This window comes from Streptococcus parasanguinis, from assembly GCF_016648925.1.
Lineage (GTDB): Bacteria > Bacillota > Bacilli > Lactobacillales > Streptococcaceae > Streptococcus.
On sequence record NZ_JACLQX010000015.1, the window covers coordinates 1 to 55,257 of the forward strand.

45 protein-coding genes and 1 pseudogene are annotated in these 55,257 nt (G+C 42.4%); 8 read left to right on the forward strand and 38 right to left on the reverse strand.

Annotated elements, in window-relative coordinates:
- Positions 1 to 87: 87 nt before the first annotated feature.
- Genes H7T97_RS06485 through cdaA form a run of 4 tightly spaced genes read right to left on the reverse strand, consistent with a single transcriptional unit; the run spans position 88 to position 4,433 of the window.
- A complete protein-coding gene (locus tag H7T97_RS06485) occupies positions 88 to 1,419 on the reverse strand; it encodes an LPXTG cell wall anchor domain-containing protein (RefSeq protein ID WP_201089821.1) in 1,332 nt (443 codons plus the stop codon).
- A 47-nt stretch (positions 1,420 to 1,466) separates the two neighbouring features.
- On the reverse strand, positions 1,467 to 2,816 hold the full coding sequence (gene glmM, locus H7T97_RS06490; RefSeq protein WP_023917722.1) for a phosphoglucosamine mutase: 1,350 nt from the start codon (positions 2,814 to 2,816) through the stop codon (positions 1,467 to 1,469).
- Between the two features lie 22 nt (positions 2,817 to 2,838).
- On the reverse strand, positions 2,839 to 3,588 hold the full coding sequence (locus tag H7T97_RS06495; RefSeq protein WP_070845440.1) for a CdaR family protein: 750 nt from the start codon (positions 3,586 to 3,588) through the stop codon (positions 2,839 to 2,841).
- Positions 3,585 to 4,433: a diadenylate cyclase CdaA gene (gene cdaA / locus H7T97_RS06500; protein ID WP_070845439.1), complete on the reverse strand. Its 849-nt coding sequence runs from the start codon at positions 4,431 to 4,433 to the stop codon at positions 3,585 to 3,587. The genes H7T97_RS06495 and cdaA overlap by 4 nt, the downstream gene beginning before the upstream one ends.
- A 103-nt stretch (positions 4,434 to 4,536) precedes the next feature.
- Here cdaA and murT point away from each other — a divergent pair, with 103 nt between their 5' ends.
- Genes murT through H7T97_RS06515 form a run of 3 tightly spaced genes read left to right on the forward strand, consistent with a single transcriptional unit; the run spans position 4,537 to position 6,933 of the window.
- Complete coding sequence (gene murT, locus H7T97_RS06505) at positions 4,537 to 5,880, forward strand: lipid II isoglutaminyl synthase subunit MurT (protein ID WP_201089823.1); 1,344 nt, start codon at positions 4,537 to 4,539, stop codon at positions 5,878 to 5,880.
- Positions 5,880 to 6,668: a lipid II isoglutaminyl synthase subunit GatD gene (gene gatD / locus H7T97_RS06510; RefSeq protein WP_070673847.1), complete on the forward strand. Its 789-nt coding sequence runs from the start codon at positions 5,880 to 5,882 to the stop codon at positions 6,666 to 6,668. The genes murT and gatD overlap by 1 nt, the downstream gene beginning before the upstream one ends.
- Before the next feature lie 10 nt (positions 6,669 to 6,678).
- Positions 6,679 to 6,933 (forward strand): LapA family protein, encoded by a 255-nt coding sequence (locus tag H7T97_RS06515; RefSeq protein WP_201089824.1) that lies wholly within the window; start codon positions 6,679 to 6,681, stop codon positions 6,931 to 6,933.
- A 52-nt stretch (positions 6,934 to 6,985) separates the two neighbouring features.
- Here the strand turns inward: H7T97_RS06515 and H7T97_RS06520 are convergent.
- The 24 genes and pseudogenes from H7T97_RS06520 to H7T97_RS06635 all read right to left on the reverse strand — a co-directional run bounded on the left by H7T97_RS06520 (position 6,986) and on the right by H7T97_RS06635 (position 36,704).
- Positions 6,986 to 8,172: pseudogene (locus H7T97_RS06520) on the reverse strand (MFS transporter).
- A 130-nt stretch (positions 8,173 to 8,302) separates the two neighbouring features.
- Complete coding sequence (locus tag H7T97_RS06525) at positions 8,303 to 9,460, reverse strand: MFS transporter (protein ID WP_201089826.1); 1,158 nt, start codon at positions 9,458 to 9,460, stop codon at positions 8,303 to 8,305.
- A gap of 25 nt (positions 9,461 to 9,485) precedes the next feature.
- The gene (locus tag H7T97_RS06530) at positions 9,486 to 10,358 is read right to left on the reverse strand and encodes an XRE/MutR family transcriptional regulator (RefSeq protein ID WP_201089828.1); all 873 of its coding nucleotides are present in this window, start codon (positions 10,356 to 10,358) and stop codon (positions 9,486 to 9,488) included.
- On the reverse strand, positions 10,359 to 12,266 hold the full coding sequence (locus tag H7T97_RS06535) for an ABC-F family ATP-binding cassette domain-containing protein (RefSeq protein WP_201089830.1): 1,908 nt from the start codon (positions 12,264 to 12,266) through the stop codon (positions 10,359 to 10,361). It abuts the gene before it with no gap.
- A 103-nt stretch (positions 12,267 to 12,369) separates the two neighbouring features.
- Positions 12,370 to 13,092: a M57 family metalloprotease gene (locus H7T97_RS06540; RefSeq protein ID WP_021152905.1), complete on the reverse strand. Its 723-nt coding sequence runs from the start codon at positions 13,090 to 13,092 to the stop codon at positions 12,370 to 12,372.
- Positions 13,093 to 13,173: 81 nt separating this feature from the next.
- Positions 13,174 to 14,013, reverse strand: coding sequence for a DNA/RNA non-specific endonuclease (locus tag H7T97_RS06545; protein WP_021152904.1), 840 nt, complete (start codon positions 14,011 to 14,013; stop codon positions 13,174 to 13,176).
- A gap of 82 nt (positions 14,014 to 14,095) precedes the next feature.
- Positions 14,096 to 14,284: a DNA-directed RNA polymerase subunit beta gene (locus H7T97_RS06550; protein ID WP_003006464.1), complete on the reverse strand. Its 189-nt coding sequence runs from the start codon at positions 14,282 to 14,284 to the stop codon at positions 14,096 to 14,098.
- Positions 14,274 to 15,557: a UDP-N-acetylglucosamine 1-carboxyvinyltransferase gene (murA, locus tag H7T97_RS06555; protein ID WP_045759256.1), complete on the reverse strand. Its 1,284-nt coding sequence runs from the start codon at positions 15,555 to 15,557 to the stop codon at positions 14,274 to 14,276. Before murA ends, H7T97_RS06550 begins: the two co-directional genes overlap by 11 nt.
- A 66-nt stretch (positions 15,558 to 15,623) precedes the next feature.
- Positions 15,624 to 15,854, reverse strand: coding sequence for a DUF1146 family protein (locus tag H7T97_RS06560; protein WP_009732557.1), 231 nt, complete (start codon positions 15,852 to 15,854; stop codon positions 15,624 to 15,626).
- A 98-nt stretch (positions 15,855 to 15,952) separates the two neighbouring features.
- The gene (locus H7T97_RS06565; RefSeq protein WP_201089832.1) at positions 15,953 to 16,372 is read right to left on the reverse strand and encodes a F0F1 ATP synthase subunit epsilon; all 420 of its coding nucleotides are present in this window, start codon (positions 16,370 to 16,372) and stop codon (positions 15,953 to 15,955) included.
- A 13-nt stretch (positions 16,373 to 16,385) separates the two neighbouring features.
- The gene (atpD, locus tag H7T97_RS06570; RefSeq protein ID WP_013903321.1) at positions 16,386 to 17,792 is read right to left on the reverse strand and encodes a F0F1 ATP synthase subunit beta; all 1,407 of its coding nucleotides are present in this window, start codon (positions 17,790 to 17,792) and stop codon (positions 16,386 to 16,388) included.
- Between the two features lie 85 nt (positions 17,793 to 17,877).
- Positions 17,878 to 18,759: a F0F1 ATP synthase subunit gamma gene (locus H7T97_RS06575; protein WP_013903320.1), complete on the reverse strand. Its 882-nt coding sequence runs from the start codon at positions 18,757 to 18,759 to the stop codon at positions 17,878 to 17,880.
- A 15-nt stretch (positions 18,760 to 18,774) separates the two neighbouring features.
- Positions 18,775 to 20,280: a F0F1 ATP synthase subunit alpha gene (gene atpA, locus H7T97_RS06580; RefSeq protein WP_009732555.1), complete on the reverse strand. Its 1,506-nt coding sequence runs from the start codon at positions 20,278 to 20,280 to the stop codon at positions 18,775 to 18,777.
- A gap of 15 nt (positions 20,281 to 20,295) precedes the next feature.
- Positions 20,296 to 20,832: a F0F1 ATP synthase subunit delta gene (locus tag H7T97_RS06585; protein WP_013903319.1), complete on the reverse strand. Its 537-nt coding sequence runs from the start codon at positions 20,830 to 20,832 to the stop codon at positions 20,296 to 20,298.
- A complete protein-coding gene (atpF, locus tag H7T97_RS06590) occupies positions 20,832 to 21,326 on the reverse strand; it encodes a F0F1 ATP synthase subunit B (protein WP_195529254.1) in 495 nt (164 codons plus the stop codon). The genes H7T97_RS06585 and atpF overlap by 1 nt, the downstream gene beginning before the upstream one ends.
- 19 nt (positions 21,327 to 21,345) lie before the next feature.
- On the reverse strand, positions 21,346 to 22,059 hold the full coding sequence (gene atpB, locus H7T97_RS06595; protein WP_195529255.1) for a F0F1 ATP synthase subunit A: 714 nt from the start codon (positions 22,057 to 22,059) through the stop codon (positions 21,346 to 21,348).
- A gap of 33 nt (positions 22,060 to 22,092) precedes the next feature.
- A complete protein-coding gene (locus H7T97_RS06600; RefSeq protein WP_003006433.1) occupies positions 22,093 to 22,293 on the reverse strand; it encodes a F0F1 ATP synthase subunit C in 201 nt (66 codons plus the stop codon).
- Between the two features lie 228 nt (positions 22,294 to 22,521).
- Positions 22,522 to 28,476: a ZmpA/ZmpB/ZmpC family metallo-endopeptidase gene (locus H7T97_RS06605; RefSeq protein ID WP_201089834.1), complete on the reverse strand. Its 5,955-nt coding sequence runs from the start codon at positions 28,474 to 28,476 to the stop codon at positions 22,522 to 22,524.
- A gap of 233 nt (positions 28,477 to 28,709) precedes the next feature.
- Positions 28,710 to 30,137 (reverse strand): glycogen synthase GlgA, encoded by a 1,428-nt coding sequence (glgA, locus tag H7T97_RS06610; RefSeq protein WP_003006424.1) that lies wholly within the window; start codon positions 30,135 to 30,137, stop codon positions 28,710 to 28,712.
- Positions 30,137 to 31,273 carry a glucose-1-phosphate adenylyltransferase subunit GlgD gene (gene glgD, locus H7T97_RS06615; protein ID WP_061591123.1) on the reverse strand — a complete coding sequence of 379 codons (1,137 nt, stop codon included), beginning with the start codon at positions 31,271 to 31,273 and terminating at the stop codon, positions 30,137 to 30,139. The genes glgA and glgD overlap by 1 nt, the downstream gene beginning before the upstream one ends.
- Positions 31,263 to 32,405 carry a glucose-1-phosphate adenylyltransferase gene (locus H7T97_RS06620; RefSeq protein ID WP_201089836.1) on the reverse strand — a complete coding sequence of 381 codons (1,143 nt, stop codon included), beginning with the start codon at positions 32,403 to 32,405 and terminating at the stop codon, positions 31,263 to 31,265. Before H7T97_RS06620 ends, glgD begins: the two co-directional genes overlap by 11 nt.
- 50 nt (positions 32,406 to 32,455) lie before the next feature.
- Complete coding sequence (glgB, locus tag H7T97_RS06625; RefSeq protein WP_201089838.1) at positions 32,456 to 34,363, reverse strand: 1,4-alpha-glucan branching protein GlgB; 1,908 nt, start codon at positions 34,361 to 34,363, stop codon at positions 32,456 to 32,458.
- 339 nt (positions 34,364 to 34,702) lie between these two features.
- The gene (gene ptsP / locus H7T97_RS06630) at positions 34,703 to 36,436 is read right to left on the reverse strand and encodes a phosphoenolpyruvate--protein phosphotransferase (RefSeq protein WP_003006414.1); all 1,734 of its coding nucleotides are present in this window, start codon (positions 36,434 to 36,436) and stop codon (positions 34,703 to 34,705) included.
- A 4-nt stretch (positions 36,437 to 36,440) separates the two neighbouring features.
- The gene (locus H7T97_RS06635) at positions 36,441 to 36,704 is read right to left on the reverse strand and encodes a phosphocarrier protein HPr (protein ID WP_003006411.1); all 264 of its coding nucleotides are present in this window, start codon (positions 36,702 to 36,704) and stop codon (positions 36,441 to 36,443) included.
- A gap of 475 nt (positions 36,705 to 37,179) precedes the next feature.
- Between H7T97_RS06635 and nrdH the strand changes: the two genes are divergently transcribed.
- The 3 genes from nrdH (at position 37,180) to nrdF (ending at position 40,745) form a co-directional block, all read left to right on the forward strand.
- Complete coding sequence (gene nrdH, locus H7T97_RS06640; protein WP_003006408.1) at positions 37,180 to 37,398, forward strand: glutaredoxin-like protein NrdH; 219 nt, start codon at positions 37,180 to 37,182, stop codon at positions 37,396 to 37,398.
- A 114-nt stretch (positions 37,399 to 37,512) separates the two neighbouring features.
- Positions 37,513 to 39,672 (forward strand): class 1b ribonucleoside-diphosphate reductase subunit alpha, encoded by a 2,160-nt coding sequence (nrdE, locus tag H7T97_RS06645; protein ID WP_023917690.1) that lies wholly within the window; start codon positions 37,513 to 37,515, stop codon positions 39,670 to 39,672.
- A gap of 113 nt (positions 39,673 to 39,785) precedes the next feature.
- Positions 39,786 to 40,745 (forward strand): class 1b ribonucleoside-diphosphate reductase subunit beta, encoded by a 960-nt coding sequence (gene nrdF / locus H7T97_RS06650; RefSeq protein WP_003011591.1) that lies wholly within the window; start codon positions 39,786 to 39,788, stop codon positions 40,743 to 40,745.
- A gap of 372 nt (positions 40,746 to 41,117) precedes the next feature.
- Here nrdF and alaS read toward each other — a convergent pair whose 3' ends face one another.
- The 10 genes from alaS to H7T97_RS06700 form a co-directional block, all read right to left on the reverse strand.
- A complete protein-coding gene (alaS, locus tag H7T97_RS06655; RefSeq protein WP_201089840.1) occupies positions 41,118 to 43,736 on the reverse strand; it encodes an alanine--tRNA ligase in 2,619 nt (872 codons plus the stop codon).
- A 24-nt stretch (positions 43,737 to 43,760) separates the two neighbouring features.
- Entirely contained in the window at positions 43,761 to 44,246 is a 486-nt protein-coding gene (locus H7T97_RS06660) for an LURP-one-related/scramblase family protein (protein WP_201089842.1), read from the reverse strand.
- Positions 44,247 to 44,499: 253 nt separating this feature from the next.
- Positions 44,500 to 45,444 carry a peptidylprolyl isomerase PrsA gene (gene prsA / locus H7T97_RS06665; RefSeq protein WP_049483480.1) on the reverse strand — a complete coding sequence of 315 codons (945 nt, stop codon included), beginning with the start codon at positions 45,442 to 45,444 and terminating at the stop codon, positions 44,500 to 44,502.
- Between the two features lie 72 nt (positions 45,445 to 45,516).
- The gene (locus H7T97_RS06670; RefSeq protein ID WP_049496750.1) at positions 45,517 to 46,236 is read right to left on the reverse strand and encodes an O-methyltransferase; all 720 of its coding nucleotides are present in this window, start codon (positions 46,234 to 46,236) and stop codon (positions 45,517 to 45,519) included.
- Between the two features lies 1 nt (position 46,237).
- The gene (gene pepF / locus H7T97_RS06675; protein WP_195529519.1) at positions 46,238 to 48,040 is read right to left on the reverse strand and encodes an oligoendopeptidase F; all 1,803 of its coding nucleotides are present in this window, start codon (positions 48,038 to 48,040) and stop codon (positions 46,238 to 46,240) included.
- Between the two features lie 72 nt (positions 48,041 to 48,112).
- Positions 48,113 to 49,063 (reverse strand): competence protein CoiA family protein, encoded by a 951-nt coding sequence (locus H7T97_RS06680; RefSeq protein ID WP_201089844.1) that lies wholly within the window; start codon positions 49,061 to 49,063, stop codon positions 48,113 to 48,115.
- Between the two features lie 73 nt (positions 49,064 to 49,136).
- Positions 49,137 to 49,712: a hypothetical protein gene (locus H7T97_RS06685; protein WP_195529521.1), complete on the reverse strand. Its 576-nt coding sequence runs from the start codon at positions 49,710 to 49,712 to the stop codon at positions 49,137 to 49,139.
- A 167-nt stretch (positions 49,713 to 49,879) separates the two neighbouring features.
- The gene (locus H7T97_RS06690; protein WP_201089846.1) at positions 49,880 to 51,052 is read right to left on the reverse strand and encodes an MFS transporter; all 1,173 of its coding nucleotides are present in this window, start codon (positions 51,050 to 51,052) and stop codon (positions 49,880 to 49,882) included.
- Between the two features lie 70 nt (positions 51,053 to 51,122).
- Positions 51,123 to 52,469, reverse strand: coding sequence for a DUF1958 domain-containing protein (locus tag H7T97_RS06695; RefSeq protein ID WP_049490513.1), 1,347 nt, complete (start codon positions 52,467 to 52,469; stop codon positions 51,123 to 51,125).
- Positions 52,470 to 52,657: 188 nt separating this feature from the next.
- Positions 52,658 to 53,365, reverse strand: a complete 708-nt coding sequence (locus H7T97_RS06700; protein WP_049506139.1) for a glucosamine-6-phosphate deaminase — start codon at positions 53,363 to 53,365, stop codon at positions 52,658 to 52,660.
- 307 nt (positions 53,366 to 53,672) lie between these two features.
- On the opposite strand from H7T97_RS06700, the gene queA reads away from it, so the two are divergent.
- The gene (queA, locus tag H7T97_RS06705) at positions 53,673 to 54,701 is read left to right on the forward strand and encodes a tRNA preQ1(34) S-adenosylmethionine ribosyltransferase-isomerase QueA (protein ID WP_003006367.1); all 1,029 of its coding nucleotides are present in this window, start codon (positions 53,673 to 53,675) and stop codon (positions 54,699 to 54,701) included.
- A gap of 11 nt (positions 54,702 to 54,712) precedes the next feature.
- Positions 54,713 to 55,183 (forward strand): arginine repressor, encoded by a 471-nt coding sequence (locus H7T97_RS06710; protein WP_003006364.1) that lies wholly within the window; start codon positions 54,713 to 54,715, stop codon positions 55,181 to 55,183.
- The last annotated feature ends 74 nt before the right edge of the window (positions 55,184 to 55,257 follow it).

Here is a 55,257-nt window from a genome sequence, read left to right on the forward strand (position 1 = left end):
GAGCCCACTCAACCACTGCGTCTTGCTCGACAATCCAAAAACAATTAAGAGGCTAGGACTTTTGTCCCAGCCTCTTTATGGATAGATTTAGGAATCTTTTCTTACTCGTAAAATACTAACAGAAAGAACCGCCAGTAAGACACCCATGACAAGAACAACCGGTGTCATCTTCTCACCTGTACTTGGAAGAACTTTTTTCTTACCAGGTTTTGGTGCTTCTTCTTTGACAGAAGTTGATGATGAGCTTGATGAAGTACTAGAACTTGACGAAGATCTAGAACTTGATGAAGACGATGAACTTGACGAAGAGCTAGAACTTGATGAAGACGATGAACTTGATGAAGAGCTAGAACTTGATGAAGACGATGAACTTGATGAGGATGTTGTGCTAGGTGTCGGTGGGGTTTGTTCTTTCTCACCTAATCCTTCGCCAGATCCTGTTTCCAATCGCACCTCACGGGTTAAACTACGCGGTGCTGGGAAATTGGTTGCCGTCCATTTTAATGTATTATGGACAATATCACCGACTTTAGTTCCAGGAGCTACTTTTGTAGAATATTCAATATACATTGGCCAATTGTAATTATCACCAAATTCAATTGTAAAACCAATGATCTTTCCATCTGCATTCTTATCGAAAACAGCTTTTTTAGTAAAGTTATCCAGAACTGGAAGATTTAAAATCTGCGCTTCGTTCTTGATGCCACCTGCTACAGGATTATACCGAACAGCACGCAAGCTACCTTCAACTAGAGTTAAACCATCTCCAAATTGGTCTTTAATGACCATTCCACGAAGCATATCTTGGCGGGCATTTAAGATAATTCGCCATTTAATAATGGTTGGATCAGACTTATCTTGGTAGCCATATTTCATCTCATAGTCTCCAGCTTCTCCATCAGTCTTTTCATAATTCAATGAAAAATCTGTATTTCCTAGTTTAAACTGGATTGGAGATGTTTTTGTAACCACTTCTGAGTCTACTTTTACATCAAAATGAAGAGCAACTCGCTTGTTAAGTGGATGAGATGCGAAATAATCATTAAAGGTAACGGTCACTGTTTTCTTACCTGTATCAACGACAGCTTTCCCCACAGTTTGACCATTTGATTGGCCTTCCTCAAGAACATTGAATTCCAATGCTGTGTAGAGGGTTAATTCTTTTGGTAAGCTAATTGTTAAAGTATCACCAGCTTGAATGGCTTGCGAATCAGGGAAGGTCAAAGAAATGCTTGCTGACAATTTTTCATTCGTCAACACCTTGCTGCCATTCGTTAAAGGATTGCCATCTTTCGTTAAACTTGCTGTCTGTGTATAAGATGAGACTTCTGCGGCCTGAATTGTTTTAGTCAAACCAGCTGTGAATAGAATCGTTAGCACTAAGACAAGTGACCATACAATTTGACGGACCTGTTTCATATATACCTCCTCTGCTCGCCTATTTGCGAGCCATGTTTTTTACAAGGTTAAAGTCCGATTTCTGCTTGAACAACTGCAGCAATGGTATCTACATAGTAGTCCACTTCTTCATGTGTAGGTGCTTCTGCCATCACACGAAGGAGGGGTTCAGTTCCACTTGGACGCACGAGGATGCGTCCATTTCCTGCCATTTCCGCTTCCATTTTTTCAATGATTTCACGAATAGCAGGCACTTCCATCGCCTTGTCTTTCATGCTATTTTCAACCCGGATATTGACGAGTTTTTGTGGATAAATGGTTACTTCAGCAGCCAATTCAGATAATTTCTTGCCGGTTTCTTGCATGATTTTAGTCAATTGAACGCCTGTTAATTGACCATCACCAGTTGTATTGTAATCCATGATGACTACGTGACCAGATTGTTCACCACCAAGATTGTATCCTGATTTGCGCATCTCTTCGACCACATAACGATCTCCAACAGCTGTGATTTCTTTTTGAATCCCCTTCGCATCCAATGCCTTGTGGAAGCCGAGATTAGACATGACGGTTGTGACGATCGTATTTTTTTCGAGCAAGCCTTTGCTTGAAAGATAAGAACCGATGATGTACATGATCTTATCTCCGTCTACAATCTCTCCATTTTCATCAACAGCAATCAAGCGATCGCTGTCTCCGTCAAAGGCAAGACCAATCGCTGCGCCTACTTCTTTTACTTTCTCTTGCAAATGCTCTGGGTGAGTAGAACCAACCCCATCATTGATGTTCAAACCATCTGGGTTTTCACCGATGACGGTCAATTGAGCTCCCAAATCTGCAAAGATTTGACGCGCACTAGTAGAGGCTGCACCATTTGCTGTATCTAAGACTACGTGCATGCCTTCGAGTTGAACGCCTGTCGAGACAAGGAATTCTTGATACTTACGCAAGCCTTCTGGATATTCCATGACCGTTCCTAAACCTTGTGCACTTGGACGTGGAAGCGTATCTTCAGCCGCATCAAGCAAGGCTTCAATTTCAAGTTCGCGATCATCATCCAATTTGAAGCCATCACCACCAAAGAATTTGATGCCATTGTCCAAGGCTGGATTGTGGCTAGCAGAAATCATCACTCCGGCGCTGGCTTTTTCCGTACGAACTAGATAAGCAACACCTGGTGTTGCAATCACACCCAACTTGTAGACGCGAATCCCAACAGATAAGAGCCCAGCAATTAAGGCATGCTCTAACATTTCACCAGAAATACGCGTATCACGTCCAACAAATACCAAGGGTGTTTCTTCTTCATGTTGGCTCAACACATAGCCACCGAAACGGCCTAGTTTAAAAGCCAATTCTGGCGTTAATTCTACATTTGCTTCTCCACGGACACCGTCCGTTCCAAAATATTTACCCATTCTTCATTACCTTTTTTACTTTCTAATTACTTGAACTGGAGGAGGTCGACGACGAACTGCTAGAGCTTGACGTAGACGAGCTACTCTTTGTGGTCACTTGAATCCGTGTTTCACTCGGATTTACTAGACCTGGTAGAACATTTCCTTGGGCATCTACTGCATTTAAGGAAATGGTTCCGCTATAATTTCCACTAATGATCTCACTGGATGGGAAGACGGCTTGGACATGATCAATGCGACTCAAGGTTTCTTGATCGCTGGTCACTTCTACCTTGGTGGTTTCAAGAGAAATATCCGATACCGTTATTCCATCCACAATTTGATTGTCCGGGATCGTGGCCCTGACCGCAAACGATTTTTTCGCTTTCTTCCCGATTTTTACAGAAACTTTCTGAGGCTCTACGGTTGCGGTCAAACCTGCTGGAAGATCTTCTACAATCAACGGCACTTCGACGGTACCTTCCTTGGCCTTACGAAGATCCGCTACCACGCGAAACTTCCGAGTTCCCGGTTGCATTTCGCTTGCTAGAGCGACCCGGTTTGAACCCTTTAGAAAGACCGTTACCTCTGATGTTAACCCACTGACAAAGTATGTCTTGTCATTGTACTTGGCATCAATTGGAATATTGGTCAAGGTATTGGTGTAGGTCTCTGAACTCACTTGTCTAGCGCTGCTATTATTTTGAAAATTAAAGGATGACGCATTGATAAACAAGATAAAGGACAATAAGACGGAGGCGAAAACATAAAGAAATTCTTTTTTCGATCTCATTTTGTTACCCTCCCAAATAGACGCTCTTTCCAACTAATCGTCTTATTCTCTTCAGGGACCAAGAAGGCTCTCAATTCTGCCTCAAACTCTTCTAAGGTTAAATCATGTCGGAAGGTTCCATTATAGGTTACAGAGATCCCGCCCGTTTCTTCTGATACCACAAAGGTAAAGGCATCCGAAACTTCAGACAAACCAATGGCTGCGCGGTGACGCGTTCCGAACTCTTTTGAAATTCCAGTGTTTTCTGTCAAGGGCAGGTAGGCACAAGAAACAGCGATTTTATCATTGCGAACAATGACCGCCCCATCGTGCAGAGGAGTATTTGGAATGAAGATATTAATCAGCAATTCTCCTGAAATATCTGCATCCAGAGGAATACCTGTGGAGATATATTCCTGAAGGGTTCTGGCTCCTTGAATAGCTACCAAGGCACCAATCTTACGTGGGCTCATATAAGCCACTGCCTTAACATAGGCCTGTACCATCTTCTCTTCCTGACTGACTTCACTCGTCGTAAAGAACTCTGTCGCCCGACCTAAACGCTCTAAGCCAATCCGAATTTCAGGGGAGAAAATCACAACCAGCGCGATAACCCCATAGGTAATCACTTGATTGATCAGCCAAGAAATAGTCGTTAAACCCAAAAAATTGGCTAAAAATTGAGCCAAGAAAAAGATAATGACCCCACGCACCAAAATCATGATCTTGGTCCCGACGATGGCCTTGATCAAAAAATACAACAACCAAGCCACCAGGGCAATATCGATGATATTGATAATAACACTCCACCAATTCGGGAACAAACTGGTCCAAAATTGTGGATTTGAAAACTGTTGAATATTCATATTCTCATACCTACCACTTCTCTAAAAGACATCATCTTATTATAACACGTTTCAACAGATTTTTCTGTAACCTTCTGATGCTTTTTATGATAAAATATGATTTATGAAGATAAATACAACCTTGGGCCTTCTGGCAGGAAAGCTTTCCGGCTCTATTCTAGAAAAGATGGGGCGGGGATCAACCCTACCAGGTAAAGTAGCCCTCAAATTTGATAAAGATATTCTCAGTCAACTGGCAAAAAACTATGAGATTGTTGTGATTACAGGGACAAATGGAAAAACCCTGACCACTGCGCTAACAGTAGGTATTCTCCAAGAAGCTTTTGGACCTATTTTGACCAATCCAAGTGGGGCCAATATGATCTCTGGGATTACAACGACCTTCTTACGGGCTAAGCATTCGAAATCAAATCGACCGATTGCGGTACTTGAAATTGACGAGGCCAGCCTCTCTCGGATTTGTGATTATATTAAGCCCAGCCTTTTTGTGATCACTAATATTTTCCGGGACCAGATGGACCGCTATGGAGAGATCTATACGACCTACCAAATGATTTTGGATGCCATTCACAAGGTCCCAACTGCAACAGTCTTGTTAAATGGTGATAGTCCGCTCTTTAATAGTCAGACCTTATCCAATCCGATCCAATATTATGGATTTGATACTGACAAATCAGAGCCACAACTAGCTCATTACAATACGGAAGGAATCCTCTGTCCGCATTGCCACAACATCCTCAAGTACAAGCTCAATACCTATGCAAATCTTGGGGATTATATCTGTGAGCACTGTGGTTTCCACAGGCCTCCTCTGACTTATGCCGTATCAGACCTCCTCTCATTAACCCAGCGCTCTTCCCAATTCCGGATTCAAGGCCAAGACTACCACATCAATATCGGCGGTCTTTACAACATCTACAATGCCTTAGCTGCTGTTTCCGTTGCTGGATTCTTTGGAGTTCAACCTGAAGTGATTAAGCAAGGATTTGATCGCAGTCGCGCTGTCTTTGGTCGTCAGGAAACCTTTAAGATTGGGGATAAGGAATGTACCTTGGTTTTGATTAAGAATCCAGTTGGTGCGACCCAAGCTATTGAAATGATCAAACTAGCTCCTTATTCCTTTAGCTTATCAGCCCTCCTCAATGCGAATTATGCGGATGGGATCGACACCAGCTGGATTTGGGATGCGGACTTTGAGCAAATCACCCAGATGGATATTCCAGAAATCAATGCTGGTGGGGTGCGCCACTCTGAGATTGCTCGGCGACTTCGGGTCACTGGCTATCCGGCTGAAAAGATCACAGAAATGGCTGAATTAAAAGATGTCTTCCAACGCATCCAGCAACAGGAAACCCCTCACGCTTACATTTTAGCTACCTATACGGCCATGCTTGAATTCCGTGAACTCTTGGCCCAAGAACACCTGATTGAAAAGGAGATGCACTAATGACTTATACTTCTCTAGAATCTTCTGATCAGGCACAGTATCCATACAGCCTGCGCATTGCCCATCTCTACGGCAACTTAATGAATACCTACGGAGACAATGGAAATATCCTCATGCTCAAGTACGTTGCTGAAAAACTTGGAGCCCATGTCACAGTGGATATCGTCTCTCTCAAAGACCGGTTCGACCCTGATGCCTATGATATCGCCTTTTTCGGTGGCGGCCAAGACTACGAACAGACCATTGTATCAGAAGATCTACCAGATAAAAAAGAAGATCTTGAACGCTTCATTCATGACGATGGTGTGGTCCTTGCTATCTGTGGTGGCTTTCAGCTTCTGGGTCAGTACTACATTGAAGCTTCTGGCAAACGCATTGAAGGGCTCGGTATTATGGGCCACTATACGCTCAACCAAGTCAACAACCGCTATATCGGTGATATCAAGATCCATAACGAAGAATTTAACGAAACCTATTATGGTTTTGAAAACCACCAAGGTCGGACCTTCTTGGCAGAGGATGAAAAACCGCTGGGCAAGGTTGTCTATGGAAATGGGAACAACAAAGAAGATGGGTGCGAAGGGGTTCATTACAAGAACGTCTTTGGAAGCTACTTCCACGGTCCTATCTTGTCCCGAAATGCCAATTTGGCCTATCGTCTAGTGAGCACTGCTTTAAAAAATAAATATGGCAAGGACCTTTCCCTACCGGCTTATGAGGATATTCTAAGCCTAGAGCAACCGGAAGAGTACGCTGATGTGAAAAGCAAGGCCCCTGCTGAACAATAAGGAGATAATGATGAACAAAAATAATCTACACTACATTGCTTTATTACTTTTAATTTTATTGATTGCTGGTATTTCCCTTGCAAACATGCAAACGGTCACCGTAAATTTCCTCTTGGTCCAATTTAAATTACCCTTGATCATTCTGATCTTGCTCTGTGTCCTCTTAGGTGCATTCGTCATGAACTTGATTAATTTTTCAAAGGGCTTCTCCCTAAAAAAAGAACTCAAGAGCACTCAAAAGCAACTGGAAGAAGCAAAGAAATAAATCAAGACAGAAGAAAAAGAAAACAACTAAAAAGCACCGATTGGTGCTTTTTTTATGCTGATGTACCTTCTTTTGCTTGTAATTTCTTGGCGACTACTTGAGCTAGGAGTGAAAAGAGGATGACACCAGCTCCGATCAGGAGAAAAGATTCTACACGGACACTTGGTAACCAGGTCATCAAGCCTTTAGCGATGGGCATAAAGAGAATGGCCAAGGTAAAAATGGTGCTTAAGACTCTGCCCAGATAGTCTCCTTCCACCTTGGTTTGCACTTGGGTAAAAAAGTGGATGTTAAAAATTGTCATAAAGAGTTCACAGACCAAATTTCCAGAAAAGGAAAGAAGAGGCGGAAGGGGCAAGCCCATCATAACTACTCCCACTCCTGTTAAAATCAATAAGAAGAGAAGCATCTTCATGCTTGATTTAAATTTATTAGCGATCAAGGCTCCGATGATAGAGCCAATAGCCCCCATGGTTAAGATGGTCGCATAGGCTCCTTTGACCCCGTAAAGGCGATTGGAAAAAGGAAGCAAAAACTCAAAAGCCGCAAAAAAGAAATTCATGCTGGAAGCTACTAATAAGAGAAAGAAAATTTCTTTTTGATGCCAGATGTAGTTTAGTCCATCTTTCATATCCGAAAAAATATCTTTTCCTGTAAATTTTTTCTTCTCTTGAACCTTAGCTTCTTCTTTCGGAAGGAATGCCACCAGAACGAAGGCGATGAAAAAAGTCAGGGCATCCAGTAAGAGGGTCGCATGGAGACTGGCAAATTGTAAAACAAGGAAAGAGAACACAGGAGAGCTGACACTTACAACCTGTAAGACCAACTCCAAGTGAGCATTATAGATCACAATCTCATCTTTTTCTACAAATTCTGTGATAATGGCTTTATTAGCAGGTCGTGAAAAAGCAAAGGCTATGGCCTGGACAATATTGGCAACAATCAGGCCTGCAATCATCAAGCTATCATTTGTGATAAAAGAAATTCCCAAACAAAGGAGGCCACAAACCAAGTCGGTCGTCATCAAAATCTTGCGTCGGGAAAAACGGTCTGAGATCACGCCACCAAATGATTAGCTAGTATCGCTGTCACCAACTCCGAAATTTGATAAATCCCTAACACCGTCTTTCCCACCGTACCCATTGAAGCCAGCCAAACACTATTCCCATAATCATAGAGCATATTCCCTATTTTATCGATAGCTCCACGAGCAATTAATTGGACTGCATGTCGATTCATAAAAAAACCTCCTTCATTTTCTGAAACTATTGTATCAGTTCATGAAAGAGGTTTTCATTTTGTCCCCTATTTGGGAAAAATAATGGTTTGCAAATTTATCAAAGGATCCCTACTGTTCTTTTGATTGAAGCTACTTAGCTACTAGCTGAGCCAAGAGTGAAAAGAGAATAACTCCAGCTCCAATAAAAAGAAATGATTCCATACGGACGCTTGGCAACCAAGTCATCAAACCTTTGGCGATAGGCATAAAGAGAACAGCCAAGGAATAAATTGTGCTCAAGACTCTCCCCAGATAATCATCTTCCACCTTGGTTTGTACTTGGGTAAAAACGTGGATGTCGAAAATGGTCACAAAAAATTCACAGACCAGATTTCCCGAAAAAGAAAGATAAGGTGGAAGAGACAAGCCCATCATGAACACTCCGACCCCTGCCATGAGCAGTAAAAACAGGAGAATTTTCATACTTGATGTTATTTTATTGGCAACAAGTGCTCCTAGAATAGATCCAATAGCTCCCAGCGTTAAAATGGTCGCATAAGCTCCTTTAACCCCGTATAGACGATTCGAGAAGGGAAGTAAAAACTCAAAAGCCGCAAAAAAGAAATTGACGCTAGAAGCCACTAATAAGAGAAAGAAAATCTCTTTCTGATGCCAGATATAGTCTAACCCATCCTTGATATCAGAAAAAATATCTTTCCCGGTAAACTGTTTTCTCTCTTGAACCTTAGCTTCTTCTTTCGGAAGGAAAGACACTAGGACAAAAGCAATGAAAAAGGTCAGTGCATCTAATAAGAGGGTCATATGAAGACTGGCAAATTGTAGAACTAGGAAAGAAAAAACAGGTGAACAGACACTAACAACCTGTAAGACTAACTCCAAGTGAGCGTTATAGGTCACAATCTCTTCTTTCTCTACTACCTCGGTAATAATGGCTTTATTGGCAGGTCGAGAAAAACCAAAGGCAATGGCCTGAACAATATTGGCAAAAATAAGAGCCGCAATCATCAAGCTATCATTTGTGATAAAAGAAATCGCCATACAAAGGAGACCACAAACCAAGTCGGTCGTCATCAAAATCTTGCGACGAGAAAAACGGTCTGAAATCACGCCTCCAAAAGGATTCACGAGAATCCCGGTCACTAATTCAGAAATCTGATAGATCCCTAATACCGTCTTTCCTATAGTCCCCATCGAGGCCAGCCAGACACTGTTTCCATAGTCATAGAGCATATTTCCAATTTTGTTAATAGCTCCACGACTAATTAATTGGACCGCATGTCGGTTCATAAAATCTCCTTTATCTCTGTCCTATTTAGGAACATTGATCTTTCACAAATTTATCAAAGTGTTCCTGATAGTAAGCTACCTGCTCTGGCAGTCCAAGCACATCAAAAATGTGCATGGCTTCCCTCATTTGCTTCCGCCCTCTTTCTGCTTGCCCCTTTTGGTACCGAGCAAATCCCTTGAGATAATGAAAGACATTGCGTTCGTAGAGTTTGATGCTCTTCCCGATAATCTTTTCTACATAGGCTTCAAAATAGCTGGCATTTTCAAAAGAACGGTGTTCTAAACAATGCTGGTAACAATTCAGAGCCAGAATTAAGACCAGTTTTCGATGGCGACCAATTTCTTGGTAGAAATCTTCCCGCTCCATCACTTCTCTACCAAGCCGAGTGACATAATCCACATCATAAAAGCTATAAAGATTGCCAAAGAGGATCAACTCATACATGGTCCATTCTTCCGTTTGAAAGAGATAATCTGCCACCTTTTCCAGATCACGTTGCTTCATCGTGTAGCTGGCATCTCTCTGGCAAATCAGCCCTTGTAACAAAATCCAGTTCAATTCAAAATAGAGGGGATTGGTCGAACGTTTAGCCTTTTCAAGTTCCTCTTCTTGAAGCTTTTGAAAACCCGCAATGTCGTTTGCATAATAAAGAGGAACCAGTTGTGCAATTAAGGCGACATGCTCATGGTGTTGAAAATTTCTGGCCTTATCCATAAAATTCTCAATCGTCACATGGATATTGTCCAAAATTTCAAAGAAACGCGAAGCAGCTAGATCCGACTCCCCCAATTCAAAACGGGATAATTGGGAAGTCGAGCAAGCTTCTCCTGCAGCTTCTTTTAGAGAGTAATTTTTACTGATTCGAAATTCACGAAAAACTTTTCCAAGATCTTCCATTTATTCCACCTGCTCTGACAGTTCTGCCCACTCTTCCATGACCGCTTCCTGCTGGACAGTCAGTTGATCCAGCTCGCTTTGCAGTTGGACCAAGTCGGCTGCATCATTGGTGCTATGCATGGTTTCGGTGATGTCTTGGATTTTCTGATCTAGCTCTTCCATCTCTGCTTCCAATTGCTCAATGCGACGGGTGATTTTACGGAGTTCCTTTTGATTTTGTTTTTGCAAGTGATAGTCATTGCTAGTGACTTCTTCCGTTGAAGAAGCGGGCTCAGCTTCTGCTTGCGCTGCAGCAAGGGCCTCTAACTCTGCTTTTTTCTCCAAATAATAATCATAGTCTCCCAGATAAAGGGTCGAGCCCTCTTCTGAGAGTTCTAAGACTTGGGTCGCTACCCGATTGATAAAGTAGCGGTCGTGGCTGACAAAGAGCAGGGTCCCATCAAAATCAATCAAGGCATTTTCCAGTACTTCCTTGCTATCGATGTCCAAGTGGTTGGTCGGTTCATCGAGAATCAAGAAATTGTTGTTTTCCATGGACAGCTTGGCCAAGAGTAGGCGCGCCCGCTCTCCTCCCGACAGCATGCCGACGGTTTTCTTGACATCGTCCCCTGAGAAAAGGAAGGCTCCTAGTCGATTGCGAATTTCTACTTCTGGTGTCAGTTTAAAGTCATTCCAGAGCTCATCCAAGACACTATTGTGAGGGGTTAGTTTACTTTGGGTCTGGTCATAGTAGCCCACCTCGACATTGGCCCCAAAACGGGCTTCCCCCTTGATGAAAGGAATCTGCCCGACAATAGACTTGATAAGAGTAGATTTCCCGATCCCATTTGGTCCGACAATAGCGACCGCATTCATCTTACGGATATCCAGATTGATCGGCTCGGACAGGATTTGATCATCATAGCCAACGGCCGCCTCTTCTACTGTCAAAACGACATTTCCAGATGTCTTATCGGAATGGAAAGTCATATGGGCAGACTTGGTCCCAGCTTCCGGCTTGTCTAGGCGCTCCATTTTTTCCAACTGCTTACGCCGAGACTGAGCCCGCTTGGTAGTCGAAGCCCGCACCAAATTGCGATTAACAAAGTCTTCCAGAGCTGCTATTTCTTTTTGTTGCTTCTCGTAGTTTTTGGCTTCGGTCAGCAATTTTTGTTCTTTTTGCTCCACAAAGCTGGAGTAATTGCCGACATAGCGGTCCAAGGAATGCTTGGTCAAGTCCAAAGTAATGGTTGCGACCTTGTCTAAGAAATACCGGTCGTGGCTGACAATGAGAAGGGCTCCGCTATAATTGACCAAGTAATTTTCCAACCAGGCGATGGTCTCAATATCCAAGTGGTTGGTCGGCTCGTCCAGTACCAGGAGATTTGGTTTTTCTAGAAGCATCTTGGCCAGAGCTAGACGGGTATTTTGCCCACCAGACAGCTCTTCAATCTTCATCTGCCACATGGACTCATCGAACTTAAAGCCGTTGAGAATGGCGCGGATATCTGCTTCATAGGTGAAGCCACCAGCCTGACGGAATTCTTCCGAGAGACGGTCATAGTCCTGCATGAGTTTTTCTAAGTCAGCCCCAGTTTTTTCCCCCATCTCAAGCTCCATCTGCCGCAAAGTTTTCTCCGTTTTACGGAGATCGTCAAAGACGTGGAGCATCTCATCGTAGATGGTATTGGACGACTCAAAGCGGCTATCCTGGGCTAAATAAGAGAGAGAAAGGTCACGCTTTTTATTGATTTCCCCAGAAGTCGGCTCTTCTTCTCCCACCAAGATTTTTAAGAGTGTTGACTTACCGGCTCCGTTCTTTCCGACCAGGGCAATCCGGTCCCGTTCATCCACCTGCAGGCTGATATTATCAAAAAGAACCTCCCCTGCAAAAGAGCGTTCAATTTTGTTGGCTTGTAAAATAATCATGTTCCTATTTTACTATCTTTTTTCAGATTAAACAAGGAAAGACGAGCCATCAAAAAAATCCTGAGCCCCTTGAGGCTCAGAACTTTCGAAAGTATTTTAAAACTTATTCTTCCTTGTATAATTGTCGGACTGCTTCCACATCTGTATCCTGAATACTGTAGAAGGAGCCAGCTGGTTGCATGACCGATTCTCCATCAGTGTGGTCCAGCCCAATGGCATGGCCTAGCTCATGCTCAGCTGTATTGACAATCCGATCATAACTATAGTTATAGACATAATTTAAAAGATAATGGCGATTGAGACGCACTGTGATGTGGGTGAACCGGTTGGTTAAAAGGTTAGTCTGAGAGGCAGTCTCTCCTGCAGCAGAAACCGATGCGTTATCCATTTCCGTCAAGACCACATTAGCCTCTTTTTCATTTGTAACCAACTTGAAGGTAAAGGCGCCTGTTTGGTTCCAAGCCTCAATAGCATCCCGATAAGCTTTTACAAAAGTTTGACTGATATTGGGATCCAGGTAGACCGTGGCCTCCGCTTTCTCCCAGCGAGCACCGCTATGCTCGTGATTGTCTGTCTGCGTAGTCTGTGAGCTAGGTGCCATCCCAAAGCGCGATGCAAAGCCTTGATCTCCAAATAAATTGCCGACTTGATAGACAACCTTTTGGGCAGCTCGTCCAAATCCATCCATACCAGAACTAGGAGAATCTGTAAAATAGATGATCCCCACTAGAACGAGAAAACTGATGGCAATGGTCCAGAAAAATCCCCAAAAAAGACTCCAAGCCATGCGAAGGATTCCTCTGAAAAATCGAAAAATGGTTCTCATACATTCTCCTTTCTCTTAAAGAAGGTATGCAATTGTAACACCCCATTCTTAAAAATAACTTAAATAACTGCGCTTTCCAGCTTATTGATGAACGGTTACTTTTCCTGTCTGGTAATCCAGGCTAATCCCACTTTGAACATTGGGAACAAAGACATTGAACTCAAGGGTTCCATCACTCGATTTAGCTTCGATCTGAGAACCTAATGGAATCAAATCTTCTGGTTGGTTGTAGATCAAGGTTACTCGATAGCGAATCCTCTTGTTCTTATCCAGTGCTTTTCGAACCAGGGTCTCGTAGTAGTTTTGACCAGTGGAATGAGGATCATTGGCTTGATTGGACCAAGCCGTTTGCACAGCGATATTTTTGGGATTGCTCGTCGAAGCATCAAAACCTTTGAGATTGCCGATCAAGGCGTAGCCCAATAGATGGCCCCGATCCACAGCATGGTCATACTCACCGGACAGATTGTGGACCTGGTGCCAACCTGCTGGTTTCCAATCGGTTAGACCACTTCCTGTTGCCTCCCGATCTCTATACTGGCGAGTCGCCTTGGTCATAATAGCGTTCGCAACCGTCGGTACGGTCTTTCCATTCACTTCTTTTGTCTTGTTATCTGCATAGGGTTGACTAGCCACACTGGCATCCAGATCTGTGCGATTCCCCTTAACTACAAAGGCTCCAGCACCATTCCATTCCAAGTCATTTCCCAATTGTGAACGAGCCGATTTCGTTAGTACAGAGCTAGCTAACTCTTTACTAGGTGTTTCTTGTTGGCTACTAGTCACCACCGAAACAACCTGATCCGTCGCTTCTTTTACCGTCGGTTGATTAAAATAATAGCCCCCGATAGCTAGGGCCGTTGCCACCACAAAACCTGCTAGGGTTTGTTTGGTTCGTTTCGTTAATACTTGTTTTGTCATGCCTCTCTCCCAAAAAGAGCAGCGCTAGATGGTCACTGACTCGATTCGCTGCTCTCCTTTTTACTCAATTTTAGTTAAAAGCTTATTTGCCTGTTAGTTTTCCAATGATCTCTGACCAAGTGTCCGGAGAGAGAATGGACCATGGATTTTTTCCATCTCCAATCACTCCATAACCAATGACCAAACCAACTGCAAAAATGATGATTCCAATCACAGCCAACAGGAGGACAATTCCTAGCTGTTTTCCAACATAGCGAAGATTAGTTTTCATCGTCTTCTTCCTCTACACGTTTCACGTCTGCACCTAGTGCCACTAATTTCTCATGGAATTGATAATAACCACGATCTAAGTGACTTAATTTGCTGACTTTCGTCTCTCCTTCTGCTACCAAGCCCATCAAGACCAAGGTTGCACTTGCTCGTAAATCTGTCGACATGACCTCTGCACCTTGGAAGCTTTCCCCTCCAACGATACGAGCTGTATCCCGCATAATGTCTGAGTGAACGCCCATCCGACGCATTTCTTCCAAATGCTGGAAGCGATTCTCAAAAACCGTTTCAATCATGGTAGACTCACCTTTAGCCATGGCCATCAAGGCTGTGAATTGAGCCTGCATATCGGTTGGGAATCCTGGATAGGGAAGGGTTTTAACCGTCACTGGACGGAGCTTACTGATATCCGATTGAATCCGAATTCCATTTTCTTCTTCGGTTACCGTTACACCCATCTCCTGCATCTTAGATAGAAGCGGACGGTTGTGTTCCCAAATGGCATCTTCGATCAAGACATCTCCACCAGTCATGGCTGCCCCAATCATAAAGGTTCCAGCTTCGATGCGGTCTTGCACAACATTGTGGTTTGCACCATGCAAGCTCTCCACACCAACAATGGTCAAGGTCTCAGTTCCTGCCCCCTTGACATTAGCTCCCATTTTATTCAGCAAGAGAGCTAGGTCAACAATTTCAGGTTCTCGAGCTGCATTTTCAATCACAGTGACTCCATCTGCCAAGGTTGCGGCCATCATAATATTTTGTGTCGCACCTACTGATGGGAAGTCCATATAGATGTGTGCACCCTTGAGACGATCTGCTTTTGCTTCAATATAGCCGGCCGTTTGGGTAATTTCAGCCCCCATAGCTTCCAGACCTTTCAGGTGGAGGTCAATCGGACGACTCCCAATCGTACAGCCTCCAGGCATGGAAACTTTGGCATGGCCATTGCGTGCCAAGACAGGACCCAAGACAACGATAGAAGCCCGCATCTTACTCACATATTTATAAGGCGCTTCCTCAGACAATTTCTCTCGTGCATCTACGACAACCGTATTGTCTTCTTCATTGAAGGTTACTTGTGCATTCAACCCACGAACAACATTGTTCATTGTAAAGACATCTGATAAAACAGGTACATTTTTCAAGGTTGTCACGCCCTCGCTTGCTAGAACTGTTGCAGCAAGAAGAGGAAGGACAGCATTTTTTGCTCCTTCGATTTTGACGGTTCCAACCAGTCGATTATGACCACCATTAACGATTATTTTTTCCATACGGGATTGTTCTCCAATTTCTTAAAGTCACGCTTTCTATCATACCATATTTTTTATAAAATGTGGCTAGAATTGGCCAATAAAAATCTGCCGACTCATCTCATAAACACTGATAAAAAATGAGCTGGCTAGATAGCCTATTCCGACGCTGATCATCAAGATCAAAAAACGGATTTTAACCGCATTTTCAGCACTTACTTTTAAAAACTTTTCCCATTGAACCAGGTTCAACAATAGGTAATAGGCAAAAAAGATAAACAATAGATGGCTTGAAAGATTAAAAATCATTTGAATCATACAGCTATTATACCATATTTGGTCCGTACTTTCTTCTTTTGATTCTCTCCCAACAAAAATAAGGCGAGGACAAGACCTCTACCTTATTTTTTAATATGTTATAAACGATTTCCGACATTAATCCGGTTAATGGCGCGTTGAAGAGCAATTTTAGCACGACGTTCCATATCAACCGAATGCTGATCTTTGGCTTCTTCAATCGCTTTTTCAGCTCGCAGTTTGGCACGTTCTGCACGACTAATGTCGATATCTCGAGCACGTTCGGCAGAATCGGCAACAATGGTAATGACATTACCTGCTACTTCGATAATCCCCCCATTGACTGCAATCCAATCAATATGTTTGTCATCGTCGACACGACGAACCTTTACTTGGTCTACAGCCAAAACCGCAATGGTATTGATATGATGAGGTAAAATCCCTAATTCACCATCAATTGTCTTGACAGATACAAATGCGGCATGATGATCATAAACCAGTCCATCCGGTGTAACGATTTGGACGTTCATTTGACTCATCTTTCACCTCTTCTTAGAATCCCATTTTTTCAGCTTTGGCAATCACATCTTCGATCGATCCAACACCACGGAAGGCATCTTCAGGAAGATGGTCATATTTTCCGTCCAAGATTTCTTTAAAACCACGAACAGTTTCTGCAACAGGTACGTATGAACCAGGTTGACCGGTAAATTGTTCCGCAACGTTGAAGTTTTGTGACAAGAAGAATTGGATCCGGCGAGCACGAGCAACCAAGGTCTTTTCTTCGTCAGACAATTCATCCATCCCCAAGATAGCAATGATATCTTGCAATTCATGGTAACGCTGAAGGACACGTTTGACCTCAGATGCTACTGCATAGTGTTCTTCTCCTACGATTTCTGGAGAAAGGGCACGTGAGCTTGATGCCAATGGGTCCACCGCAGGGTAGATCCCCAATTGTACCAATTTACGTTCCAAGTTGGTTGTTGAATCCAAGTGGGCAAAGGCGGTTGCTGGCGCTGGGTCTGTATAGTCATCGGCTGGCACATAGATGGCTTGGATGGATGTAACAGAACCTTTCTTGGTTGACGTAATCCGTTCTTGCAATTGCCCCATTTCAGTTGCCAAAGTAGGTTGGTAACCAACGGCTGAAGGCATCCGTCCCAAAAGGGCTGATACTTCAGATCCGGCTTGGGTGAAACGGAAGATATTGTCGATAAACAAGAGAACGTCCTGACCTTCGACATCACGGAAGTATTCCGCAATGGTCAAACCAGTCAAAGCAACACGCATCCGTGCTCCAGGTGGCTCATTCATTTGTCCAAAGACCATGGCTGTTTTTTCAATAACGCCAGATTCTTTCATTTCCCAGTAAAGGTCATTCCCTTCACGTGTCCGTTCCCCAACACCGGTAAATACAGAAATACCACCGTGTTCTTGGGCAATATTATGGATTAATTCTTGAATCAAGACAGTCTTCCCAACTCCGGCACCACCGAAGAGTCCGACCTTCCCACCTTTCAAATAAGGGGCTAAGAGGTCAATGACCTTGATCCCTGTTTCAAGAATTTCTTCTGAAGTAGAGAGCTCGTCAAAGGATGGAGCTTTTTTGTGGATGGAGTCACGAGGAGCATCCTCAGCAAAAGGTTGATCCAAGTCAATGGTATCTCCAAGAACATTGAAGACACGTCCCAAGGTTTCTTTTCCGACAGGAACAGAGATTGGACGACCTGTGTCCAAGACTTCCATTCCACGGGTTAAACCATCGGTTGATTCCATGGCGATGGTCCGTACGACCCCATCACCAAGTTCCAAAGCTACTTCAAGAACGACTTTTGATTTTTGTTGGTCATTTTTATAGACTACAAGCGCATTATTGATCTCAGGAAGTTTATCTCCAACGGAAAAGGCAACGTCTACGACGGGACCTACGACCTGAGAAATTTTGCCTAAACTCATGTCATTCTCCTATTCTAAGTAATTTCTACTGCTCAAAAGTTCTCTTTCAAGCATCTGTTTTTGTATTTAAAATTGTATCCGACAACTATTCAAGGGCGCTAGCACCCGCAACGATTTCGGTAATTTCTTGTGTAATCGCTGCTTGACGAGCACGGTTGTATTGAATCGTTAATTCATCAATGACTTTCTTGGCATTGTCTGTTGCAGTTTGCATGGCCATCATCCCAGCAGCATTTTCAGCTGTTTTAGCATCAATAATGGCACCATATATCATGCTTTCAGCAAATTGAGGAAGCAATTGATCCAAAATGGCATCTCGACTAGATTCCAATTCTAGATTCAATACATAGTCCTCATCCGCTTCATTGGGGTCCAAATCAATAATTGGAAGCATTTGTTCCACCCGCATTTGACTCGTCAAACTGTTGACGTGGTGGTTGTAACAGACGTACAACTCATCAAACAAGCCTTCCTGATACATTTGGACTGTTTTCGAAATGATCTTGCGAACTTCCTTAAAGCTAGGCTGATCAGGCAAACCACGCAATTCATAAACCGGCTGAATCCCACGGGCACGGAAGAAATCCGCACCGACGCTTCCAATACAGATCACTTCAAAGTCATCTCCAGTTGGATGGTATTCTGCCTTCATTTCCATCATGGTTTTAAGGATGGAGGCATTGTAACCTCCAACCAAACCACGATCGGATGTAATCACGATATAAGCTGTCTTTTTTACCGGGCGACTCACCAACATCGGATGGGACTTGGTATTTTCTGTTTCATGTCCATGGAGCAAGTCTGTTAAGAGCTTACGAACCTTAGCAGCATAAACCTGAAAATCCTTGGCTGCCTGCTCAGATTTACCAAGTTTGGCAGCGGACACCATCTGCATGGCATTGGTGATTTGACTGGTGTTTTTTGTGGATGCAATTTTATTTTTAATATCATTTAATGAAACTGCCATCTTCCACTCCTATTTCTATTTGAAATTTGACTGGTTGACAAATTCAGTAAGGGCTGCATCCAGTTCTTCTTCTGCTGGAAGATCATGTGTCGAACGAATCGTCTCAAAGATTTGATGATAATGTGCTTCAAAGTAATCAAACAACTCTTCTTGGAAACGAAGAATGTCGTCTACTGGAACACTATCTAAGAAACCATGAGTCAAGGCATACAAGATCACGACTTGTTTTTCAACTGTCAATGGTTCATGAACAGGTTGTTTCAAGACTTCCACTGTCCGACGACCACGGTTCAATTTCGCTTGAGTGGCCGCATCCAAATCACTACCAAATTTCGTGAAGGCTTCCAACTCACGGTAGGAAGCGAGGTCGATACGAAGGGTACCAGCAACCTTCTTCATAGCCTTGATTTGAGCAGATCCACCAACCCGGGAAACAGAAGATCCGGCATCAATGGCTGGACGAATACCGGCATTAAACAAACTATCTTGCAAGAAGATTTGTCCGTCTGTGATCGAAATCACATTGGTTGCGATATAAGCGGAGATGTCCCCTGCTTGGGTTTCAATGATTGGAAGAGCTGTAATAGAACCCCCACCCAATTCATCCGAAACTTTCGCAGAACGTTCCAACAAACGGCTGTGGAGATAGAAGACATCCCCTGGGAAGGCTTCACGTCCTGGTGGACGACGAAGAAGAAGGGACAATTCACGGTAAGCTACGGCTTGTTTTGACAAATCATCATAGACGATCAAAACATGTTTACCGTTATACATGAACTCTTCTGCCATGGCAACCCCAGCATAAGGTGCCAAATAAAGCAATGGAGACGGTTGAGAAGCCGAAGCGGTTACCACAATCGTATAATCCATAGCTCCGTATTTACGGAGAGTTTCTACTTGCGTACGAACTGTTGATTCTTTTTGACCAATCGCCACATAGATACAGATCATGTCTTGACCCTTTTGGTTCAAAATGGTATCGATGGCAATCGAAGTTTTCCCTGTTTGACGGTCCCCGATGATCAATTCCCGTTGACCGCGTCCAATTGGAACAAGGGCATCAATGGCTTTCAAACCAGTTTGTAGGGGTTCTGAGACAGATTTCCGTTGCATAACACCAGGAGCTGGTGTTTCAACTGGACGGAATTTATCTGTCACAATCTCACCCAAACCATCTACTGGTTGGCCAAGTGGGTTGACAACACGACCAATCAAGGCATCCCCTGCAGGGACTTCCATGATTTTACCTGTACGACGGACAGAGTCTCCTTCACGAATATCCGTGAAATCACCCAAGATGATGATCCCGACATCCGTTGTTTCTAAGTTTTGGGCCATCCCGTATGAGCCATTTTCAAAGATTAACAACTCACCACTCATGGCATTTTCAAGCCCATGAGCGCGGGCAATCCCGTCACCAATGTAGGTTACAACACCTGTCTCAGTGACGTCAAAGTTTGGCTTGAAATTTTCAATTTGTTGCTTAATTAAAGCGCTGATTTCTTGTGCGTTAATCGCCAAAATTCACACCACTTTCTATTTCAATTTAGATTTTATAACTTGCAATTGGTGTTTGAGACTGGTATCCAACGTTTTATGATTGGCTGTCACGACAAAGCCACCAATTAAATCTGGATCGATCTTTTGTTGGATCGAGCGAACTTGAATCCCAAATTTTCTTTCGATAATGGGTACTAGCTTTTGCTCTTGAACAGGATCCAAACCAGCAACTGTCGTAACAGTGACGACAAATGCGTTGCTCAACAGTTGAATCTGATCCAAACAAATCGTTACAATGTCATAAAATAAGGCTTCACGATGATTGAGAATAACCACTTCAATCAAATGGTCGAGTAATTGTGAATCAGAGGGTTGAAAAAGTCTTAGACTTTTTGCTTTCTCTTCATCCTCTACACCGATATGAGCTAAGAAGTTAGCAAGTCCAGTCTCCTCAAAAATGCCCTTGATTTGGGTCAATTTTTCAAAGACAAGATCTTGTTCTCCTTTTTCAAAGACCAATTGAACAAAAGGCTGGGTATATTTCTCAATCACCATCAGTTGCTTTTTGTCCATTAGGCTTCTCCTAATTCATCAAGATAGCGATCGATCAGTTGGCGTTGACCTTCAGCATCCAGCTGTTGACTCAACAATTTGCTGGCAAGATTGACAGTGAGATCTGCCACATCGCCTTTGATACTGTTCAATGCTTCTTCTTTGTTATGCGCAATTTCTTGTTGCGCTTTTTCTTTCAAACGTACTGCTTCTTGAGTGGCTTCTGAAAGGATCTGAGATTTGTTCTTTTCTGCAGTATCCTTTGCATTTTCGACAATAGACGCAGCTTCTTTGCGGCTACCTGCCAACTCTTCTTCACGTTTACTTGCTAGTTCCTCAGCTTTTTGACGAGCTGATTCTGCTCCATCAATATCATCTGTAATCTTTTTGGCACGCGCTTCTAAAATTCCATTGATATTGTTCCATGCAAATTTCTTTATTAAAAAGATTAATAATAGGAAGGAACCAGCAATGAGAATAAAGTTACCAATAATTTCACTCATTGATACATGCATTCTTCTACTCCTCCTCTACTTACTCTTCACCATTAATTTTCTTACCAATATAGATTGATGACAACATGGTAAACACATAGGCTTGGATACATGAAATAAAAATTGAAAATGCAGTCCATGCCATGCTACCAATAAAGGCAAATGGATACCAATAGAAAGCTTGGTGTGATAAGTTCACGAGCAAGCTTGCTAATACCTCACCCGCAAAGATATTTCCGAAGATCCGAAGTGCCAAGGAGGCAAAGTTCGTTAATTCTTCCAAAATATTCATGGGGGTCATAAATCCAGGTGTCACAAAAGCCTTTAAATATTCCTTCACACCACGTCGGCGAATTCCTTCTACATGGGCGATTAAGGTGATCAAAAATGAAAAGGCAAAGTCATAACCCAGGTTAGCGGTTGGTGATGTCCACAAATTGTAACCATTGGTCGTTTCGATTTTAGCCATCAATCCAATGTTATTGGCCACTAAAAGAAATAGGAAAAGAACAAACAAGAACAAGGAATAGTCCTTTATGTAATGTTCCCCAATATTTCCTTTTGTAAAGCCTACGACAAAGTCATATGCGTATTCCAGCACATTTTGTTTGCCTTTTGGTCGGATCGACATTTTTCGACTGGCCCAATAAATGAAGCCAAAAACGGCGAAAACAGAAATCAGGGTCATAGCAAGTAGGGTCAAATTAAAAGATACAGGTCCAAGAGTAATCGTTGGATTGATACTTTCTTCCAAGGTTTGACACCTCCTTTTCTAAAATAGAAGCGTCTATTTGATAATAAAGGCCATAACCAAGGTTACGAAGAAAGTACCTTCGACAAAGGCAACACCAAGAATCAAGAGGCTACGCAATTGACCGATAATTTCTGGTTGACGAGACGCAGATTTCAATAAGCTACTCATCATCAAACCTTCTGCCAGTGATACACCAAAACAGGCTAAACAAAGACCTAAAAATGTTAAATTCATGATGAATTCTCCTTTTATAAATTTTACTTCCTTAGTTTACTCCTAAAAGATATAATAGTCAAATATTTCCTATAAAAGTAAGCGTTTTAGTGAAATTACGTTATTTTTTTAATATGATAATTTTTCCTATCTACGATTGATTTCTTTTAATTTTTAGTCGCTTTGTCCACCTCTATTCATTTTTTCTTCTAAAAAACTCTCACCTGCTCAGCAGATGAGAGAATTCGATTATTTAAAGATAGACGTTTTGAAACTGTCTGTTTGTTGCAGTAATTTCTTAAAGATTTTTTCTTTCAAGGCAAGGGTATTGTCAAATTTGACAGAACCATTCTTCAAACTGGCCTGATCTTTTTCAACCGCAGTTGCAAAGGCTTGTTTTAAGTCCTCATAAGAGCTATAAGTAGTCCCATCCACTTCAATAGCCTGAAGTCCATTTTTGGCACTGGTTACCACTTCATTGAAGTAGGCTTTCTTCCAGTCTTCAAGGGTACTGAATTTCCCATCAGAAATCTTTTGAATGATGTAATCATCCCCTAGAGTCGCATGACCTGCTTGTTTGGATTCTTGTTTATACTTGTTTGAAGCATAGCCTAAGAAGCCTTTTTCATAGCCATAGTAACCCCAGAGTCTGAAGGTATTGTGTTTGAAGGACATGGCTCCAGGAGCCCCTTCACTGGTGTTTCCACCATAGATCCCTGTCATCATCGGTACCGTCACATAGGCGGAGCCAAAGTCAGATGGATTATAGACTCCATTTCCAGGACTACGATTGGTCATGAAGTTGTTGGTGATGAGATCATCTACTGAATGTAAGGTGATCGCTTTTTCCTCATCGCTCAAAGGACGTACCTTATCAAATTGATTCTTGGTGTTAGCCCCTCGGTATTGTTTATCAACCTTCTTGAACCATGCATTGTTCAAGTCTTGACTGCCTTTGTTGAGGACAGCTTCTCCTTCTAGGTAATCCAGAAGCATGAGGGTGTCGTTATAGCCTTTCATATACCGATCAATTTCGTCACGTGACTTCAAATCATTTGGATTGGTATTGTACCATTGGTTCCCATCATTTGGACGTTCATAGGCCATGTTGATACCTAAGGCCTTGTATTCCCCATTTGGATTGGATACGGATGGCGTTTGTAACATGCCTTGGGCAAAGGCTTCGATATCGGTTCCTTCTCGGTGTCTCCAACCACCTAAGTATACCATGCGGTCATTGACGTGCGTTGTTTCGTGGGTAAAGGCAGAGACCCCAAAGTCACTGATCATATCGGTCACCATGAAGAAAACAGAGTCGTCTTTATATGGGTTTCCGTAAATTCGCGCCACAGCTCCCATGCGCCAATCTGTCGCATGGTAACGATCGGTTGGACCATACAATTCACGGATTGGAGCGACATCTTTGCCACTGTTGGTATGGCCGTAACGGTCTGTACTAATGCCCTTGTAGTTTTGGTTATCAAGGACAGGGGTCGGCACCATATTATTGCTCTTCAAGAGTTGATTGCGAACCTTATCCGTTGCTAGACGTGACCAGAAATCGAGATAATTTTGTTGCCCTTTCGCCACCTTGTCAATTTCCGCTTTGAAGGCATTCCGCTCTGCTTCCGTGTTCTTACCATATTTCTCGAAGGAACTATAAGCCATGGTATTGTATGTTGAAATCAAGAACATATGGGCATCTTTTAAGTTCAAGAGTGGCAAGATCATTTTACCGTGAACATCATTGTTTAAGCCCTCATAGGCTCTATGCTTAGCAGATGCGAAAGCTGGATTGGTCGTCTCAGGCTCCACAATATAGACATTGTCTTTGGTTGCTTTGATGAACCAATCATTCAAGTCTGTATCAGTTGTAAAGAGGTCCATATTGTACTTCAGGAAGTCATTTAGGTTGCTAGAAAGAGTAGACTTCGCAACGACTTCTCGGAAGGCATCATGGGTACGAGTTCCTTTGATGTAGTCTTCTTTTGAACCAATTTCAATCAAACGGTCTAAGACATCAACATTCTTCCCATAGAAGTCTGGCTTGAACAACATGAGCTGCTTAAGATTGACATCATCGAACTTCACTCCGTAATAGCGATTGAGGTAAGAAAGCCCTAAAAGAACGGCCGCCTTGTTGTCATCAACTTTCTTGATAAGGGCACGTTTAGCAGCCTCATCTGTGTTTAATTGATGGTCTTGGTTTTCAACCAGTTGTTTGACAAAGTGAGTCAGATTATCCTTGACTTCTTGGAAACTTTCTTCGAGGTAAAGGTTCTTAATGGCATTGACTTTGTTAGGTCCTGTTCGACCTAAGTGAGTGTAGATTGGATCTGATTGCAATTCTACAGGACTTAATTTCTCTACGATGGCACTGATGAGATCGCTACGGTCCTTGTCCACCATATTTGGCGTGTAGACTACTTCACCGAGCTCCGCCACACTGTACTCTTTGACTTGTTTGACTTTAGAATCTTTCGGTGTCATGCTAAAGACATCTTTGGTCTTATCGGCATAAAGGATCAGGATGTGATCAGCATCTGCTAGTTCAGTGACAAAATCATTGCCCTTCATAGCGGTCACAGACAAGACTTCCTTGGTCAAAAGAGGGCTCGTCGCAGCCAATTTATTCCCTTGGTCGACAATCCACTCTTTATTGTAGAATGGTTGCAATTTAGCAATATTACGGTAAGCCAGCTCACGAGTCGCATCGTAAGCAGTGATGGCCTTGTATTGATCGTCTTTGCTAACAAGGTGATTGAGCGTGTCTTCAATCGGTTTGCTGCTGGTGAATGTATCAGCTGTAATTCCCATTGCTTCGATTTTCTGCTCAGCTTCTGCCAGCGAGATGCTAGGGATTTTACGGGAGTTGTTAAAGGATTTCTTCCCTTCACTCACGCCTTCCACGCTGTAATTGCGCTTGGTTCTTGAATAGGTGAAGTAATCATCTGCGTCAATATCTGAGTGACCAAAGACCATCTCACCCGTTTTGACTTTCATCATGGTGATGTTGTCTTCAATAGTCCCCAAGGCCCAGTTGGTCCCTAGTAATCCACCCGATTGAACCGCTTCTTTGAGTTCAATCGAACCTTTAGCAACGGAGTTTCTGAGAACCCCTTCTTTACCTACTGTGTGGTTATTTCCACCATTTTGAGAGGAATAAACGAGACCTGCAGCTTTGGCTTTGTTCCCAGTGATTTCAGCATCAACGTAAGCTTTTTCAACGACACCTTTCCAGTTCTCACCAACAACACCCGCTAGATAGCCACCTTTGTTCCCAGCGGCGTGCAGTTTCCCGATAAAGGCGACATTACTTACTTTCCCACTGCCATCAATTTTATTGACGATCCCTGCTACGTCATTGTTCCCGACAACACTTCCTGTTACTTTAACATTTTCAACAGTTGCATTGTTTTTGATAACACCTGCGATTGGTGCTACTCGATCTGTCCCAGGTAGGTCAATATTGACATTTTCAAGCAAGAGATTCTTAACCGAGCCACCTTCGATGTTCCCAAATAATGGTCTTGTAATGTTATGGATGGCAAATGTATTTCCATCCGTACTTTCCAAAATTCCCTTGAAGGCATTGGTCACATAGGATTTCCCTGCTGACTGGACATTAGCCGCATTCATATTGCTACCCAGTTTAAAGGTACCAGTCGGATTGGCTTGCATAGCTTTTACAAGTTCGTTGAAATTGTAGTAGATATCACCTTCATGTGCTTTGGGTTTCGCAATATAGTGGACATAGACCTCACTGAACTGGTTGTCCGCAGTCCGTTGAATGAGATCAGGAGCTTTGGCTGTTACTTTGTAGAGGGTCACGCCATCTACCGTTACTTCTTCAATTTTATCAACGGCTAGTTTTGTAACCTTATTATCATAGGTAGTGACCTTTAAGTAGTAAGGCTTCACATCTGATGGTGTTTCTGACAAGAGGCTACGATCGGTCTCAAGGCCTTGGTCATCCACGCTAATCAGACTGGTTTCCTTGATGTTTTTGATTTCAACTTTTTTAAGATCAATTCTCAGTGGTTCTTCCTTGAGAACTTCTTCTTCATCCCCATTTCCACGGTCATACACCATGGTCGTTGCGAGCGTATAATCCTTGTAGTAGTCCAAGTCCGCTAAAGCAGCTGCCAAGTCCGTCTCTGAAAGGGTCAGGGTTTTCACCACTTGATCACCCTTCTTCAATACAGCCTGGATGGACTTGATGGTCACACCGTCTGGTTTATCCAAATGATAAGTAGCTTTAGCACTGCGCTTCAATTCTTCCTTATCAACCTGGGTCAAAGTTAAGGTAGGCTTTTCAAGTTCTTTGGTCCCTTGTTGAATGATCTGATCTTGGGCTTGTTCAACTACTTCCTCAGAAACAGTAGGAGCATCCGCCGTTTTAACCCCCTTGATGGTCTTGTAGACCTTGGTGATTTTCTTCTTCCCATTCTTACCAGCTTGAGAAACCCTTTCGGTTCCTTTTAGCAAGGTAGCATCTTGTTCGGTTACCGTCTTAAATGGAATTTCCTCATACGAAACATCCTCTGTTTGGTCTTCAATCGCCTTAGTCCCACGACTAATTTTTTCTGTCACAGGAGCTTTTACCGTTTCAGTGGTCGTACTGAGAGGCTCGCCAATCTTCTCACCATTGACCGTCTTATAAACTCGACGAATCTCCTGGCTACCAGCCTCGCCTTTCTGAAGGAGGCTTTCTTCATCGGTGTAACGATTGGCGTCCGTTACATACTCTGTTTCATATGGAAGGATTACCGTTTCTGTCTCTGTTACCGTCCCTTCCGTTACTTGATAGGTTGGGTTCTCTGGTTGAATAGGAGCTTCGCCGACATGGCCTTCTTCCCGTGTTCCCTTGGCTTCCACCACACCTGTATAGGCTGGGTTCTCCGGTTGAACAGGGGCTTCGCCGACGTGACCTTCTTCTTGTGTCCCTTTGGCTTCCACCACACCTGTATAGGCTGGGTTCTCTGGTTGAACAGGAGCTTCACCGACATGACCTTCTTCCTGTGTCCCCTTAGCTTCCACTACGCCTGTATAGACTAGGTTCTCCGGTTGAACAGGGGCTTCGCCAACATGGCCTTCTTCTTGTGTCCCTTTGGCTTCCACCACACCTGTATAGGCTGGGTTCTCTGGTTGAACAGGGGCTTCGCCAACATGGCCTTCTTCTTGCGTCCCCTTAGCCGTTACAACTGGAGAAGGGCTGGGTTGAGGGGTTGGTTGGGCATCTTCTTTTGTCCCAACAGCAAGAATTTGTGAAACTGGTTCTTTAGTGACCTTGCTTTCAACGACTCTGCGAACTTCTTGTCCATCTACCACACTCACTTCTGTCAATAGGGTCCGCTCCCCATTTTGACCAGCAGTCAGCACCTTGGTTTGCCCTTTAGGTAATGTAGGATCAGCTTGTTTGACAGTTTCAAATGGCACAGGCTCAGTAGAGACTTCCAGGCTTGGTTTTTCAACTTGAGGAAAGGCTGGAGAGACTTCTGGGGTCACACGCGCTTGTGCTTCCACTTGTGGAATACCTGTACTTGTTTTGATCGTTCCTTCTACAGAAGGTTTCGTTTCCTGCATAGCCTTTGGCTCTCGTAAGCTCGTCTTTTGGACTGACGGGTAGCGCAGATAACCAATATAGTCATAGCCGTCAATTTGAATCACGCCATTTGCAAGATCTTTGCTCGATGCGATCGCAAGATCCTGATTATAGGCGCGCAAAACTTGATTTTGTAGGGCTGCGACTTCAACTGGAAGTAGAAGACTTTGTCCCATGGCTCCAATCAAAAGGACGCCCATGACCTTCTTCCGGTGCTTTTTAGAGAGTAAGAGGACCGCAAAGGAAGCTGTGGCTAGACTTAGCCCAAAAAGGGCGACTTCCTGACTTCCTGTCTGAGGAAGAACCGACTGAATTGCTTCCTTCTTCTTATAGACGAGATAGAAAGTATCTTCATTTTGATACTCTTCAGGGATTGCATGAATCACCTGTGCTTTTTCTTCAGCAGTCAGCTCTTCTTCTGTCACATATCCTAAGTGCACATGAGCAGGTAGGGTCACCTGATCTGCTTGGACAGGACGAACCCCTAACAGGCTTCCTCCTAATAAAAAGGCTCCAATGGCCACCGGACCAACACCGACAGTTAATTTCCGAATCGAATATTTGGTCATTTTTTCAAACGTTTGTTTCGCTTTTTTCATCCTAAAATTCCTATATAGTAATATTTAACCCTCGAGCAGGGACCTGATTATTTTTAGAGAGGATGGGATCCTTTCCAGAAATAAGAACCTTCCCGGGATTTTTTACCTTTACCTATCTTATCTTTTTTCTTCTATTTTAGCAAGCTCTATAACTCAAAAAAATAAACCGTTTTCTTTATCGGAAGAAAGCAACACAAAAAACGCCTCGAAAGGCGTTTGTATTATAGATCTATTTATAAGGATTGGTACAAATCATTGTATCGTTGACTAGCCGTATCCCATGAGAAGTCACGCGTCATAGCTTGCTCTTGCAGACCATACCAAGCCTGTTTGTCATTGTAGTAGACAGCCAAGGCTTCATCAACTGCCCAGTTAAACCAATAGCCAGACAAATTATTGAAGCTAAAGCCTGTTCCACTTCCATCAACAGCATTATACGGTTGGACCGTATCTCGAAGTCCGCCGACTTCATGCACTAAAGGAAGGGTTCCATAACGCATGGCCATCATTTGAGAAAGACCACACGGTTCAAAACGGCTTGGCATCAAGAAGACATCCGACGCTGCATAGATTTCTTGGGCCAATTGGACATCAAATGTGATATTCGCTGAAAGTTTATCTGGGTAGGCTTGACCAAACCAAGCAAAGGCATTTTCAAATCCAGGATCTCCTGTACCGAGCAAGACAATCTGAATATCCTTTTGCAAGAGTTGATGCAACTCTTCTACCACAACGTCAAAGCCTTTTTGACGTGTCAAACGAGAGACGATCCCAAACAAAGGAACATCATCGCGAACAGGTAGACCGACACGTTCTTGAAGAGCTCGTTTACTAGCTGCTTTACCTGAAAGATCTGAGAGACTGAAGTGATACGTCAAGAGTGGATCCGTTTCAGGATTATACAGATCTGCATCAATCCCGTTAACAATTCCGGTCACCTTGCCAGACTCCATTCGAAGGATCTGATCCAAGCCACAACCATATTCAGCAGTCATAATCTCATGCGCATAGCTAGGAGAAACGGTTGTTACACGGTCAGCATATAGAATACCAGCTTTCATCCAGTTCAGGCAATCATTCCACCGAAGAGTTCCATCTGCATAGCGTTCAAATCCAACTCCGAATAGGTCCCATAACATTCCTGGGTCGAACTGACCTTGGAATTCCAAATTATGGATAGTCAATACTGTTTTAATTCCATGATAAGCTTGAATCCAACGGTATTTTTCCTTCAGCAAGAAAGGAATCATCGCTGTATGGTAATCATGGGCATGAAGAACATCTGGAATGAAGTCAACCCGTTCCATCGTTTCTAAGGCCGCGAGCTGGAAGAAGGCAAAGCGTTCACCATCATCAAAGTCACCATACACATGTCCTCTAAAGAAATAATGTTGGTTATCAATAAAGTAAAAGGTGACGCCATCGCGCACAATGCGTTTCACACCCACATATTGACTTCTCCAGCCAACCTTGGTCTCAAAATGCAAGACATCTTCGATTTGATCTCCAAACTTGGCCTCTACCATATCATAGTAAGGGAGGATCACGCGCACATCATGACCACTTTTCGCTAAGGATTTAGGAAGAGCGCCAATAACGTCTCCCAAACCACCTGTTTTAGAAAACGGTGCTCCTTCAGCTGCAACAAATAATAGTTTCATTAGACAATATCCTCTGTAACAATCGTTCCTTTTTTAACCACGACAGGTGCTTCTTCTGTCCCACGAATCGTCACACCAGCAGCCACTTCGACACCCTTATCCAGGATGGCATGTTCGACGATTGCATTTTCATGAATCACAACACCAGGGAAGAGAAGACTACTGCGGACCTCTGAACCTTGATGAAGGTATACTCGACGTGAAACAACGGAGCGTTCAACGGTTCCTTCTACAATACTACCCGAAGCAAATTGAGACGATTTAATATGTGAAGTCTTGGAATAATACGTTGGTTCTTCATTCTTCACTTTCGTATACACTTTTTGATTTGGTGAAAAGAGCTTCATGAATTTTTGGTTTTCCAACATATCCAAGTTTGCCTGGTAGTAGGATTCCACTGAATGAATATTGGCAAGGTAGCCTGTATATTCAAAGGCAAAAGCATTGTATTCCACCGCCAAATCACGCAAGATATAGCGCAGTTTTTGTGGGTATTCTTTCTTGGCTTCTTCTTCTATTTTTTCAATCAACCAAGGGGTATCCACAATAAAGACATCTGTTGACATGTTGTAGACTTCATCAGGAGACTTGCTGTCAAACAGTTTTTGCTCCGTAACATGGTCTGTCTCATCAATCTGTAGAATCGCATTCACTTCAGAGATATTTTGAGGATGCAACTTTTTGTAAACAACTGTAATCGGACGGTCAACGCTATTATGCAAGTGGAAAACTTGATTGAGGTCAATATTCATCAAAACATCACAGTTTAAAGCAACTGTTTGGTTGGAACCAGACCGTTTCAAATAGGTCAATAATTGTTGGTAGTATTCTGGCCCTACCGTTGTATTTTCAACTGGAGTATTATAGATTCCAAGGTAATAGTGGCTCAATAAAGTAGACAAGCCCCACTCACGACCTGAACGAATATGGTCAAAGACCGAACTAATATTTTCTTGTTGGAAAATCCCAAAAACACTACGAATACCAGCATTCGCAAGGCTAGACAATGGGAAGTCAATCAAGCGGTATTTCCCATCAAACGGTAGGGAGGCTACCGGACGATGGCTGGTCAAAGTGGACATATCATGATACCCAACTGTATTTCCTAAAATGGCTGAATATTTATCAATCTTCATCTGTTGCTACCCCCACTTTTTCATTGTAACCGACAACTTTTACTTCCTCTGTTCCATCAATCACGACACCTTCTGCAATGACTGCGCCTTCTCCAATAATCGCGCGTTTCACAACAGCTCCTTTACCGATAATGGCATTGCTCATCACGACAGCATCTTCGACAACTGCTCCTTCACGAACTTGAGCTTCTGTTGATAAGATGGAGTGTTTGACTGTACCGTCTACCGAACAACCATCGACGACAAGAGAATCTTCGATGTGAGCATGTTCCCCAAAGAAGTTTGGTGGAGAAATGAGGTTGCGTGAATAGATTTTCCAGTGACGATCGCGACTATCCAAGGCATTATTTGGATCGATATATTCCATATTGGCTTCCCAAAGAGACTCAATTGTACCAACGTCTTTCCAATAGCCATTGAATTCATAAGCATAAACACTTTCGCCTGATTCTAGATAAGTTGGAATGACATTTTTACCGAAGTCTGACATATCGATATCGCTCTTTTCAGCAGCAACCAACATATTGCGCAGACGAGCCCAGTCAAAGATGTAAATCCCCATGGAAGCCTTGGTAGATTTTGGTTCAGCTGGTTTTTCTTCAAATTCGACAATCCGATTATTGGCATCTGTATTCATGATTCCAAAACGGCTTGCTTCCTTCAAAGGAACATCTAGGACGGCAACAGTCAAGCTTGCGTTATTATCCTTGTGTGCTTGAAGCATGTCATCGTAATCCATCTTGTAGATATGATCCCCAGATAGAATCAAGACATATTCCGGATTGATGCTATCGATATAGTCGATGTTTTGGAGAATCGCATGACTAGTTCCTTCGAACCACCGATTTCCTTCACTAGCTGAATAAGGTTGGAGAATAGACACACCCGTATTGATTCCATCCAAGCCCCAGCTGGAACCATTCCCAATATGGCTGTTAAGGGCAAGTGGTTGATACTGTGTAATCACACCAACATTGTGAATTCCTGAGTTGGCACAGTTTGAGAGAGCAAAATCGATAATCCGATAGCGCCCACCAAATTGAACCGCAGGTTTCGCGATGTTTTTGGTTAATTTTCCAAGACGTGTTCCTTGCCCTCCGGCAAGAATTAAAGCGAGCATTTCATTCTTCATTGACTACTTCCTCTTTTTAAAGCTTGGACTCCCTTAGAGTCAACCGATCATCATTTTTTATCTGATGTTTTAGATTTCGTTTTGCGAACCTTCCGTTTCACCTTCCAAATGCTAGCCCCTAAAGCCGGCAAAGTAAAGGTCAAAGTTTGTTCATAATCCTTCCACAGTCCATCTTGAGACTGAACTGTCGGATTGTGCTCTTTCCAGACACCTCCCCATTCTTCTAATTCTGTATTCCAAATTTCTTCATAGACCGCTGATACAGGCACACCAATCGTAAAGTCCTTGCGTTCTACTGGTGCCATATTGAAGACGCAAACCAAAAGATCGCCTTTACGATTTTTCCGGATCATAGACAAGACGCTCTGATCCCGGTTATCTGCATCTATAATCTCCAAGCCATCAAAGCTATCATCAATCTCCCACAATTCCTTGTGTTCTTTGTAGAAATGATTGAGCTGAGAAGTAAAACGACGCATCTTCGCATTCATTTCATCCTCTAGATTGCCCCATTCCAGTTGCTCTTCTGACTTCCATTCCAAAAATTGACCAAATTCTGAACCCATGAAGAGTAGTTTCTTACCAGGGTGGCAGATCTGATAGGTTAAGAGGTTACGAAGTCCAGCAAATTGATTGTAACGATCTCCCCACATCTTATGCATCAAACTCTTCTTACCGTGCACCACTTCATCATGTGAAAATGGTAGTAAGAAATTCTCAGAAAATGCATACATGTAACTAAAGGTCACCAGATTAAAGTCAAATTTCCTGTAGACCGGGTCTTCCTCATAGAATCGGAGAATATCATTCATCCAACCCATATTCCATTTATAGTCAAAGCCTAGACCACCTTCTTCTTCTGGGCCTGTGATCTTTTGACCAGCAGAACTTTCTTCAGCAATCATCATAACATCTGGGTGTTCGTTCTTGATAATCGCATTCAAACGTCTGAGGAAATGAACCCCTTCATAGTTGAGGTTTCCCCCATCAATATTTGGTGTCCATGGACCACTATCATAATCGAGATAGAGCATATTGCTCACGGCATCAACCCGAATTCCATCTAAATGATAGGTGTCAATCCAAAACTTCAAACTAGAAATCAAGAATGACTGTACTTGATTTTTTCCTAAATCGAAGTTCAAAGCCCCCCAACCATAGTTATGGGCCCGATGTTCATCCTGATACTCAAAAGTTGGTGTTCCATCATAATAAGCCAAGGCATCATCATTGATAATGAAATGGCCAGGCACCCAATCCACAATCACTCCGATATTGTTGAGGTGACATTCTTCCACGAAGTCTTGAAACTCTTCTGGGCTACCATAAGTCTGCTCGAGGGCAAAATAGCCCATGAGCTGATAACCCCAGCTCAATCCCAATGGATGGGCCATCACTGGCATAAATTCTACGTGGGTGTAGTTCATCTCTACCAGATATGGAATGAGTTCTTCTTTTAGTTGTTTGAAAGTATAGGAACTATAATCATCATTTCGTTTCCAAGATCCTGCGTGAACCTCATAGATATTAACAGGTCGTTCCTTAAAACCAAGTTTTTTACGGCGTGCTCTCCAAAGACCGTCTTTCCAGTTCTTTTCCGGAATGGTCTTAATGATAGACCCTGTATTGGGTCGTTTTTCCATCCATAACGCTAGAGGATCAATTTTTTGAACCTGATGACCATTATTTCGTGTCACCAAATATTTGTAGATATCTCCCTCTTTTGCATCCGAACAGAAGACTTCCCAGACGCCTCCTTCATTACGAACCATTGGAATTTTACGGTCTTCCCAATCAGTGAAATCACCAATCAGATCCACAGCCTGAGCATTGGGAGCCCAAACACGGAAGGTAAAACCTTCTTGTTCTCCCCTTGTTTCCTTGTGAGCTCCTAAGTACTCTTGAAGATGGAAATTATCCCCTCTTCCAAATGTCCATAAGTCTGTGCTTCTATCCATATACTCACCTCTTTGCTTTTGAAAGCGTTTTCTATTTGATATTATTTTACTATAAAATCACTTAATTTTCAAGTTGATTCCTGTAAAATCATGTAAAAATATCAGGAAAAGTTTTTCCATTTTCTTTCCCGAACCTTTTCTATCCTTCCTTGGTCATCCCCCTTTTCTTACTTACGATTATACTATATATACGAGGAAATTTAAACAAAAAACCGAACATTTTAGTCAATGTTTTTATTACTAACTAGTTTATTACGAATGAAATGGACATTTTTATAAAAAAAGTAAAAAAATCAAAAAAAATACTAAGACAGATGTGTCTTAGTATTTGATTCATTCTTAGTCTACGTTCACGTATTCTTTAGAAAGTTCAAGCACTTCTTCCATGGTTGAACATTCAGTCAGAGCACGGTTAGCGTATTCTTGCATTTTAGCTGTGTCGAGTTTCTTCATCAAGCTACGTGTACGAAGGACAGATGTCGCTGACATAGAGAACTCATCCAAGCCCATTCCGACAAGAAGTGGAACAGCAGTTTGGTCACCGGCCATTTCACCACACATACCTGCCCATTTGCCTTCAGCGTGAGCTGCTTTGATCACGTTGTTGATCAAACGAAGGATTGATGGGTTATATGGTTGGTAAAGGTATGAAACTTGTTCGTTCATACGGTCAGCAGCCATTGTGTATTGGATCAAGTCATTTGTACCGATTGAGAAGAAATCAACTTCTTTAGCAAATTGGTCCGCAAGCATTGCAGCAGCTGGGATTTCAATCATGATCCCTACTTGGATATCATCTGCCACAGCAACACCTTCAGCAAGCAATTTAGCTTTTTCTTCTTCAAGAATACCTTTAGCCGTACGGAACTCTGTCAACAAAGCAACCATTGGGAACATGATCCGCAATTTACCGTGAACAGATGCACGAAGCAAGGCACGCAATTGTGTACGGAACATTTGGTTACCTGTCTCAGAGATAGAGATACGCAAAGCACGGAAACCTAAGAATGGGTTCATTTCTTTAGGAAGATCAAAGTAAGGGAGTTCTTTATCCCCACCGATATCCATTGTACGAACAACCACAGGTTTACCATTCATACCTTCAAGAACAGCTTTGTAAGCTTCGTATTGGTCATCTTCCGTTGGGAAGTCTTGAGAATCCATGTACAAGAATTCTGTACGATAGAGACCAACAGCTTCTGCACCGTTATCGTTCACACCTTCAACATCTTTAGGTGTACCGATGTTAGCAGCCAACTCGAAGTGTTTTCCATCAGCAGTCACTGTTTTCGCATCTTTAAGGAGAGCCCATTCAGCTTTTTGTTTAGCATAAGCTTCACCAGCTGCTTTGAACTCTGCGATTTGTTCTTCAGTAGGGTTGATCACAACTTCACCAGTGATCCCTGAAACAGCCAAAACATCGCCATCTTTGACAAGTTCTGTAATGTTATTTGTACCAAGAACAGCTGCGATTTCAAGTGTACGAGCCATGATAGCTGAGTGACTGGTACGTCCACCGATATTCGTGACAAAAGCTTTTACATACTTTTTGTTCAACTGTGCTGTATCAGATGGAGTCAAGTCATGCGCAACCACGATTGCTTCTTCATTGATAGAAGCAGGGTTTGGCAATTTCTTCCCAAGCAAGTTGGCAAGGACACGTTTGGTAACGTCACGAATATCTGCTGCACGTTCTTGCATGTAAGGATTGTCTTCCATTCCTTCAAAGATCGCAATGAACATGTCAGTGACTTCTTTCAAGCCAGCTTCTGCATTGATTTTTTTCGTACGAATCGTTTCTTTGATCTGACCAATCATTTCAGGGTCAGCAAGAACCATCATATGCGCATCAAAAACTTGCGCTGCTTCTTCACCAAGGCTTGCTACTGCATTCTCCCGAATAAGAGAAAGCTCGTTTTGTGAAGCTTCAAGAGCTGCATCCAAACGAGCTTCTTCTGCACTTGTATCTTCGACTGAAACAGTCTCAAATGATAAGTCTGGTTGAATGAGCAAATATGCCTTAGCAACGGCAACACCGTCAGATGCTGCAATTCCTTTTAGCATTTTTGTCATATTTTTAAGCCAATCCTTCTTTAGTCATTGTTTCTGAAATAGCTGCGATCGCATCATCAGCGTCAGCACCTTCTGCAGAGATTACAACGTCTGCTCCTTGACCAACACCAAGGCTCATAACACCCATGATTGATTTCAAGTTAACTGATTTACCTTTGTATTCAAGAGTAATATCTGAAGCAAATTTGCTAGCAGTTTGAACCAACAAAGTTGCTGGACGTGCGTGGATACCTGTTTCTGCCACGATGTGGAAATCTTTAGAAGCCATAGTTTGACTCTCCTTTTTAAAAATAGTTTTTGAGTTACCTTTTGATAACCCTTACAATTTGGTATTATATCATCTTTTGAAATTTTTTTCAAGATTTTTATCACTGACTTACAGAAAAAGACTGCGAAAAATCCCAATTTAGATACATTTTAAGAAGCAACTGAAGAACAGAGAAAATATCTTTTCAATTTTCTACTATATTATAAGTAACATTTTCCTCCGCTTTCAATGAAAAGAAGCTGTTTAACCACAGGATATTGATTCACCAAAAAATTATAACTAATTAAAGATGCTTTAAAGCCTATTCCTATCCCATTTCTTCGATTTTCACACTTTTCACTCACCACAATATATTGTGCTTTGAAAACTCCATTTCATCTCTTTGCACAATATTTAGTTTTATTTTGTTGACAAGTTGCTGGATTTTGTTTATACTGTTTACAGATTTATATTTCGATAGGAGAACGGAAAAGAAATGGTAACCATTTATTCAAAAAATAATTGTGTTCAATGCAAAATGACCAAGCGATTCCTCGATAGCAATCATGTGGAATACCGCGAAATTAACTTAGACGAACAGCCAGAATTTGTAGAGCATGTTAAGAACCTTGGCTTCAATGCTGCTCCAGTTATTCAAACACCGGATGAAGTATTTTCTGGTTTTCAACCAGCTAAGTTGAAGAAACTTTCATAATAAACACAGTATTTTGCTTAAATAGGGTCTAGCGTTAGCAACCTAACACTAGACTTTTTACTTGGGAAGAGAGGACTTCTCCTCTTCATTTTTTTGAACTAGAAAAGGATTATTATGGGATTAAAATCTCTTGAAGATGTGACGTATTTTCGTCTTAACAATGAAATCAACCGTCCAGTAAACGGCCAAATCATGCTTCATAAGGATAAAGAAGCTTTGGATGCATTCTTTAAAGAAAATGTTGTACCAAATACTAAAGCCTTTGACTCGATTACAGACAAGATTCAGTACCTTCTCGAGCACAATTACATTGAGAGAGCTTTTATCGAGAAATACCGTCCTGAATTTTTAGAGGAATTGGCCCAATTTATCAAAGACCAAAACTTCCAATTCAAGTCCTTCATGGCGGCCTACAAATTCTATAACCAATACGCTTTGAAAACAAATGATGGAGAATACTATCTTGAAAGCATGGAAGACCGTGTCTTCTTCAATGCTCTCTATTTTGCAGATGGAAATGAAGCTATCGCGCGAGACATCGCAAACGAAATTATCCACCAACGCTACCAACCAGCTACTCCTTCTTTCTTAAACGCTGGACGTGCCCGCCGTGGAGAATTGGTTTCATGTTTCTTGATCCAAGTAACCGATGATATGAATGCGATCGGACGTTCCATCAACTCTGCCCTTCAACTTTCACGTATCGGTGGTGGGGTTGGGATTTCCCTCAGCAACCTTCGTGAAGCTGGAGCACCAATCAAAGGGTATGAAGGAGCCGCTTCTGGAGTGGTTCCAGTTATGAAACTCTTCGAAGATAGCTTCTCTTACTCTAACCAATTGGGACAACGCCAAGGGGCTGGGGTGGTTTACCTCAACGTCTTCCACCCAGACATCATCGCCTTCCTTTCAACTAAGAAAGAAAATGCTGATGAAAAAGTTCGGGTGAAGACTCTCTCACTTGGGGTCGTCGTGCCAGACAAGTTCTACGAGTTGGCTCGTAAAAATGAAGAAATGTACCTCTTCAGCCCATACTCTGTGGAACGTGAATACGGAGTACCATTCAACTACATCGACATCACTGAAAAATACGATGAGTTGGTTGCTAATCCAAACATCCGCAAGACAAAAATTAAGGCACGTGATTTGGAAACTGAAATTTCTAAATTGCAACAAGAATCTGGCTATCCATATGTAGTCAACATCGATACTGCTAACCGGGCCAACCCAGTTGATGGAAAAATCATCATGAGTAACTTGTGTTCAGAGATCCTCCAAGTTCAAGAACCAAGCTTGATCAACGATGCCCAAGAATTTGTCCAAATGGGAACAGACGTCTCATGTAACCTTGGTTCAACCAACGTAGTTAACATGATGACTTCACCTGATTTTGGACGTTCGATTCGTGCCATGGTTCGTGCTTTAACCTTCGTTACCGATAGTTCTCATATCGTGGCCGTTCCAACCATTGACCACGGAAATAAACTGGCGCATTCGTTCGGACTTGGAGCAATGGGACTTCACAGCTACCTTGCGCAACAATTGATTGAATACGGATCACCTGAGTCTGTTGAGTTCACAAGTATCTACTTCATGCTCATGAACTACTGGACTCTCGTAGAATCAAATAACATTGCGCGCGAACGTGGTGTTACCTTCCACAATTTTGAAAAATCTGATTATGCCAACGGTAGATACTTTGATAAGTACATGACTGGAGAATTTGTACCAAAATCTGATCGCGTCAAAGAACTCTTTAAGGACATTTTCATTCCTAGTGCAGAAGACTGGGCTGAACTTCGTGATAAAGTCAAGGCAGATGGTCTTTACCACCAAAACCGCTTGGCTGTGGCACCAAATGGATCTATCAGCTACATCAATGACGTATCTGCTTCTATCCACCCAATTACACAACGGATTGAAGAACGCCAAGAGAAAAAAATCGGTAAAATCTACTACCCTGCAGCAGGATTGTCAACGGAAACGATTCCTTACTACACTTCTGCCTACGACATGGATATGCGAAAAGTCATCGATGTCTATGCTGCCGCAACTGAACATGTAGACCAAGGTCTTTCACTGACTCTCTTTATGCGCAGCGATATTCCAAAGGGTCTTTACGAATGGAAAACTGAAAACAAACAAACCACTCGTGACTTGTCTATCCTTCGAAACTACGCCTTTAACAAGGGTATCAAGTCTATCTACTACGTCCGTACCTTTACAGATGATGGTGGAGAAGTTGGCGCCAACCAATGTGAAAGCTGTGTCATCTAATCCGCTATCCTAGATAGCTATCAAAAGTCGGTTCGCCGACTTTTTGTGCGGTATTCTATCAATTTATGGTAGAATAGTAACGATTGAATGAATAGAAAAAGAAAGTGATGCAAATGGAAACATACTACAAAGCCATTAACTGGAATGCGATCGAAGATGTCATCGATAAATCGACCTGGGAAAAACTGACAGAGCAATTCTGGTTGGATACACGTATCCCTTTGTCAAACGACTTGGATGACTGGAGAAAGTTGTCGAATAAAGAAAAAGACCTAGTTGGTAAAGTCTTTGGGGGATTGACCCTTCTAGATACCATGCAATCTGAAACAGGTGTTCAAGCTCTTCGTGCGGATATTCGTACTCCACACGAAGAAGCTGTCTTTAACAACATCCAATTCATGGAATCTGTCCATGCTAAGTCTTACTCTTCTATCTTTTCTACTTTGAATACTAAGTCAGAAATCGAAGAGATTTTCGAATGGACCAACACCAATCCTTTCCTTCAAAAGAAGGCAGAAATCATCAACGAAATCTACCTCAATGGAACTCCCCTTGAAAAGAAAGTCGCCAGCGTTTTCCTTGAAACCTTCCTCTTCTACTCTGGTTTCTTCACACCTCTCTACTATCTTGGAAACAACAAATTAGCCAACGTAGCTGAAATCATCAAGTTGATCATTCGGGACGAATCTGTTCACGGAACCTATATCGGCTACAAGTTCCAACTTGGATTTAACGAATTACCAGAAGAAGAACAAGAAAAACTCAAAGAGTGGATGTATGATCTGCTCTACACTCTCTATGAGAATGAAGAAGGTTACACAGAGAGCCTCTATGACGGTGTGGGCTGGACTGAGGAAGTCAAGACCTTCCTTCGCTACAACGCTAATAAAGCCCTCATGAACTTGGGACAAGATCCGCTTTTCCCAGACTCAGCAGATGACGTTAACCCAATCGTTATGAACGGAATCTCAACCGGTACCTCTAACCACGACTTCTTCTCTCAAGTCGGAAATGGTTACCTTCTCGGTGAAGTAGAAGCCATGCAGGATGACGATTACAACTACGGCCTATAAGACAAAAACCTTTCCAGATGGAAAGGTTTTTAAATATAGACAACCTATTGTTTTACATAAAACAGATAGATGATTTTCAAAAAGTGACTTTTATTTTTTGAAGATTAAAAACTTTCCGCCGTGAGAAAAGTGCTAGAAACAATCATGTTTCTAGCACTCGGGAGTTTTGGAACCTTAGGTCCAAAACTAAGTCATGGAACTTCTTTGAAGTTCGCTGACGTCCGTACTCACCTAAGGAAAGTTTTTTAGAAGACTTTATCTTCAATCTGAAACCTTTCCAGACGGAAAGGTTTTTTTGTTGCAATCTTTTTCTAATTGGATCTGCTTTTTTTTGAAAAAAGAGGTTGGACAAACATCCAACCTCTCCGATTATTACAATTTACCTGCTACGGCATCCAACAATTCTTGGATTTTCGCTTGGTTGCTTCCTCCTGCCATGGCCATGTCTGGTTTTCCACCACCACGTCCATCGACGATTGGAGCTAATTCTTTGATCACATTTCCTGCATGCACATCTTTTGTCTTGCTGGCTACAAGGACGTTTACCTTATCACCGATGGCTGCGACAAGAACAAGGACATCAGAGTAGTCTTTTTGTTTCCAGTTATCGGCAAAGGTACGAAGGGCACCTGCATCTGATACAGAAACTTGGCTGGCAATGTAACGGTGGCCGTTTGCTTCTTGAACATTCTTGAAGACATCGCCTGCTGCCGCTGCTGCTGCTTTTTCCTTCAATTCTGCATTTTCTTTTTGCAATTGACGGAGTTGTTCTTGAAGACCTTCCACCTTGTGAGGGACTTCTTTGAGTTGAGGTGCTTTCAAGGTTGCTGCGACTGCTTTCAGAGCATCTTCTTGTTCACGATAAGCTTCGAAGGCTTCCTTACCAGTCACTGCCAAGATACGACGAGTTCCTGATCCGATCCCTTCTTCTTTGACAATCTTGAAGAGTCCAATTTCAGAAGTATTGCCTACGTGGGTACCACCACAGAGCTCAACAGAGTAGTCCCCGATAGTGACTACGCGAACTTCCTTACCGTATTTCTCACCAAAGAGGGCCATAGCTCCCATTTCTTTAGCAGTATCGATATCTGTTTCAATCGTTTCGACTGCGATCGCTTCCCAAATCTTTTCATTGACTTGTTGCTCAATAGCACGCAATTCTTCTGGAGTCACAGCTTGGAAGTGAGTAAAGTCAAAGCGAAGGAATTCTACTTCGTTAAGAGATCCTGCTTGGGTTGCATGGTTACCAAGGATATTGTGAAGAGCCGCATGGAGCAAGTGAGTTGCAGTGTGGTTCTTCATAACACGATGACGACGATTGGTATCGATCGCCAAGGTGTATTCTTGGTTCAAGGCAAGAGGAGCAAGAACTTCAACAGTATGAAGTGGTTGTCCATTTGGTGCTTTTTGAACGTCTGTCACAGTCGCTACGACGTTTCCTGCAGCATCCAAGATTTGACCATGGTCCGCAACTTGTCCACCCATTTCAGCATAGAATGGAGTTTCTGCAAAGATCAGTGATGCAGTCCCTTCAGATACAGCTTCTACTTCTGCATTATCCGCTACGATAGCCACCAACTTAGAAGGCAATTGGCTAGCATTGTAGTTGAAGCTACTTTCAACTGTAATGTTTTGAAGGGTTTCATTTTGCATCCCCATAGATCCACCTTTGACAGCAGATGCACGCGCCCGTTCTTGTTGTTCCTTCATAGCTGCTTCAAAACCGTCACGATCGACTGTCATTCCAGCTTCTTCAGCGATTTCTTCTGTCAATTCTACTGGGAATCCGTATGTATCATAAAGTTTAAAGACATCTTGTCCAGCAATCACTGTTTGACCTTTGGCTTTCAAGTCTTCAACGATGGTTTGGGCAAAGTGTTGACCAGAGTTCAAGGTACGAGCAAATGACTCTTCTTCACTCTTGATGATTTTTTCAATAAAGTCTTGTTTTTCAAGTACTTCTGGGTAGTAGCTTTCCATGATCTTCCCAACAGTTGGAACCAATTTATACAAGAAGGTTCCTTCGATCCCCAATTTTTGACCATGCATAGAAGCACGACGGAGGAGACGACGAAGAACGTAACCGCGTCCTTCATTACCAGGAAGAGCCCCATCTCCAATCGCAAATGAAAGCGAACGGATGTGGTCAGCAATCACCTTGAAGCTCATGTTATCGCCATCTGGATCATAGGTTTTACCAGACATCTTTTCCACTTCACGGATGATCGGCATGAAGAGGTCTGTTTCAAAGTTAGTCTTCGCCCCTTGGATAACGGCTACCAAACGTTCCAAACCAGCGCCCGTATCAATGTTCTTGTGTGGCAATTCCTTGTATTCGCTACGAGGAACAGCAGGGTCAGCGTTAAATTGTGACAAGACAATATTCCAAATTTCGATGTAACGGTCGTTTTCGATATCTTCCGCAAGCAGACGAAGACCGATATTTTCAGGGTCAAAGGCTTCTCCACGGTCAAAGAAGATTTCTGTATCTGGTCCAGAAGGTCCCGCACCGATTTCCCAGAAGTTGTCTTCGATTGGAATCAAGTGACTTGGATCCACACCAACAGCGATCCAACGGTTGTATGAATCCTTGTCATCAGGGTAATAGGTCATGTAAAGTTTGTCTTTAGGGAAATCAAACCATTCCGGACTTGTCAAAAGCTCATAAGCCCAGGTGATGGCTTCATCACGGAAGTAATCTCCGATAGAGAAGTTCCCCAACATTTCAAACATGGTATGGTGACGAGCCGTCTTCCCTACGTTTTCGATATCATTGGTACGGATAGCTTTTTGAGCATTAGTAATCCGTGGGTTTTCAGGTTTGATGGTTCCATCGAAGTATTTCTTAAGAGTGGCAACCCCTGAGTTGATCCACAAAAGTGTTGGATCGTTTACTGGAACCAAGCTAACAGATGGTTCTACTGAGTGGCCTTTGCTTGCCCAGAAATCAAGCCACATTTGGCGGACTTGTGCACTAGATAATTGTTTCATATTTGTCTCCTAATTTTTTTAAGATTAATTTGCGCCAGCTTCTAACATTTCGACATAATCGATGGCGACACAAAGTGAGATGACTAAATCAGCGTATTCATCCTCATAGACCGATACTTGGTAGGTAGAGGTTAGATGAAAGAGTTCCTTGCTAATCTCAGCGACGATTTGATCCCGATCATCGAATAATTTGAATTCTAGGTCCCAGATATTTCCTTGTACCCGAAGTCCCAAATCTTCGATATCGTATTTGTCTCTAAAGAGCGTCAGCTTTTTATGGATAAAAAAGCGGTCCCCATCCTTCAACTCAACCACAAACTTGGGAAGAAAGCTGATTGTTTTTTTAGTAATGTGGCTCACTTCTTTCCCATTCTTATCATAGATGGTAAAAGTCTTGGGAATCTTAAGAAAAGATCCCTCAACCTGGTATTCAACATCTCCCAACTCATCTTTGATATCGAACCGCTCGCCACCCAATCGAAATTTTTGTTTCACTTGATAGGTTCGCATCTTTTGATCTCCTTTAAAAAGCTCCAGACAACTGCCCATAAACAAAAGACAAGCCACTAAACGAAGGGCGAAAAACCGCGGTACCACCTTCATTCAATGAACTTGTCATTCTTCATTTTATATGCAATTGTCTCAGCCGAGTAGCAAAATCATTTCTCTTCCATGGCTCGCACCCCCGCCACTTCTCTGATTCCGAGTAACAATGATTTATTCTCAACTATTTCATTATACAAGTTCCAAATGGAACCGTCAACTATTTTTTAGATGATGAGCTGCTATCACTTGTTTGAACACCGATATTTTGCAAATATTGGTTAAATGTTGATTTGAAAGCATCATCTTTGACCTTGATATTGGCATTGGTCATCGCTTTTGCAATAATGCTACGGATGTAGTTGGTATCTTGCTTACGACCATCAACAATGATCTCTTTCAAACGTTTTTCGTATTTCTTCCAGTCAGAGCCTTTTTCTGTCTTCTTATTCAATTTGACAATATAGTAGCTAGCAGAATAGTTTTGACCTGCTGAAACTGTGATCACATCTGAAATCCCATTTTCATCCAACTTAAAGGCAGCTTCTTTGACTTGAGATGGAATATCTGCTGTTCCTGAATCAAACTTGACTTCGCCACCTTTGTCTTTTGTAGCAGTATCTGTTGAATTGTCTTTGGCGATTTGGGCAAAGTCTGCACCTTCCGCTTTAGCTGCTTCCAACACTTCTTTTGCTTTATCTTCTGAATCTAACTTGATAATTTGTGCTGTTACTTCTGGTGTGTAAGATTCAAAAGCCGCCTTGTAGTCAGACTCTTTGATATCTTTCTTAGCAGCTTGGTTGACTGCATATTCCAACAACATATTGCTACGGATTTGTTTCTTCGCTGTTTCTTCCGTCAAGCCTTGTTGCGCCAAGTAAGCATCGAATTGCTTGCCTAATTGTTTCTTTTGTTTAGCCAATTCTTTATCGACTTCTTTATCAGAAACTTTTGATCCATATTCTTTTTCAAAGACTTTATTGATGGTCATTTGGAAAAGAACTTGTTGAGCACCTTGGTTGGTTTTGATTTCATTATAGAAATCAGAAACTGTAATCGTGTCCCCTTTCATGGTCACGATATCTTTGTTTGTGCCATTGGCACACGCTGCTAGTGTTACGACTGATAGCAAGGTCACAGCACCTGCTACAAGTTTTTTCTTCATAAAAATTATTCTCCGTTCCTTTTTAAACTTCTTCTATTTTACCACAAATTAGAGAGAATACCTTAAATTTACCTAAAAAGAGCTAGGATCTGGCAAGGTTACCGTCTCTGTATTTTTCCGAATCATCAAAATACCATCTCCAAGTGGCACCAAACTAGCGGTCAAATCTGGATGATTGAGAGTCGCATGAAAGAGGTTCTGAAGCCCCCGGTAAATGGTTCGTTGCCCACGACGCACTTCCATGATGTCCTTGGCAACATCTCCTCCTTGGAAAATATCATCCAATACCACGACTCCCCCAACCTCTAAGAGTTCGAGAATTCGTGGCAAAAAGACGATGTACTTAGACTTAGCAGAGTCCATAAAGACAAAGTCATAGGTCTCTGTTAAATCCTGCAAGACATCTACTGCATCTCCTTCAAGCAAGGTGATTTGTTTTCTCTGATCGTATTTAGCCAGATTTTCCTTGGCAAAGCCAATCATCTCTTCATTCCGATCAATAGTGGTAATTTGTGCATCGGGAGCATTTTCAGCCATTAAGAGCGCTGAAAATCCAATTGCTGTCCCAATTTCCAGGATTTTCTTTGGTTGTAGGGCTTGCAGGAGTAGTCTAAAGTAAGCTACCGTTTCATGCGGAATAATCGGAATATTTTCCTTGCGGGCGAATGCTTCTAACTCCTCCAAGGCACCTGCTACCGGTTTTTGACGCGTGCGCATAAAGTCAACGATCTCGTCTTTAACCACTGGCCGGCGCATATTGTGGTTGGCATTTTTACTATAAGACTCTACCATCTTATGCGAGTCCTAATTTTTCTACTAGGGCTTCAAATTCATTCAAACGACGTTCGAAGACCGCAAAGGCTGCGTCCAAGTAGTCTTCTTTTTCCATATCCACACCTGCTTTGCGGATAACATTGAGTGGATAATCAGAGTTTCCAGCCTTCAAGTAGTCGATATATTTGTCACGATCTTCTTGGGTTCCATGAACGATTTTTTCAGCTAGAGCTGAAGCTGCTGCAAAACCAGTTGAATATTGGAAAACGTAGTAGTTATAGTAGAAGTGAGGAATACGTGCCCATTCATATTGGATTTCAGGGTTGTCTTCTTTTGAAAGACCGTAGTATTTCTCATTGAGTTCTGCATAGAGGTTGTTCAAGAATTCACTAGTCAAAACAGTACCTTCTTGGTCTGCTTTATGGATAGCATGCTCAAATTCGGCAAACTGTGTTTGACGGAAGACGGTTCCACGGAAGCCATCCAAGAAGTGATTCAAAATAGCAAAACGAGTTGCATCGTCTTCTACTTCTTCTAGGAGACGTTCTGTCAAGATATTTTCATTGGTTGTAGAGGCAATTTCGGCAAGGAAGATGGAATAGTCCCCATAGACATAAGGCTGGGTTTCACGGGTATAGCTAGAATGCATACTGTGACCAGTTTCATGCACCAAGGTGAAGAGATTATCCAATGTATCTTGCCAGTTCAACAACATGAAGGCATTGGTATCATAAGAACCACCTGAATAGGCTCCTGAGCGTTTTCCTTGGTTGACATGCACGTCGATCCACCGTTCACTAAAGGCACGTTTCACACGAGAAAGATAGTCCTCACCCAAAACAGCCAAGACTTCTTCTGCTTTGGCCAATGATTCTTCATAAGTAAACTTGTAGTCTGTATCGGATAATGGCGTATACATATCGTACATCTTCAAGTCTGAGATTCCTAGAATTTTTGAGCGCAATTGCACGTAACGTTGCAAGAGTGGCAAGTGTTTGTTCACAGCTGCTACCAAGCTATCATAAACACTTTCTGGTACAAAGTTATCAGAAAGGGCTGCTTCACGGGCAGATGAGAATTTGCGAACTTTGGCATTGAAGTTGTGAACTTTTACATTGGTTTGCAAGGTTTTCGCATAGGTATGTTGGTACTGTTCATAGACCTTGTAGAGACCTTCATAAGCTTCCTTACGAACGGCACGATCTTTTGACTCTACCAAAGAAATATAGTTTCCATGTGTTAATTGAACTTCTTCACCCTTGTCATCATACACAGTTGGAAAAACAATATCTGCATTGTCCAAGATTTCAAATGTTTCCCCACCAGCAGCAAAGATCTCACCAGCTCCTGCAAGTAATTCTTCCTCTTTTTGGGACAAGACATGTTCTTTTTTCTCTAGCAAACGATCAAAATAATGACCATATTGTTCCAAGGCTGGAACCTCACTCACAAAAGCTTTGTACTGCTCATCCGTAATAGCCATGAACTCAGGCTCATAGAAGGCAAAGGTTTCACCCAACAAGCTATAAAGCGACATCCCTTTTGATTGGTACTCTTGGTATTTAGCCACTCGTGTGTCTTGGTCATTTTTCATATGAGCATAGACGTAAACCTTTTCTAAACGACGGCTCAATTCCAAATATGCATTGGTTGTCTCCAAAAGCGTTTGCGCTGAATCCAACAAATGGCCAGCATAGTGGCTAGCTGCTTTAATATCTGAAGCTAAGCTAGCTGCTTCTTCTTCCCAAGCTTGATCTGTCGCAAAAATTGTCGACAAATCCCATTGGTATTTTTCATCAATTTCATTACGTTGTTTTACCATTTCGATTAAACCTCCAATGGTACTATTTTAGCATAAAAATGAACATTTCGGGAGGATTTCTACCTTAGAAAGTTAGCTTTTCTGCTGAGCATAAAAACGTGGGGGATAAAGGATCTGAACAGGTTGGATCCCTTGCGACTGATAATAGGTCATAAACTGCTGGTAGTAATCTTCTACATCCTCTTCAATTTGAAGCAAGTTCTGTGAAAGGATCGGACGACAAAGAGGATAAAAGAAATCCAGCCCCAGTTCCATCAGATGGTGTCCCTGCAAATAGAGTTCTTCCTGAAGCTTCAGCCACTTTTGGTGACGATAAAAGAGCTGCTGCTGTATAAACGTTAAAAATGTCCGATCGAGCTCGACTTCCATTTGCTGCATGGGTTGCGAAAGATAAGGGGTCCGTAAGACTTCTAGTAAGGACCTTTGGCCAAAAGGGAAAATTTCTGTTTGATAATGCAATCGCCCTCGTAAATCCTCATGGATGAGGTATTTCAAACGTAGCTCTTTCTTTGAAAGATCCAATTCCCAAAGATGGAACCCACGATTCTGACTAAAATAAAGAAAGCCAGCCTGCAGCTTTGTTAGTCTGTTTTTGAGCCACAATTTTTTACCAAGTAACCAATAGACCTGGTAACCATGGGATCGATAAGCATCGCTTCTCTCCTTCAAGCGTTCTAAAGATAGGGAACTGCACTGCACTTCCAAAGCTAAGTTCTTATCTACTACTAAGAGATCTGCAATTTGCTGAAAATCTGCTAAATAACTTTCGACTTCTGTATTAGACTCCTTGGAGGCCCAGTTATAAAGACAAGCTTTCAATTCCAGATGTTCAAAACTCTCAGCTTCGTGATGATAGGGACAATACTGTAATTCTACATGAGCAAAATGAGCCCGTAGAACCGAGCCATTTTTTAGACGCACTGGACTATGACAAGCTAAGCAATAGAAGGGACCTTCTGTCACATCTGGGATCTCTTCGATACAGTTCCACCGCTTTTGATTCTTATCCATGGCAATAAACATAGCCCCACCTCCTCATCTATATCATTCGAAAAAAAATAAGAAAAAGGCTGGAAATTCCAACCTTTTCTTCCTTTTATTCTTCAGAATCTGAATCATCACTGTCGTCATCTGCAACAGGAGATTTACTCAATTCTTTCTGCATATCTTTCATTTCTTTACGAGTACTTTCCAACTCTTCTCGAGCATCTTTCAAGCTTTCGATCAAAGCTTCACGGTCTTCTTTAGGGACAACCGTGCTATCTGAACCGATGCTTTCCAAACCTTCATTAAAGATATCTTTTTGGTTTTCTAATTCTTGCTTCAAGGCACTAATCGTTGCATCGTATTGTTCTTTTGCGGAACCTGTTACTGAAGAGCCTGCTTCTTCCGTAAGAGAAACTGTCTGATCCATTAATTTTGCATACAACTTTTTGAAGTCGCCCACTGTTTTTGCCTTACTGATGTCCTCATCTGTAACGACACTTGAAGTTGACCCTTTTTCTGAATCTGTTGAAGTATCCTTACTTTTTGTAGTGTTGGCAGATTTGCTCGTCACTTTAGTAGTTGATTGACTATTTGAAGTTTCCTTCTTTGTTTCTTGCTTATTTGAACAAGCAGCTAGGGAAACAATCGTCAAAAGAGCAGCTGTCGATAAGATCATTTTTTTCATAAAATGGTCTCCTTTATTTTTATTTTACCTCATTCTATCACCGAATACTTTGATTGTCAAATTAATCACTAGTTCTTGATAATAGCAAAAAAATTGGGCAGAACACGATGAAATCAGTGTTTCTGTCCAATTCCTCTATAGCTAGTCGTACAATTCTAGCAAATAAATTATTCTACATTGCCACCAAAAAGGCTGTGAGATCTTCCTTGGGGCATTTTTAAGGCAAAGCTCAGCAAAAAGACGATCCCTACAACCCCTGCTAAAAAGAAACTCATGACTTGGTAACCGCCTCTTTCAATACAGAGGGCTGCGAGGGGTTGTAAAAGAATGGTTCCTAAATAACGAGCTCCTTGGACAATGGCCATGGCAAGAACCAAGTCTTTGCCATTCACCTGTTGGGCAATAAACCGTAAGGAGACCATAATCAAAACCATCCCTGTTGTATGCTTGGCTAAAAGAGTCAAAAGCACTTTTAAGAAGACAGGACTTGGAAGAGCATAGACAGCATATTGAGCGAAAATAATTCCAATTGGAAGAGCGATCAAAACCCGTAAAGGCCAGTGGTCCATGAATCGATCAGAGAAAAAGATCAAGGGGGCTTCCACTACGACGGAGATAGCCACAACTGTTGAGGCAATATGCACTGGTAGAGCACTATCCATGAGTAGCTCAGGAATATAGGTATGACCAATATTTCCAACCCCTGAAGCCAACCCAATCAACACAATAAAGAAGAGATAAGGTCCATTGTGAAGAAGAGGACTAATAGAGACAGGGTGTTTTTCCTTTTCTACGACTGTCTCTTTTTTCTTCATTCGAACCGCACTTAGGCAGAAGAGACTCAATACAATGGTGATCAAAACCGTATAATAGACTGCTTGGGGGCTAAACTGATGATAGACCCAGCCAGCTATTTGGACACCGACCGAGTAGCCAATGGTTCCCCAAACGCGAATCTTCCCAAAAGCGTATGGACTTTGCGTTGCAAATACTTCCATCATGGGAGCTGTCCCATTCAAACAGACTAGAACAATCCCATAAAAAACAGTCAGCCAAAAGAGATTGGGGGCCCAAAGAAAACCTAAGACACCACCAATGATCACACTCAGACTGAGGGTCGTCATTTTTACGATTCCAAATCGCTCATTGATATACCCAAAGAAGGGTTGGGCTACCATGGATAAGAAAAAGGCAACCGATACCAAAGTCGACACTTGAGTTGCACTATAGTGCTTTCCCATCAAATAGACGGAAATGAGGGTCGTAAAGAGAGATGTGGACATAAAATAAAAACTATAGAGTAGCATATAAGCCGCATAAGAATTTCGGAATTTTTTCATATAAATCCTTTCTAAAAATATCGGAATGAGACAATGACAAAACCCAACTGACAATCAGTTAGGTTTTATTTTATTCTTTATTATAGCGCTTTTGAGCCTCTTTTTTGCGTCTCTCACGACTTTGTTTTTCAATCGAGAGAATGATGACAAGAATAAGAATGGGAATCAAGATCAGGAAGTGATCTAGCGAAAGCCATTTACTGTGCTTAGCCGTTGTCTTTTTCCCACTTGCTGTTTCTTTGACAAGCTCTGGCTTGGCTCCTTCTTCCACTTTCATATCATCTCGGATACCTTCAGACAACGTGTAGAGATCATTATCTACTGTCAGATAGCCATCTTTTACCGCAAGGGTCGGTTCTTTAGCCCCTTTTTTAACCGTTGCATAGAAGGGTTTTTCAAGTGTATAGGTCTTGCCGTCAATCTTCTGGACACCTGCATCTAACAATTTTTTATAGCCAAAATCTTTATAGGCTTTTTCGATCAAGGCATTGCCAAACGGATGGCGGTAATATTCCCCATCTTGGTCTGCCCAATCTCCTACGCCCATAATGACAGCAATTAAGCGCTGATTGCCCCGTTTGATGGTCGCGATATAGTTGAAAGCTCCACGAGGGCTTGAACCAGTTTTCAAACCATCCACACCTTTCAAGGCATACTTGGCTCCTGGCAATGAATAATTGTAGGTATCAAAGGTTTCCTCATATGGAGTCCCTTTTTTGACCGTGACTTGTGCTTGATTGGTATAGTTTAAAATATCTGGGTATTGATTAATAAAATGATAAACCAGAATTCCTAAATCACGCGCAGTTGTCTGGTTGGCCGCATCATTTGGATAATTGTTGACCTGATAGTAGCCTTGCAAGGTGGAGATGGCCGCCCCACTCGGGTTATTCCAGACCGTGTTGGTCATCCCTAATTCCTTAGCCTTGGCATTCATGCGCTCGATAAAGGCATCTGGATCATTGTTGGACATAAGATTGGCCAACATGAGGGTCGATACATTTGAGGATGGAACCACTGTCATGGTAATCAACTCAGGAATTGTGTAGTCTACCCCAGCAACAATATTATTGTTGGAGATCTCATAGATCTTTCCGATCGCTTGGTCTGAAGCGGTCGCCTTGATCACTGTATCCTTACTGATCTTGCCATTTGCCATATCTTCAAACAAGAGATAGAGCGTCATGAGCTTACTCATGCTGGCAGGATCTCTGACTTCATCGATATTGTCTTTCCAAAGAACATTGCCCGTATTTCCGTCAATAATAAGCGAAGAATGTGGACGGTTAATGGCTTGGACATTGTCATTTGGATACATCTTTTGCGCCATATCCACCAATTCATCCGCACTCGCTAGAATTGGCTGGCATAAGAGACTCAGAAGGAGGCAAATATGGATCAAATATTTTTTTATCATAGACTTTTCCTTTATAACAGACTAATTAGCTGGAGGCTAAAATAAGCTTCTAGCCCTCATGCCCTTTCCTCTTGTCTCCCAGTAGATGAAAAGAGCTAATCCCAGCAGATAATTACTTGTATTGTACCATACTTTGAAGCAGAAAAAAACCTATCTGGCCCGAATAAATCGGCGATAGGTCCTGTTTTTTATCGACTTAACAAGCTCAAGGCTTCCTTATCCGCAATAATGGTCACATTTGGATGTCCTTGAAGGGCACTAGCTGGCACTTTTTCTGTCCTTTCACCCTCTACCGTACCTTTGATCGCTTGGGCTTTCGATTCCCCATAGGCAAACAAGACAATTGATTTCGCAGCTAAGATATTGGCAATCCCCATCGAAATGGCTTGGGTTGGTACATCTTCGATCTTATCAAAGAAACGAGAATTGGCCTCAATGGTAGAGTCATCCAACTGAACTAAGTGGGTCTGACTATCAAAGGATGTCCCTGGCTCATTAAAACCGATATGCCCATTGCGTCCAATTCCCAAGATTTGGAGGTCCACTGGATGCTCTTCGAGTATTTTGTTATAACGGATCACTTCTTGATCGGCAGATTCTTCTACACCTGATGGGAGGTAGCTTTCTTTGAATGGTTTGGCATCAAAGAGATTTTTCTCCATGAAATACCGATAAGATTGAGGATCATCTCCCGTCAATCCTACGTATTCATCTAAGTTCACACTGATTAGATTAGACAGATCCAGATCACTTTCACGAATTTGTTTATAAAACTCAAGGGGACTGCTTCCAGTCGCAAGACCTAAGGTTTGAGCACCTTCCTTTAAGGTTTCTTTCAATATATCAAAGGCAACTTTTCCACCCTCAATTTGGTCCTTTACTTCAATAATTTTCATTGGATAGACCTCCTATTTCTCTATGCTTTTATTATATGGTATAGACCAATTTTTGTCAAGTGAAACCGCTATCTTTTTCTGGCATTTTTTTCATTTTCAAGTCGATTCGTGATATAATGAAAGGTATGATTGTATCACTATTATTCATCATTTTTTTGATCGGACTCCTTGTCTTTCTCTTATCTTTCTTGATTCATCAAAGAAAGATTCTCAAGGTCCTGATCTTTTTGATGGGAATCAGCCTGATGCTCTTAGCTGTCGGGACTACCATCTATCTACTCACAAATTTATTATAAAAGGAGCGCAAATGAATACCAACGACTTTGACTTTGATTTGCCTGAAGAACTGATTGCTCAAACCCCTCTTGAAAAACGAGATGCCTCTAAACTCTTGATCCTCGATCGAAAAACAGGGCAATTCCAAGACCGTCATTTTGATGCAATTTTGGATGAATTGGAGCCAGGAGATGCTCTTGTCATGAACAATACGCGCGTTCTACCAGCCCGCCTTCATGGAGTCAAACCAGAAACAGGTGGTCACGTCGAATTCCTTCTCCTTAAAAATACGCAAGATGACTGTTGGGAAGTCTTGGCAAAACCTGCAAAACGCTTAAAGGTCGGGGCCACAGTCAGCTTCGGAGATGGTCGGTTGACCGCAACCGTTGAGGAAGAATTAGAGCACGGAGGCCGTATCGTTCGCTTCCACTACCAAGGGATCTTTTTAGAAGTTTTGGAAAGCCTTGGTGAAATGCCACTTCCTCCCTATATCCATGAAAAACTGGCTGACCGCGAGCGTTACCAAACCGTTTACGCCAAAGAAAATGGTTCTGCTGCAGCTCCGACGGCAGGTCTTCATTTCACCCAAGAATTGCTCCAAAAAATTGAAGCAAAAGGGGTTCACCTGGTCTATTTGACCCTTCATGTGGGCCTAGGAACCTTCCGTCCAGTATCTGTGGACAATCTTGAAGACCATGAGATGCACTCTGAATTCTACCAACTTTCTGAAGAAGCTGCTGCGACCCTTCGTCAGGTAAAAGCTGCAGGGAAACGCATCGTAGCCGTCGGAACGACTTCTATCCGAACTCTTGAAACGATTGGAAACAAATTTGATGGAGACATCCAAGCTGATTCAGGCTGGACCAATATTTTTATCAAACCAGGTTATGAATGGAAAGTCGTCGATGCCTTTTCAACCAACTTCCACCTTCCAAAATCAACTCTGGTCATGTTGGTTTCTGCCTTTGCCGGCCGTGAATTAACCCTCGAAGCATACCACCATGCTATTCAAGAACGCTACCGGTTCTTCAGTTTCGGGGATGCTATGTTCATCAAGTAAAGGAGTCTCTCATGAATAAAATTGAAAGCCGCCATCGCTTGATCCGCTCGATCATTTCTGAGCGTAGGATTCATACCCAACAAGAACTCCAGGAAGCCTTAGAAGCCAATGGTGTTCTCGTTACCCAGTCCACCCTTTCACGGGATGTCAAATCCTTGAATTTGGTAAAAATTAACGAGGGGGATAGTTCCTACTATGCCATGAACACCATCGCTCCTTCCCGTTGGGAAAAGCGCCTGCGGATGTATATGGAAGATGCCTTAGTTATGTTACGGCCCGTTCAAAACCAGGTCGTTGTAAAAACTCTTCCAGGTCTGGCCCAATCCTTTGGAGCTATCTTAGATGCATTGGAACTCCAAGAAATTGTAGCCACCATCTGTGGAGATGATGTCTGTTTGGTTATCTGCGAAGACAACCAAGGGGCTTTGGATTGTTTTGAAAAATTAAAAGAATTCACCCCACCCTTCTTCTTTAGTAAATAAAAAGAGAGTGGGACAGAAATCGGTAATTCGTTAGAATTCGATTTCGTCGTCCCACCTCCGCACAGTTGAGTAGG

Bases quoted from the DNA above. Each gene is read 5' to 3' on its own strand.
- H7T97_RS06485 (WP_201089821.1), bottom strand. From the start codon at position 1,419: ATGAAACAGGTCCGTCAAATTGTATGGTCACTTGTCTTAGTGCTAACG.
- glmM (WP_023917722.1), bottom strand. From the start codon at position 2,816: ATGGGTAAATATTTTGGAACGGACGGTGTCCGTGGAGAAGCAAATGTA.
- H7T97_RS06495 (WP_070845440.1), bottom strand. From the start codon at position 3,588: ATGAGATCGAAAAAAGAATTTCTTTATGTTTTCGCCTCCGTCTTATTG.
- cdaA (WP_070845439.1), bottom strand. From the start codon at position 4,433: ATGAATATTCAACAGTTTTCAAATCCACAATTTTGGACCAGTTTGTTC.
- murT (WP_201089823.1), top strand. From the start codon at position 4,537: ATGAAGATAAATACAACCTTGGGCCTTCTGGCAGGAAAGCTTTCCGGC.
- gatD (WP_070673847.1), top strand. From the start codon at position 5,880: ATGACTTATACTTCTCTAGAATCTTCTGATCAGGCACAGTATCCATAC.
- H7T97_RS06515 (WP_201089824.1), top strand. From the start codon at position 6,679: ATGAACAAAAATAATCTACACTACATTGCTTTATTACTTTTAATTTTA.
- H7T97_RS06525 (WP_201089826.1), bottom strand. From the start codon at position 9,460: ATGAACCGACATGCGGTCCAATTAATTAGTCGTGGAGCTATTAACAAA.
- H7T97_RS06530 (WP_201089828.1), bottom strand. From the start codon at position 10,358: ATGGAAGATCTTGGAAAAGTTTTTCGTGAATTTCGAATCAGTAAAAAT.
- H7T97_RS06535 (WP_201089830.1), bottom strand. From the start codon at position 12,266: ATGATTATTTTACAAGCCAACAAAATTGAACGCTCTTTTGCAGGGGAG.
- H7T97_RS06540 (WP_021152905.1), bottom strand. From the start codon at position 13,092: ATGAGAACCATTTTTCGATTTTTCAGAGGAATCCTTCGCATGGCTTGG.
- H7T97_RS06545 (WP_021152904.1), bottom strand. From the start codon at position 14,013: ATGACAAAACAAGTATTAACGAAACGAACCAAACAAACCCTAGCAGGT.
- H7T97_RS06550 (WP_003006464.1), bottom strand. From the start codon at position 14,284: ATGAAAACTAATCTTCGCTATGTTGGAAAACAGCTAGGAATTGTCCTC.
- murA (WP_045759256.1), bottom strand. From the start codon at position 15,557: ATGGAAAAAATAATCGTTAATGGTGGTCATAATCGACTGGTTGGAACC.
- H7T97_RS06560 (WP_009732557.1), bottom strand. From the start codon at position 15,854: ATGATTCAAATGATTTTTAATCTTTCAAGCCATCTATTGTTTATCTTT.
- H7T97_RS06565 (WP_201089832.1), bottom strand. From the start codon at position 16,372: ATGAGTCAAATGAACGTCCAAATCGTTACACCGGATGGACTGGTTTAT.
- atpD (WP_013903321.1), bottom strand. From the start codon at position 17,792: ATGAGTTTAGGCAAAATTTCTCAGGTCGTAGGTCCCGTCGTAGACGTT.
- H7T97_RS06575 (WP_013903320.1), bottom strand. From the start codon at position 18,759: ATGGCAGTTTCATTAAATGATATTAAAAATAAAATTGCATCCACAAAA.
- H7T97_RS06585 (WP_013903319.1), bottom strand. From the start codon at position 20,832: ATGGACAAAAAGCAACTGATGGTGATTGAGAAATATACCCAGCCTTTT.
- atpF (WP_195529254.1), bottom strand. From the start codon at position 21,326: ATGCATGTATCAATGAGTGAAATTATTGGTAACTTTATTCTCATTGCT.
- H7T97_RS06600 (WP_003006433.1), bottom strand. From the start codon at position 22,293: ATGAATTTAACATTTTTAGGTCTTTGTTTAGCCTGTTTTGGTGTATCA.
- H7T97_RS06605 (WP_201089834.1), bottom strand. From the start codon at position 28,476: ATGAAAAAAGCGAAACAAACGTTTGAAAAAATGACCAAATATTCGATT.
- glgA (WP_003006424.1), bottom strand. From the start codon at position 30,137: ATGAAACTATTATTTGTTGCAGCTGAAGGAGCACCGTTTTCTAAAACA.
- glgD (WP_061591123.1), bottom strand. From the start codon at position 31,273: ATGAAGATTGATAAATATTCAGCCATTTTAGGAAATACAGTTGGGTAT.
- H7T97_RS06620 (WP_201089836.1), bottom strand. From the start codon at position 32,405: ATGAAGAATGAAATGCTCGCTTTAATTCTTGCCGGAGGGCAAGGAACA.
- glgB (WP_201089838.1), bottom strand. From the start codon at position 34,363: ATGGATAGAAGCACAGACTTATGGACATTTGGAAGAGGGGATAATTTC.
- ptsP (WP_003006414.1), bottom strand. From the start codon at position 36,436: ATGACAAAAATGCTAAAAGGAATTGCAGCATCTGACGGTGTTGCCGTT.
- H7T97_RS06635 (WP_003006411.1), bottom strand. From the start codon at position 36,704: ATGGCTTCTAAAGATTTCCACATCGTGGCAGAAACAGGTATCCACGCA.
- nrdH (WP_003006408.1), top strand. From the start codon at position 37,180: ATGGTAACCATTTATTCAAAAAATAATTGTGTTCAATGCAAAATGACC.
- nrdE (WP_023917690.1), top strand. From the start codon at position 37,513: ATGGGATTAAAATCTCTTGAAGATGTGACGTATTTTCGTCTTAACAAT.
- nrdF (WP_003011591.1), top strand. From the start codon at position 39,786: ATGGAAACATACTACAAAGCCATTAACTGGAATGCGATCGAAGATGTC.
- alaS (WP_201089840.1), bottom strand. From the start codon at position 43,736: ATGAAACAATTATCTAGTGCACAAGTCCGCCAAATGTGGCTTGATTTC.
- H7T97_RS06660 (WP_201089842.1), bottom strand. From the start codon at position 44,246: ATGCGAACCTATCAAGTGAAACAAAAATTTCGATTGGGTGGCGAGCGG.
- prsA (WP_049483480.1), bottom strand. From the start codon at position 45,444: ATGAAGAAAAAACTTGTAGCAGGTGCTGTGACCTTGCTATCAGTCGTA.
- H7T97_RS06670 (WP_049496750.1), bottom strand. From the start codon at position 46,236: ATGGTAGAGTCTTATAGTAAAAATGCCAACCACAATATGCGCCGGCCA.
- pepF (WP_195529519.1), bottom strand. From the start codon at position 48,040: ATGGTAAAACAACGTAATGAAATTGATGAAAAATACCAATGGGATTTG.
- H7T97_RS06680 (WP_201089844.1), bottom strand. From the start codon at position 49,063: ATGTTTATTGCCATGGATAAGAATCAAAAGCGGTGGAACTGTATCGAA.
- H7T97_RS06685 (WP_195529521.1), bottom strand. From the start codon at position 49,712: ATGAAAAAAATGATCTTATCGACAGCTGCTCTTTTGACGATTGTTTCC.
- H7T97_RS06690 (WP_201089846.1), bottom strand. From the start codon at position 51,052: ATGAAAAAATTCCGAAATTCTTATGCGGCTTATATGCTACTCTATAGT.
- H7T97_RS06695 (WP_049490513.1), bottom strand. From the start codon at position 52,469: ATGATAAAAAAATATTTGATCCATATTTGCCTCCTTCTGAGTCTCTTA.
- H7T97_RS06700 (WP_049506139.1), bottom strand. From the start codon at position 53,365: ATGAAAATTATTGAAGTAAAGGACCAAATTGAGGGTGGAAAAGTTGCC.
- queA (WP_003006367.1), top strand. From the start codon at position 53,673: ATGAATACCAACGACTTTGACTTTGATTTGCCTGAAGAACTGATTGCT.
- H7T97_RS06710 (WP_003006364.1), top strand. From the start codon at position 54,713: ATGAATAAAATTGAAAGCCGCCATCGCTTGATCCGCTCGATCATTTCT.